This window comes from Pseudomonas sp. 10S5 (assembly GCF_035019745.1).
GTDB lineage: Bacteria > Pseudomonadota > Gammaproteobacteria > Pseudomonadales > Pseudomonadaceae > Aquipseudomonas.
In genome coordinates, this window is the sequence record NZ_JASJVL010000012.1 from 115,343 (window position 1) to 169,677 (window position 54,335).

50 protein-coding genes (1 of these 50 cut by a window edge) are annotated in these 54,335 nt (G+C 55.9%); 26 read left to right on the top strand and 24 right to left on the bottom strand.

Going from position 1 to position 54,335, the window contains the following annotated elements; genetic code table 11:
- From QN378_RS14950 to dctM, 6 genes are all read left to right on the top strand, one after another.
- Nucleotides 1–600, top strand: the end of a protein-coding gene (locus QN378_RS14950; RefSeq protein ID WP_322204481.1) for an MmgE/PrpD family protein. 750 nt of this gene lie to the left of the window's left edge; 600 of the gene's 1,350 nt are visible here — the last part of the coding sequence; its start codon lies off the left edge, out of view; it ends in the stop codon at nt 598–600.
- Nucleotides 601–709: 109 nt separating this feature from the next.
- Nucleotides 710–1,912 (top strand): CaiB/BaiF CoA-transferase family protein, encoded by a 1,203-nt coding sequence (locus tag QN378_RS14955; RefSeq protein ID WP_322204479.1) that lies wholly within the window; start codon nt 710–712, stop codon nt 1,910–1,912.
- A 312-nt stretch (nt 1,913–2,224) separates the two neighbouring features.
- Entirely contained in the window at nt 2,225–3,052 is an 828-nt protein-coding gene (locus QN378_RS14960) for a CoA ester lyase (RefSeq protein WP_323549814.1), read from the top strand.
- 143 nt (nt 3,053–3,195) lie between these two features.
- Complete coding sequence (locus QN378_RS14965; protein ID WP_322204475.1) at nt 3,196–4,188, top strand: TRAP transporter substrate-binding protein; 993 nt, start codon at nt 3,196–3,198, stop codon at nt 4,186–4,188.
- 72 nt (nt 4,189–4,260) lie between these two features.
- Nucleotides 4,261–4,893 (top strand): TRAP transporter small permease, encoded by a 633-nt coding sequence (locus tag QN378_RS14970; protein WP_323549812.1) that lies wholly within the window; start codon nt 4,261–4,263, stop codon nt 4,891–4,893.
- Nucleotides 4,893–6,176 carry a C4-dicarboxylate TRAP transporter large permease protein DctM gene (dctM, locus tag QN378_RS14975; RefSeq protein WP_322204471.1) on the top strand — a complete coding sequence of 428 codons (1,284 nt, stop codon included), beginning with the start codon at nt 4,893–4,895 and terminating at the stop codon, nt 6,174–6,176. Before QN378_RS14970 ends, dctM begins: the two co-directional genes overlap by 1 nt.
- A gap of 233 nt (nt 6,177–6,409) precedes the next feature.
- Here dctM and QN378_RS14980 read toward each other — a convergent pair whose 3' ends face one another.
- Entirely contained in the window at nt 6,410–7,369 is a 960-nt protein-coding gene (locus tag QN378_RS14980) for a hypothetical protein (protein ID WP_323549809.1), read from the bottom strand.
- A gap of 392 nt (nt 7,370–7,761) precedes the next feature.
- Between QN378_RS14980 and QN378_RS14985 the strand changes: the two genes are divergently transcribed.
- Entirely contained in the window at nt 7,762–8,253 is a 492-nt protein-coding gene (locus tag QN378_RS14985; RefSeq protein ID WP_322204467.1) for a GNAT family N-acetyltransferase, read from the top strand.
- Between the two features lie 330 nt (nt 8,254–8,583).
- Nucleotides 8,584–8,856 carry a DUF1652 domain-containing protein gene (locus tag QN378_RS14990; protein WP_322204465.1) on the top strand — a complete coding sequence of 91 codons (273 nt, stop codon included), beginning with the start codon at nt 8,584–8,586 and terminating at the stop codon, nt 8,854–8,856.
- A 117-nt stretch (nt 8,857–8,973) separates the two neighbouring features.
- On the opposite strand, the gene QN378_RS14995 is transcribed toward QN378_RS14990, so the two are convergent.
- The gene (locus QN378_RS14995; protein ID WP_323549805.1) at nt 8,974–9,882 is read right to left on the bottom strand and encodes a LysR substrate-binding domain-containing protein; all 909 of its coding nucleotides are present in this window, start codon (nt 9,880–9,882) and stop codon (nt 8,974–8,976) included.
- Nucleotides 9,883–10,024: 142 nt separating this feature from the next.
- On the opposite strand from QN378_RS14995, the gene QN378_RS15000 reads away from it, so the two are divergent.
- The 4 genes from QN378_RS15000 to QN378_RS15015 all read left to right on the top strand — a co-directional run bounded on the left by QN378_RS15000 (nt 10,025) and on the right by QN378_RS15015 (nt 15,347).
- Nucleotides 10,025–11,554, top strand: a complete 1,530-nt coding sequence (locus QN378_RS15000; RefSeq protein WP_323549803.1) for a histidine ammonia-lyase — start codon at nt 10,025–10,027, stop codon at nt 11,552–11,554.
- Between the two features lie 647 nt (nt 11,555–12,201).
- A complete protein-coding gene (locus QN378_RS15005) occupies nt 12,202–13,629 on the top strand; it encodes a pyridine nucleotide-disulfide oxidoreductase (protein ID WP_322204458.1) in 1,428 nt (475 codons plus the stop codon).
- 206 nt (nt 13,630–13,835) lie between these two features.
- The gene (locus tag QN378_RS15010) at nt 13,836–14,768 is read left to right on the top strand and encodes a ketopantoate reductase family protein (RefSeq protein ID WP_323549801.1); all 933 of its coding nucleotides are present in this window, start codon (nt 13,836–13,838) and stop codon (nt 14,766–14,768) included.
- Between the two features lie 336 nt (nt 14,769–15,104).
- Complete coding sequence (locus tag QN378_RS15015) at nt 15,105–15,347, top strand: DUF465 domain-containing protein (RefSeq protein WP_322204454.1); 243 nt, start codon at nt 15,105–15,107, stop codon at nt 15,345–15,347.
- A 149-nt stretch (nt 15,348–15,496) separates the two neighbouring features.
- Here QN378_RS15015 and QN378_RS15020 read toward each other — a convergent pair whose 3' ends face one another.
- Together QN378_RS15020 and QN378_RS15025 are read right to left on the bottom strand one after the other, a co-directional pair.
- Nucleotides 15,497–16,426, bottom strand: coding sequence for a pyridoxamine 5'-phosphate oxidase family protein (locus QN378_RS15020; protein WP_323549797.1), 930 nt, complete (start codon nt 16,424–16,426; stop codon nt 15,497–15,499).
- Between the two features lie 51 nt (nt 16,427–16,477).
- The gene (locus QN378_RS15025; RefSeq protein WP_322204450.1) at nt 16,478–17,092 is read right to left on the bottom strand and encodes a glutathione S-transferase; all 615 of its coding nucleotides are present in this window, start codon (nt 17,090–17,092) and stop codon (nt 16,478–16,480) included.
- Nucleotides 17,093–17,224: 132 nt separating this feature from the next.
- Between QN378_RS15025 and QN378_RS15030 the strand changes: the two genes are divergently transcribed.
- Entirely contained in the window at nt 17,225–18,145 is a 921-nt protein-coding gene (locus tag QN378_RS15030) for a LysR family transcriptional regulator (RefSeq protein ID WP_322204448.1), read from the top strand.
- Between the two features lie 109 nt (nt 18,146–18,254).
- Here QN378_RS15030 and QN378_RS15035 read toward each other — a convergent pair whose 3' ends face one another.
- The 4 genes from QN378_RS15035 to csrA all read right to left on the bottom strand — a co-directional run bounded on the left by QN378_RS15035 (nt 18,255) and on the right by csrA (nt 20,805).
- Nucleotides 18,255–19,247 carry a DUF3618 domain-containing protein gene (locus QN378_RS15035; protein WP_322204447.1) on the bottom strand — a complete coding sequence of 331 codons (993 nt, stop codon included), beginning with the start codon at nt 19,245–19,247 and terminating at the stop codon, nt 18,255–18,257.
- Complete coding sequence (locus tag QN378_RS15040) at nt 19,244–19,663, bottom strand: phage holin family protein (RefSeq protein ID WP_323549794.1); 420 nt, start codon at nt 19,661–19,663, stop codon at nt 19,244–19,246. Before QN378_RS15040 ends, QN378_RS15035 begins: the two co-directional genes overlap by 4 nt.
- A complete protein-coding gene (locus QN378_RS15045) occupies nt 19,663–20,352 on the bottom strand; it encodes a hypothetical protein (protein WP_322204444.1) in 690 nt (229 codons plus the stop codon). The genes QN378_RS15040 and QN378_RS15045 overlap by 1 nt, the downstream gene beginning before the upstream one ends.
- Nucleotides 20,353–20,616: 264 nt before the next feature.
- Nucleotides 20,617–20,805 carry a carbon storage regulator CsrA gene (gene csrA, locus QN378_RS15050; RefSeq protein ID WP_297843550.1) on the bottom strand — a complete coding sequence of 63 codons (189 nt, stop codon included), beginning with the start codon at nt 20,803–20,805 and terminating at the stop codon, nt 20,617–20,619.
- Between the two features lie 339 nt (nt 20,806–21,144).
- Here csrA and ligD point away from each other — a divergent pair, with 339 nt between their 5' ends.
- On the top strand, nt 21,145–23,739 hold the full coding sequence (gene ligD, locus QN378_RS15055; RefSeq protein ID WP_322204442.1) for a DNA ligase D: 2,595 nt from the start codon (nt 21,145–21,147) through the stop codon (nt 23,737–23,739).
- A gap of 48 nt (nt 23,740–23,787) precedes the next feature.
- On the opposite strand, the gene QN378_RS15060 is transcribed toward ligD, so the two are convergent.
- Nucleotides 23,788–25,140 carry a GntP family permease gene (locus QN378_RS15060; RefSeq protein WP_322204440.1) on the bottom strand — a complete coding sequence of 451 codons (1,353 nt, stop codon included), beginning with the start codon at nt 25,138–25,140 and terminating at the stop codon, nt 23,788–23,790.
- A gap of 37 nt (nt 25,141–25,177) precedes the next feature.
- Nucleotides 25,178–25,669 (bottom strand): gluconokinase, encoded by a 492-nt coding sequence (locus QN378_RS15065; RefSeq protein WP_322206891.1) that lies wholly within the window; start codon nt 25,667–25,669, stop codon nt 25,178–25,180.
- 271 nt (nt 25,670–25,940) lie between these two features.
- Here QN378_RS15065 and QN378_RS15070 point away from each other — a divergent pair, with 271 nt between their 5' ends.
- Nucleotides 25,941–26,957: a LacI family DNA-binding transcriptional regulator gene (locus QN378_RS15070; protein WP_322204438.1), complete on the top strand. Its 1,017-nt coding sequence runs from the start codon at nt 25,941–25,943 to the stop codon at nt 26,955–26,957.
- 67 nt (nt 26,958–27,024) lie between these two features.
- On the opposite strand, the gene QN378_RS15075 is transcribed toward QN378_RS15070, so the two are convergent.
- The 5 genes from QN378_RS15075 to glcD form a co-directional block, all read right to left on the bottom strand.
- Complete coding sequence (locus QN378_RS15075; RefSeq protein ID WP_323549791.1) at nt 27,025–29,199, bottom strand: malate synthase G; 2,175 nt, start codon at nt 29,197–29,199, stop codon at nt 27,025–27,027.
- A gap of 103 nt (nt 29,200–29,302) precedes the next feature.
- Nucleotides 29,303–29,704, bottom strand: a complete 402-nt coding sequence (locus QN378_RS15080; RefSeq protein WP_322164993.1) for a heme-binding protein — start codon at nt 29,702–29,704, stop codon at nt 29,303–29,305.
- Between the two features lie 30 nt (nt 29,705–29,734).
- Nucleotides 29,735–30,952, bottom strand: coding sequence for a glycolate oxidase subunit GlcF (gene glcF, locus QN378_RS15085; RefSeq protein WP_322204434.1), 1,218 nt, complete (start codon nt 30,950–30,952; stop codon nt 29,735–29,737).
- A gap of 2 nt (nt 30,953–30,954) precedes the next feature.
- The gene (gene glcE / locus QN378_RS15090; protein ID WP_322204432.1) at nt 30,955–32,046 is read right to left on the bottom strand and encodes a glycolate oxidase subunit GlcE; all 1,092 of its coding nucleotides are present in this window, start codon (nt 32,044–32,046) and stop codon (nt 30,955–30,957) included.
- Nucleotides 32,046–33,545 carry a glycolate oxidase subunit GlcD gene (gene glcD, locus QN378_RS15095; RefSeq protein WP_322204430.1) on the bottom strand — a complete coding sequence of 500 codons (1,500 nt, stop codon included), beginning with the start codon at nt 33,543–33,545 and terminating at the stop codon, nt 32,046–32,048. The genes glcE and glcD overlap by 1 nt, the downstream gene beginning before the upstream one ends.
- Before the next feature lie 241 nt (nt 33,546–33,786).
- Between glcD and glcC the strand changes: the two genes are divergently transcribed.
- The 3 genes from glcC (at nt 33,787) to hppD (ending at nt 36,535) form a co-directional block, all read left to right on the top strand.
- Nucleotides 33,787–34,548, top strand: coding sequence for a transcriptional regulator GlcC (gene glcC / locus QN378_RS15100; protein WP_322204428.1), 762 nt, complete (start codon nt 33,787–33,789; stop codon nt 34,546–34,548).
- A 124-nt stretch (nt 34,549–34,672) separates the two neighbouring features.
- Nucleotides 34,673–35,305, top strand: coding sequence for a maleylacetoacetate isomerase (gene maiA, locus QN378_RS15105; RefSeq protein WP_322204426.1), 633 nt, complete (start codon nt 34,673–34,675; stop codon nt 35,303–35,305).
- 141 nt (nt 35,306–35,446) lie between these two features.
- Complete coding sequence (gene hppD / locus QN378_RS15110) at nt 35,447–36,535, top strand: 4-hydroxyphenylpyruvate dioxygenase (RefSeq protein WP_322204424.1); 1,089 nt, start codon at nt 35,447–35,449, stop codon at nt 36,533–36,535.
- A gap of 17 nt (nt 36,536–36,552) precedes the next feature.
- On the opposite strand, the gene QN378_RS15115 is transcribed toward hppD, so the two are convergent.
- Nucleotides 36,553–37,350 (bottom strand): IclR family transcriptional regulator, encoded by a 798-nt coding sequence (locus tag QN378_RS15115; RefSeq protein WP_322204421.1) that lies wholly within the window; start codon nt 37,348–37,350, stop codon nt 36,553–36,555.
- Between the two features lie 194 nt (nt 37,351–37,544).
- On the opposite strand from QN378_RS15115, the gene hmgA reads away from it, so the two are divergent.
- Together hmgA and fahA are read left to right on the top strand one after the other, a co-directional pair.
- Nucleotides 37,545–38,852 carry a homogentisate 1,2-dioxygenase gene (hmgA, locus tag QN378_RS15120; RefSeq protein ID WP_323549788.1) on the top strand — a complete coding sequence of 436 codons (1,308 nt, stop codon included), beginning with the start codon at nt 37,545–37,547 and terminating at the stop codon, nt 38,850–38,852.
- Entirely contained in the window at nt 38,849–40,150 is a 1,302-nt protein-coding gene (gene fahA, locus QN378_RS15125; protein WP_323549786.1) for a fumarylacetoacetase, read from the top strand. Before hmgA ends, fahA begins: the two co-directional genes overlap by 4 nt.
- A 60-nt stretch (nt 40,151–40,210) precedes the next feature.
- Here the strand turns inward: fahA and QN378_RS15130 are convergent, their stop codons facing one another.
- Together QN378_RS15130 and QN378_RS15135 are read right to left on the bottom strand one after the other, a co-directional pair.
- Nucleotides 40,211–41,677, bottom strand: coding sequence for a D-aminoacylase (locus QN378_RS15130; RefSeq protein WP_323549784.1), 1,467 nt, complete (start codon nt 41,675–41,677; stop codon nt 40,211–40,213).
- Nucleotides 41,659–42,660: a GlxA family transcriptional regulator gene (locus QN378_RS15135; RefSeq protein WP_323549782.1), complete on the bottom strand. Its 1,002-nt coding sequence runs from the start codon at nt 42,658–42,660 to the stop codon at nt 41,659–41,661. The genes QN378_RS15130 and QN378_RS15135 overlap by 19 nt, the downstream gene beginning before the upstream one ends.
- A gap of 131 nt (nt 42,661–42,791) precedes the next feature.
- On the opposite strand from QN378_RS15135, the gene QN378_RS15140 reads away from it, so the two are divergent.
- Nucleotides 42,792–43,478, top strand: coding sequence for a DJ-1/PfpI family protein (locus QN378_RS15140; RefSeq protein ID WP_322204411.1), 687 nt, complete (start codon nt 42,792–42,794; stop codon nt 43,476–43,478).
- A gap of 33 nt (nt 43,479–43,511) precedes the next feature.
- On the opposite strand, the gene QN378_RS15145 is transcribed toward QN378_RS15140, so the two are convergent.
- Nucleotides 43,512–44,270, bottom strand: a complete 759-nt coding sequence (locus QN378_RS15145; RefSeq protein WP_322204409.1) for an SDR family NAD(P)-dependent oxidoreductase — start codon at nt 44,268–44,270, stop codon at nt 43,512–43,514.
- 121 nt (nt 44,271–44,391) lie between these two features.
- On the opposite strand from QN378_RS15145, the gene QN378_RS15150 reads away from it, so the two are divergent.
- Nucleotides 44,392–45,297, top strand: coding sequence for a LysR family transcriptional regulator (locus QN378_RS15150; RefSeq protein ID WP_322204407.1), 906 nt, complete (start codon nt 44,392–44,394; stop codon nt 45,295–45,297).
- Here the strand turns inward: QN378_RS15150 and QN378_RS15155 are convergent, their stop codons facing one another.
- Nucleotides 45,298–45,918, bottom strand: coding sequence for a TetR/AcrR family transcriptional regulator (locus tag QN378_RS15155; protein WP_322204405.1), 621 nt, complete (start codon nt 45,916–45,918; stop codon nt 45,298–45,300).
- A gap of 180 nt (nt 45,919–46,098) precedes the next feature.
- On the opposite strand from QN378_RS15155, the gene QN378_RS15160 reads away from it, so the two are divergent.
- Nucleotides 46,099–47,178: an MBL fold metallo-hydrolase gene (locus QN378_RS15160; RefSeq protein WP_323549778.1), complete on the top strand. Its 1,080-nt coding sequence runs from the start codon at nt 46,099–46,101 to the stop codon at nt 47,176–47,178.
- A gap of 80 nt (nt 47,179–47,258) precedes the next feature.
- Here the strand turns inward: QN378_RS15160 and QN378_RS15165 are convergent, their stop codons facing one another.
- Together QN378_RS15165 and QN378_RS15170 are read right to left on the bottom strand one after the other, a co-directional pair.
- On the bottom strand, nt 47,259–47,405 hold the full coding sequence (locus tag QN378_RS15165) for a hypothetical protein (RefSeq protein WP_323549777.1): 147 nt from the start codon (nt 47,403–47,405) through the stop codon (nt 47,259–47,261).
- 20 nt (nt 47,406–47,425) lie between these two features.
- Nucleotides 47,426–48,967: an FAD-dependent oxidoreductase gene (locus QN378_RS15170; protein WP_323549776.1), complete on the bottom strand. Its 1,542-nt coding sequence runs from the start codon at nt 48,965–48,967 to the stop codon at nt 47,426–47,428.
- Nucleotides 48,968–49,207: 240 nt separating this feature from the next.
- Between QN378_RS15170 and QN378_RS15175 the strand changes: the two genes are divergently transcribed.
- On the top strand, nt 49,208–50,452 hold the full coding sequence (locus QN378_RS15175; protein WP_322206890.1) for an AGE family epimerase/isomerase: 1,245 nt from the start codon (nt 49,208–49,210) through the stop codon (nt 50,450–50,452).
- Between the two features lie 79 nt (nt 50,453–50,531).
- Here the strand turns inward: QN378_RS15175 and xth are convergent, their stop codons facing one another.
- Nucleotides 50,532–51,320 carry an exodeoxyribonuclease III gene (xth, locus tag QN378_RS15180; protein ID WP_322204396.1) on the bottom strand — a complete coding sequence of 263 codons (789 nt, stop codon included), beginning with the start codon at nt 51,318–51,320 and terminating at the stop codon, nt 50,532–50,534.
- Between the two features lie 266 nt (nt 51,321–51,586).
- On the opposite strand from xth, the gene QN378_RS15185 reads away from it, so the two are divergent.
- Nucleotides 51,587–51,814 (top strand): hypothetical protein, encoded by a 228-nt coding sequence (locus QN378_RS15185; protein WP_322204394.1) that lies wholly within the window; start codon nt 51,587–51,589, stop codon nt 51,812–51,814.
- A 32-nt stretch (nt 51,815–51,846) separates the two neighbouring features.
- On the opposite strand, the gene QN378_RS15190 is transcribed toward QN378_RS15185, so the two are convergent.
- Nucleotides 51,847–52,362, bottom strand: coding sequence for a nucleoside 2-deoxyribosyltransferase (locus QN378_RS15190; protein ID WP_322204392.1), 516 nt, complete (start codon nt 52,360–52,362; stop codon nt 51,847–51,849).
- A 119-nt stretch (nt 52,363–52,481) separates the two neighbouring features.
- Here QN378_RS15190 and QN378_RS15195 point away from each other — a divergent pair, with 119 nt between their 5' ends.
- Nucleotides 52,482–54,158, top strand: a complete 1,677-nt coding sequence (locus QN378_RS15195; protein WP_323549772.1) for a VRR-NUC domain-containing protein — start codon at nt 52,482–52,484, stop codon at nt 54,156–54,158.
- Nucleotides 54,159–54,335 lie beyond the last annotated feature (177 nt).

The window sequence follows — 54,335 nt, forward strand, 5'->3', positions numbered from 1 at the left end:
GATCGTTTGGGCACTCGTTGGGCGTTGGCAGAAACCTCGTTCAAATTTCACGCGTCTTGCCGTCATACCCATCCGGCGGCGGATGCGTTGCTGCATTTGATGCAGCGCGACGGACTGCGTCACGAGCAGATCGCCAGCGTTAGAACCCTGGTGCATCAAGCCGCCATCGATGTGTTGGGCCGGGTCGTGGTGCCACAAACCGTGCATCAAGCCAAATTTTCCATGGGCGCGGTGCTGGCGTTGATCGCGGTCCACGGCAGTGCGCAGTTGATTGAGTTTCAGCAGTTGGCATTGACTGATCCCAACGTGGCGGCTTTTCGCGAAAAAGTCAGCATGGAGCTCGACAGCGAAGTGGACAGCGCCTATCCCGCCCGCTGGCTGGGCCGGGTCGTGGTCACCACCACCGACGGCCGCAGCTTGACGGCTGGCATCGACGAGCCAAAAGGCGATCCGGGCAACACGCTTTCGCGGCCGGAACTGGAAGACAAATTCCAGCGTCTGTTGGCCTTTTCCGGGGCGCGGACGGTGGAGCAGGGTAAGGCGCTGATCGAGAAAGTCTGGCAACTGCGCAGTGCCCAATCATTGAACAGCCTGATCTAACACGATCCTCTGTGGGAGCCAGCTTGTTGGCGAAGCGATGTTTTCGGCTCACGGGCCTCTCGCCAACAAGTCTGCTCCTACAGATTGGTGTCATCTGAGGAACAGAAACATGACCACCCAACACTCCCCGCGTCCCTTGGATGGCATCACCGTCATCAGCCTTGAACACGCGATTGCCGCCCCGTTCTGCACCCGTCAACTGGCCGATCTCGGCGCCAGGGTGGTGAAGATCGAACGCCCCGGCAGCGGTGATTTTGCCCGTGGCTACGATGAGCGGGTAAACGGCCTGGCCTCGCATTTTGTCTGGACCAACCGCTCTAAAGAAAGCCTGACCCTGGACCTGAAACAGGACGAAGCCGGCGATATTCTCATGGGTTTGCTCGGCAAGGCTGATGTGCTGGTGCAAAACCTGGCGCCGGGCGCAGCGGCGCGCATGGGCTTGTCGTTCGAAGCGCTGCATGAGCGTTTTCCACGGTTGATCGTGTGTGACATCTCTGGTTATGGCGAAGGCGGTCCGTATGAAAAGAAGAAGGCCTACGACCTGTTGATTCAGAGCGAAGGCGGTTTTCTGTCCGTCACCGGTGGGCCAGGCGAAGAGCAAATGGCCAAGGCCGGGTGCTCCATCGCCGATATCGCGGCTGGCATGTACGCCTACAGCGGGATTTTATCGGCGCTGATGCTGCGCGATAAGTCCGGCATTGGCAGTCGGATCGACGTCAGCATGCTGGAAAGTCTGGTGGAGTGGATGGGCTACCCGATGTATTACGCCTTCGACGGTGCCGCGCCACCCCCTCGGGCGGGCGCAGCTCACTCGACGATTTACCCTTACGGCCCGTTTCCCACCAAGGGCGGCGACACGGTCATGCTGGGTCTGCAGAACGAGCGCGAATGGGCGCTGTTTTGCGAGAAAGTCTTGCTGGATCCGGCGCTGGTCACTGACGAACGTTTCTCGGCGAATTTCAAACGCTCGGAAAACCGCGTGCAGTTGCGTCAGATCATCGTTGACGGCTTCTCCCAGTTGACCGCCGATGAAGTGGTGGCCCGTCTGGAAATTGCGCACATTGCCAGCGCTCGGGTCAACGACATGCAAGGCGTATGGGACCACCCGCAACTCAAGGCCCGCGACAGTTGGCGCGAAGTCGACAGCCCAGCCGGCAAACTGCCTGCGCTATTGCCGCCGGGGCGCAATAGCGCCTTCACTCCGCGCATGGATGCCGTGCCGGGGTTAGGTGAACATACCTTGGGGATATTGGCCGAACTGGGATTCTCCACCGAAGACCAAGCGCGATTACAGGCAAACGGCGTGATTTGAAGACAGCGAGCAGTTGTAGATCCTGGAACCTGGGTCGCTTGCAATGACGCTTTCGTTGGCAAGCCAACTCCCACAAGGATTTCGGCATGCATGAAATAGCAGGCATATCTGATCGCAGCCTTCGGCAGCTCCTACAGAAATGTGTGCAGCGCCAAAATCTGTGGGACCGAATTTATTCGGGAAGCGGTTGAAGGCGTTTTTTCTGACCTACCGCGTCGGGGCCTTTCGCGAATGAATTCGTTCCCACAGGGGACCGGGTTTGGCCTTTAGATTTTTGTGAATTGAATACTGAATAATAACGAGGAACCCCCCATGTCCGGCTCCACTATTCGCTCCGCGCTGTTCGTGCCCGGTAGCCGACCCGAGCGTTTTGCCAAGGCGTTGGCGGCGGGCGCCGATGCCGTGATCGTCGATTTTGAAGACGCGGTAGAAGAACCCCTCAAGCGCCAGGCCCGGGACAACCTCGCGGCGTTTCTGCACGCCACGCCCTCGGCATCGGTCTGGGTGCGGATCAACGCACCCGAGCACGCGCAACATGGCGCCGATATCCTGTTCTGCCAACAGCAAGCTGGCGTGGCCGGTGTACTGCTGCCTAAAGTCGAAAGCGCTGCTCAGGTCGCTGCCGTTGCCGCTGCGGGCAAACCCATTTGGCCGATCATCGAAAGTGCTCGCGGGCTTTTGGCACTGGCAGACATTGCCGCCGCTCTAGGGGTTCAGCGTTTGTCATTCGGTGCATTGGATTTGGCGCTCGACCTGAACTTGCACAGCGGCTCTCACGCGGCGCAGTTTGTCCTTGATCAGGCCCGCGTTGCCTTACTACTGCATTCGCGCAGTGCACATTTGTTGCCGCCACTGGACGGCGTACACCCCGCCATTAATGACCCGCAAGGCTTGCACGACTCCATTCGCCACGCCTACGAAATGGGTTTCGCTGGCGCTTTGTGCATTCACCCAAAACAAATCGCAGTGATCCATCAGGCATTGGCCCCGGATGCTCCAACTTTGGCTTGGGCCCAGCGGGTGGTCGACGCCAGCGCACACGGTGTTGGCGCGTTTCAAATCGATGGCCAAATGGTCGATGCGCCGGTGTTAGTGCGCGCCCAGCGATTACTAGCATTGGCGCTAAACCTCGAGCGTTAACCAAAACCGAATGCTGGCTTACGAAAATGCAGATTCCCTAAACGCGCGATTTTGTGCAGGGTGCTTATGCCGCTACCCACCGTCAAACCTACTGCTTCACCGTTTCTCAGAAGAATAATCACAACAATAAAAAGGTGAACTCGATGTTCAAGGTATCCCGGGCGCTGCTATGCGCCGCCGCAATGACCATGGCCAGCCTGACCCAGGCAGCCGACCCTATCGTCATCAAGTTTTCCCACGTCGTGGCGGAAAATACCCCCAAAGGGCAGGGCGCCTTGCTCTTCAAAAAGCTTGTCGAAGAACGTCTGGCGGGCAAAGTAAAAGTGGAGGTTTACCCCAACTCCTCGCTGTTTGGTGACGGCAAAGAAATGGAAGCGCTGTTGCTGGGTGACGTGCAAATGCTGGCGCCGTCCTTGGCCAAGTTCGAGCAGTACACCAAAAAAACCCAAGTCTTTGATCTGCCATTCCTGTTCAACGATCTGGCCGCTGTCGACCGTTTTCAACACGGTCCTCAAGGTGTCGCCTTGCTCAGCTCAATGGACGACAAAGGTATTCACGGCCTGGCGTATTGGCACAACGGCTTGAAGCAACTGTCTGCCAACAAACCGCTGCATGATCCTAAAGATGCCCGTGGTTTGAAGTTCCGGGTACAGGCCTCCAGCGTACTGGAAGCACAGTTCGTCGCACTGCACGCCAACCCGCGCAAAATGGGTTTCAACGAAGTCTATCAGGGCTTGCAGACCGGCACGGTCAACGGTACCGAGAACACTTGGTCGAACTATGAAAGCCAGAAGGTCAATGAAGTGCAGAAGTACTTCACTGAATCCAACCACGGCTTGATCGACTACATGGTGATCACCAATGCCAAATTCTGGAGCGGGCTGCCACCTGACATTCGTACCGAGTTGGAAAAAATCATGGCTGAGGTCACCGTGGAGGTGAACAAGCAGGCCGAAGCGCTGAATCAGACTGCCAAGCAGAAAATTATCGACACCCACACCAGCGAAATTATCCAACTGACCCCCGAGCAGCGGACGGCCTGGCGCGAAGCCATGCGCCCGGTGTGGGACAAGTTCTCGGCACAAATCGGCCCGGATTTGATCAAGGCTGCCGACGATTCCAACAAAGCGCCATAAGCCTTATCAGGCAGTGATGTCTGCGCAGCCGCTCTAATAAGTGGCTGCCTTCTCTACGTTCGGAGCACTTTTATGCAATCACTGATGCGACTCTGGGAGCACCTGGAGGAAGCCTTCATCGCCTTCCTGCTGGCCGCCATGACGCTGGTGACATTCGTCTACGTGATGCTCAACAACGTCTACACGCTTTTTTATGCCTTGAGCGACAAGTGGGCGTTCAGCCGCGATTTTTTCGCTAACGCCGGTGATCACATGATGGGTTACGCCCAGGACATGACCTGGAGCGTGGCGCTGACCAAAGCGATGTTTGGCTGGTTGATTTTCTTTGGCATGTCCTATGGCGTGCGCACCGCCGGGCATTTGGGCTTAGACGCATTGGTCAAACTGACCCCGCACCGGGTTCAACGCTGGCTGGCAATGATTGCCTGCTTGTGCTGCCTGGCTTATGCCGGTTTGTTCGTGGTGGCCAGTTTCAAATGGTTGAACGCGTTGTTTATCGCCAGTATCGGTGCCGAAGACCTTGATCAATTCGGGGTCACGCTGTCCGATATTGCGGTCATCGTGCCCATCGGTTTTGCCATGGTAGTGATTCGCTATCTGGAAATATTTTGGCGTCTGTTTACCCATCGCCAAATCGGTCTTGGACTCGCAGATGAGGCCGCAGAAGCCAGCAAGCTGGCCAGTCCTGACTCGGAGCAACACTGATGACGGTTCTTTGTCTGTTCCTGCTGCTGTTCGTATTCATGTTTCTCGGCGTACCCATTGCTATTTCGTTGGGTTTGTCCGGCGCACTGTCGATCCTGCTGTTCAGCCCGGACTCCTTGAGTTCACTGGCGATCAAGCTGTTCGAAACGTCTGACGCCTACACGCTTTTGGCTATTCCATTCTTTCTGCTTTCCGGTGCGTTCATGACCACCGGCGGTGTGGCACAACGGCTGATCGATTTCGCCAACGCCTGTGTCGGGCACATTCGTGGCGGTCTGGCGATTGCTGCTGTGCTGGCGTGCATGTTGTTCGCCGCGTTGTCCGGTTCTTCGCCAGCCACCGTGGCAGCGGTCGGCTCCATCGCCGTTGCGGGTATGGTCCGGTCCGGGTACCCGAAAGCGTTCGGCGCCGGGATTATTTGCAACGCCGGTACCTTGGGCATTCTGATCCCGCCCTCAATTGTGATGGTGGTCTACGCGTCTGCCACCCAAACCTCGGTCGGCAAGCTGTTCATCGCTGGTATTGTCCCCGGCATCCTCCTCGGCCTGGCGTTGATAGTGGTGATTTACATCGTCGCCCGGGTCAAGAAATTGCCGGCCCAGCCACGGGTAACCTTCCGTGAATGGCTGCGCACTGCGCGACGGGCGTTCTGGGGATTGCTGTTGCTGGTGATCATCCTGGGTGGTATCTACAGCGGCATGTTCACCCCCACCGAAGCGGCCGCGGTGGCAGCGGTGTATTCGGCGTTCGTCTCGTTGTTTATTTACAAAGACATGAAAATCCGCGACTGCCCACGCGTCCTGGTTGAATCAGGGCGGCTGACGCTGATGCTGATGTTTATCATCGCCAACGCCATGCTCTTCGCCCACGTACTGACCACCGAACAGATACCCCAGCAAATCACCAACTGGGTGGTTTCCGAAGGTCTGACGCCGGTTGGCTTCCTGATCATGGTCAACATCGTGCTGCTGGTGGCCGGCAGCTTCATGGAACCATCCGCCATCGTGCTGATCCTCGCGCCGATCTTCTTCCCCATCGCCATGAAGCTCGGCATCGACCCCGTTCACCTCGGCATCGTCATGGTGGTGAACATGGAGATCGGTTTAGTCCACCCGCCCGTGGGGCTCAACCTGTTCGTGACCTCGGCGGTGACTGGCCTGACCCTGGGCGAAACCATTCGCGCGGCGTTGCCATGGTTGACGATCTTGTTGGCGTTCCTGGTGCTGGTGACCTACGTGCCGTTTATATCGCTGGCGTTGCCGAATTGGTTGGGGATGCCTTGATGACGCAGGGGGCTTGGCAAGGTTGAAGTGGACGGAGAGCTTCTGCGAGTACGCCTGATACCCAAAGGCCGCCTCTGTGATCAGCAGAGGCGGCCTTTTTGGTTCAGCCTGACATCACATCAGTGCATGAAAAGCGCAATCAAAATAATGATTGGGATAGGTACCCCGAGAAACAAAAGAAGTAGTGAACGCATGGTGATTCTCCTTGGCTAAAAATTATGGTCAAAGTCGACTTAACGAACCGGTGGCATGTTAGTGGCGGAAGTGTAAGTTTCCCGACCCGAGGTTGAGGAGTCGTTCAGGTACACAACAGCGTCCCGGCGGCGACCGCCCATAGTCGCAGCGTAGCTGGCGAAGAAGGCACCGCAGAGCAGCGCGACAAACATCCACAGCGAGGTCCAGGCAGCAACTTTGGCGGCCGTGTCAGCTGCATTTTTTGCCGTGGTTTTTGCATCTTCTACCGCTTGACGTGCTTGACCGTAAACGTGATCAACCCGTGCCTGTGCATCGGCTTGGCTCAGATTCGTACGCTGCGCAACCAGGTGCGCCAGGTACGTGCGGTCATCGGCGCTCAATTGACCGTCTTTGCTATTTAAGGTTTTAGCAAAAATGCGTAACACAACACTGTGTGCGGCATCATCACTGACTGACGCGGCACGATCATCGCGAAACAGAGCGTCTATAAAGTAGCTCGAGTTGTCGCCGCTATTACTGGCCGCACTGCCTGCTGCTTGAGTAGCTACACCTGCAACGCCCGACACTGCACTTGCCCCAGCCTGCACGCCACCACCGACAATACTGCCGACGGAACTTGCAATTAACGTAGCCGCTACCAAAGTTGCCACTGCCCAAGCCAGAAAGCCATGAGCGGTGTCGCGAAAATATACCTCGTCACCGTGCATATTTGCCCACTTGACCCTTAGACGTCCGGCGATATATCCACCCATTCCCGATGCGATGATTTGAGTGATTGCCAGCCAAATAATCGTTGATATGCCGATCCCTTTGGCGCTCATCCCGCTATCTGACCAAGGCGATACTGCCGAAAAGCCAAGGCCAAATCCTAAGATGACAAGAATCAACGAGAGCGCCGCAGCACCCGCCGCACCGGCGAAGATGGCGCCCCACGACACCCCTGAAACGCTTGCCGACTCATGCGAGCCTGATCCGAAATTACCTGAAGATGAGGTCATTGTTGTCTCTTCCATGTATGAATAAGATTGTTACAACTTTCTAAAAGCAGAAATGCAGTCGTCGTGCCAGCTTGCAACATAAAAATAAATTTATATTATTCAAGCACTTATATTTATAAAAAATATTTTAGGTCATGCAATTTGCAATGAAAGGGAAATTTTTGCGGGCGATATGCATTGTTGAACATTTCTGCCATTTTGGACGGGCACGGTTTTTGACAGCGCTGTTTTGAATTCTTAGCGCTCAAGCCTGTCGGATTCTAGGTAATTCACCTGCATTTACCCAAAAGCGGTCGTGGAGGGTTCGAAGCGGTTCCTAACCACGGGTTCGCGATCTATCGCATCTGATTTACGTTAGCATTCGCTCCTGTTCTTCAAGAGGTTTCCTGCCCATGTTTCTTCATCGTCCCCTAGAAGAAAAAGACATCGCGGTAATCTGCGGTTTTCCGCAGAGTACTGACGAGTTGTTTTATATGTTTCCCAAAGCACGCTATCCGCTAACGCCCGCGCAGCTAAGGGATGCTATCGAAAGTCGCTCGGACTCGACGGTCATTGAGATGGATGATCAGGTGGTCGGCTTCGCCAATTTGTCACGTTGGGAGTTCCGGGGACGATGTTCATTAGGCAACGTGATTATTGCGCCGGGCAATCGATCCCGTGGCGTGGGCAGGTATTTGATCGGCTGCATGATGGACATTGCGTTTGATAAACATGAAGCGCGAGAATTGACGGCGTCGTGCTTCAACCACAATGTGCCGGGTTTGTTGTTTTATCCTAAGCTGGGTTTTCGACCGTTTTCCATCGAAGAGCGGGTGGACACACATGGCGCGCGGGTAGCGTTGATTAACCTGCGGGTTGAAAAGCCGGAATGGGCGCCTGAGTAACGCTCGCCAGACTAGACTGAGGGGAAGTGGGAAGAGCGACGTGCTTTCCACCTCCACTAAAAAAACATCCAATAAGATTGAATCTTTATCGGCTGTGTTCTAAACGATGGATGAAACGTTTCTTCTATACGTTTTGTAAATGAAAGGTATAACTTTAATAAAGAAGCTGCCTCCTATGCTCATTGCATCTGTAAAGAGGTGCGGTATAAAGTTTGAATTCGTTCATTAATAAGGCGCCGACTAATTGGCGGCGTTTAGATGTGATCGCAGAAATTATAATTTGAGCGCAGCGGGTGAGTGCTATTAACTGTCTCGTTTGAGGAGGGTGTGATGATTGCATACAGGCTATCCACGTTGGAGTTGCGTGGCATTATTGAACGCGCCTTTTTACCGTTACGCTGCATTTGCACTGTGGCACCCGATTATTCAATGACAGTTCAGATATCCGATGCTGACTCCGAACGAGTGGATTTATGTGTTACTGGTATCTCATTGAATAGACTTAATACCAGCAGGGACATATCTGATCTCGTAGCTGAATTGCGTTATGACTTGGCTAATAATGTCGGACTTCGGGGCGAGGTCCATGCGAAAGCGGGGTAGCGCGCTAATATGTTGAGGCCGATTTGAGTTGTACGACCGCGCTTAAAATGTATAGTTTCGTGTATAGGCGTTAGATGAGTTCCTAAGATCATTTGGTAAACGTTTGGTGCGTGGTGCTTAAACTGCATCTAGCAGCCACTCCCTTAGTGCTCGTATTTTTGGCAACTGCGCCCGTGCTGCTGGGTAAATCAGGTAATAGCCTATGCCCTGATTAAGCTCCGTTTCAAACGGCGCCACTAACACCCCGTCTTTCAAACTCTCTCGCACCAGATTCAGGTCGCCCAAGGCAACACCTTGTCCACGGGTTGCCGCCGATAATGCAAGGTCCAGGGTGTCGAATGTCTGGCCGCGATGGGAGGCGATGCTGCCGACCCCGGCAGCTTCCAGCCAGCGGCTCCAGCCGTTTGCCGGTATGCAATGCAGCAGCGGCATCGACTTCAAGTCCGCCGGTTGCGTCAGGCGCTTGGCCATCTCCGGCGAGCACACCGGGGTGAGTCGCTCCGCCATCAACGCAATGGCCTCGACCCCTTTCCAATCGCCACGCCCGTGAATAATCGCAGCATCAATGTCGCTGTCCTCGAAACGAGGCTCCCAGGCGTCGTAGGTAGTCACCCGCACGTCTACGTCGGGCATTAACAGGCGCAGGCTGGGCAGCAATGGCAAAAACCAGCGGGTGGCCAAAGTCGGCGGCATGCGCAGGGTCAATACTTGGCTCGAGGTGCGCAAGCTGTTGCACATGTTAGTCAGGCGCGCGAAAGCGTCATCCACCACAGGCAGCAATGCCTCCGCTTCCGGCGTCATCCGCAGGCCGGTTTTGTGGCGGATAAACAAGATCACCCCTAGGTGCTCCTCCAGCTGTTGTATCTGCCGACTGACCGCGCTTTGGGTGACAAATAACTCCTTGGCTGCACGGCTAAACGTACCGTAACGCGCCGCTGCTGCGAACACTTCCAAGCCGCGCAACGGTGGCAATCGCAGTTGAAAATTAGGCTTGTCCGTTGCATGAGCTAAAAGCATGGATTGCATGAGAATTCACCGCATTTACTACTTAGTACAGTGAGCTTAACGTACTTTGTCCCCGCTTCAATAAAAGCCTCTCACGCATGGATCTGCTTAGGCTGACGAGGTGGTCGTGGCGACGAACCTTGAATTCATTGGGAGTAGCTGTATGAAGCGCGTAATCCTCGATCAGTCGTTGGTTTGGACACAGGTTGTAGAGGTGGCAAAGGAGGAGGCGCTTCTGGAGTTGTCTTTACCGGCCAAAGCACGGATCGAGGCGGCAAACGCCATAGTGCGCACGGTGGTAGAGAAGAATATCCGCGCTTATGGGGTAAATACCGGGGTCGGGGCGTTGTCCAACACGGTGGTTGCGCCCGCGCAGCAAAGCGCCTTGTCACGTAATATCTTGATGAGCCATGCGGTGGGCTTGGGTACACCGTTATCGGTAAGTGAGACCCGAGCAATCATGGTGTGCGCTATCAATAATTTCGCCCACGGTTATTCCGGGTTGCGTCTACAACTGGTGGAGCGCCTTGTTGCGCTGCTCAATGCCCGATGTACCCCGCTAGTACCGCATCAGGGATCGGTGGGTTATATCAGTCACATGGCGCACATTGGCTTGGTGATGATTGGCCGCGGTGACTGCCGCCTTGGTAATGAACGTTTAACTGCCGGCGCTGCGTTACATCGACTCGGATTGGAACCGTTTGTACTGGAAGCCAAGGAAGGGTTGTGCCTGGTCAACGGCTCGCCTTGTGTGACCGGCCTTGGGTGCCTGCTGTTGGAGCGCTCCGGGCACTTAATGGACTGGGCAGATTGCATTTCAGCCATGAGTTTTGAAACCCAACGCTGCCAAATTAGGGCAATGCATCCGGCACCCATGGCGCTGCGAGCGTCGCCGGGGCAGAAATACGTGGCCCAGCGTTTGAACCATTGGCTTGAAGATTCGCAAATTCTGGCAGCGGCTGCCGGCCGACAAACCCAAGATGCCTTGAGCTTGCGCAGTATTCCCCATGTTCACGGCGCGGTTCGCGATGTCCTTGATCAAGTTGCGGTGGTAATTGATCAGGAGCTGGCGAGTGTTACCGATAACCCGGTGGTGTGTGGCACTCCCCAAGCACCGGAAATTTACTCTCAAGCCCATGCGGTCAGCGCGGGCATCGGTTTGGCCATGGATCAACTCGGCATCGCCATGGCGCAATTGGGCTCAATCTCAGAACGCAGAATTGATCGTATGGTCAACCCGCTGATCAACCACCTACCGGCTTTTTTGGCGGGGGAGAGTGGCGTTGAGTCGGGGTTTATGATTGCCCAATACACCGCTGTTTCGTTGGTGGCGCATAACCGACGTCTAGCAACACCCGCCAGTCTTGACGGCGGGGTGACTTCCGGTTTGCAGGAAGACATCCTCTGTCACGCAACCCCCGCTGCCCTTAAAGCGCAATTGATACTCGATAATCTCGAAAATGTGTTCGCCATCGAGCTGCTGGCCGCTAGCCAAAGTTACGACCTATTGAACAGTGCACTGCACCCCGCACCGCGAACTGCGGCGCTTTACCAAGCGCTACGGCAGGAGATCGCCGTATACGCCGATGACCGGCCCTTGGGAGAGGACATAGCCCGCGCCGCTTCATTTATTCGCTGCAGCAATCCTGAGCGAGTTGTTATTTCGACGAGGAATGAACTGAAGTGCGGTTAAGCAGTGGGTGGTATTAAAGTTGAATGGCTCCCATGGGGAGCCTGTTACCGCTGCATATTAAAGTTCTCGTTAGTGACGATGGGTGACAGCCTCATTCGCCGGCACGAAGGGGCGCTAGTGTCAAAATCGATTATTAAAATTAAACTTGTATTGGTTGAGCGTTTAATTGTCGGCGTCAAAAAAATTACATGATAATTATCAAAGTCTTAGTACTCTTAAACCTACAATTTTACGTATTACCGTAAATTTGACACTTTTCATGAACTTTGAAATTATCAATCTATCGCTGGTAAAGGGCACTGGGGATATCCAAGCCGCATTGCTTTTCCTTGTTTTGAGGGAAGGAAACGGTTTTGCAGGGGGCCCTTCGTGCGAGTAGATGGTTGCGCTAACGGTGTAATGGCGCAGTTAGGTTTAACGTCGCTGATTTAACTTCATTAACTTTTTTGGGATAGCCCGGCGGTAGCCATGCTCGGCATTATTCCATCCCCCTCATGTTTGTTCTCGTTGACGTTGCTCGCAGCCGTCCACGTTATAACTTTCGTCCGACTTCGAATGGCCTTCCGGCAGTCCTTTGCTGTGAATCAACGCGTGTCGTCGATAAAAACTAGAACCGACAGTCCTTTTCAAATGCGGAGCACGACATCATGTTTGGAAACCAACTGGAAACTGTTTGCGGTTGTGTAGTAGGGGGTGCCGGCCCCGCAGGCATGGGGTTGATTTTTAATGCGTTGAAAAGTGGCAGTCTGCCGGAGTTGGTTCGGCAAGGTTTGATAATCGTCGATGCTAGTCCACTTCCAGGAATTGGCCGGCTAGGGGATTATCAGATTACGGCTAACTCAGTCGGCGACGTATTTCTCGATTGCCTGCGTGACCCTTCTCTACGGGATATTTTCGAGCCGCTGGAACGCAGTCCAGCGTATTGGCGTATTCGCAATCAAGCGTTTGTTGCCCCGTTATTGTCAGAAGTCGGTGAGTTGCTCGCCGAAGCGTCGAAGTTAGTGCTAGACCACCTGGTCGAACATTTCGCCGTAGAAGTCTGGAGCAGTACGACGATTACCGAAGTCGTCAGCAGCGCCGATGAGTATCAGGTATGGGTTGAGCATAACGGGCGCTCCCAAGTGATTCGCTGCCGCTCCTTGGTACTTAACCTGGGGGGGCATCAGGATCCTCAGCATTTGCTGAATGCATTGGCTGATCAGGGCCTGGCATTGCCGCCCGCCTCCAGTGTGCAAAGCGCTGACACGTTGTTGCGCATGAGTTCGCATGATTTACGTGCTCTTTTTGCTCCGACGATTGCCAAGGGCGGACGCCTCACGGTGGTGGGCGGTTCACACAGCGCCTTCTCAATCCTCGAAAACCTCGCCAAGGCCCTGCAAAGCGTGGGTCTTGAAGAGTTGACGCTGGTGCATCGGTCGCAGATTCGGCTGTTCTATGAAAGTGTTGAGCAGGCACTGGCTAGCGGTTATGTGTTCGATCCGGTGAATGATGTTTGCCCTATATCGGGCCGAGTGAATCGCTCTGGCGGCTTGCGGTACGGCGCATTGGAGGTTGGTCGAAATATTCTTCAAAACGGCCGAATCAGCCCAAATGGTGTGCGTGTTCGTTTGTTGCAATCAGGTCCAGGCTTGGGACAACAGTACGAACTCGCCAGTCAGGCGTTAGCGGAATCGAGTGTCGTGGTGCAATGCACCGGCTACCAACCCCGGCTTCCTGCGTTGAAATATGCCGATGGCAGTCCGATTCAATTGCGTGAGGTAAAAGGAGGGCTGGATTCAGACCCGTCCGGCTGCCCACTGGACGCCAATGGTCAGCGCTTATACGGCTTGCATCTTTTTGGGCTCGGTTCGGGCTTGGGTGTCGATCCACGCTTGGGCAGCGAGCCGTCGTTCGATGGGCGGATTTATGGGGTCTGGCAGTTTCATAACGATGCTAGCCGCGTCGCAATCGGGTCGGTCTCGGCCCGGCTCAGCGTACCCGTTGCACAGATGGTGGTGTCTGATCGCCGGCGCCAAGCACGTCAAGAGGATGATGGGCCGTTTTTCTGGCCCAGTATGGTCTCCGCGAAGTTCTAAGACGCATCAGCCCGATAGCTGATTAATCCCGAGTAGCACACGCTGTTCGGGATTTTTTTGGCCTTTGTTTTTGATGGCTTTCTAATAGATGATGATGATAATTTAATATAGAAGGGTGGGTCTGTATCCTCTATTCTCGGCTCAGGTAATTTTTGGCTTGTGCCTAAATTAAGCCTTTGTGTCTTTCAGTAAGGAGGTCAGTAGCGATGCGCATTTTGATTGTCGGGGCCGGTGCGATAGGCGGTTACTTCGGTGGGCGGTTATTGGAGGCGGCACGTGACGTGACGTTTTTGGTCAGACCTGGCCGCGCTCAAGAGCTCGACCGTGACGGCCTGGTTGTCCGAAGTCCGCTAGGCAATATCGACTATCCCGCGCCCCCGCATATTGCGAGTCAGGAGCTGAGCGGTCCGTATGATCTTATATTGCTGAGTTGCAAAGCCTACGATCTGGATGCAGCGATGGATTCATTCGCCGCGGCGGTCGGTCCTGATACAGCTATTTTGCCGCTGCTTAATGGTATGGCTCACCTTGATTGTTTGGCCGTACGTTTCAGCCAGTTCAATGTGTTAGGCGGACAATGCCTGATTTCACTGGACCGAGACGCATCGGGCACTATCGTGCACCTCAACGAGACCAATCAGCTTACTTTTGGTGAGCTGGGCGGTGAATCGACCGCACGGGCCCAGCAGATCGCCAATGCGTTGGCTGGTGCCGGCTTTGAGGCCAGGCTCAGCTTGAGCATTCTTCAGGAAATGTGGGAAAAATGGTGTTTCATAGCGACGGGCGCAGGCATCACCGGCTCTATGCGTTCGGCCATCGGTGATGTGCTGGTCGCCGGCGGGGAATCGTTGATTCTCAACTTGTTGAGGGAGTGCGCTGAAGTTGCCGACAAAGCTGGTTATCCGATACGCCCGGAGGTGTACCAGCGCTTTGTAAAAATGCTGACGTTGCCAGGCTCCAAAATGACCGCTTCAATGCTGCGTGATATAGAGCGTGGCGCGCCGATCGAGGTTGACCATGTGCTCGGCGATCTGGTTGCACGTCGGGATGCAGATGCCGTTGGAACGGCTGGTTTGTCGATGTTGGGGGTCGCTTATACCCACCTCAAAGCTTATGAGGCAAGGCGTTTGCGGGGATAGAAATGTTCGCCAGCAAACTGCCTCCTGGATTATTTTTAAGATTGCGCGTCAGCTTGGCAAGCCTGCTGCCGACGCTCGGATACCCTGAAATAATTTAGCACCAGCACTTCAATCAGCAGCGCCACGTCCAACGCTCCAACGCTGACTTGATCATTCGGGTCTTGCTTCCCTCTCACGCTCACTAGCGCAATGCGTCCTGCAAACTACAATTTGCAGGAGTATGGGGTTCGTGTAGTTCTGGGTGCGCAGGAAGAGAGTGTTCATTTATGCCTAAACTTTCCCAAGAACCCGTCTCATATTCTGACGACTCGTCACAGGTTCAGGAGAGGTGAAGGCATGCCGGTCAAACACGATTTGTTAAAGGATCTTAACGTTACAAAGGAAGACGTCGCCGCGCTTAGGAGCAACGACGACAGGCTCAGCCAATTGCTTGATTCGTATGAAGCAGTTGACGCCGAAGTCGTCGAAGCTGAGTCCGGAGCCTCGGGATATGTAACCGATGATCAACTTAAAAAGCTCAAGGAAAAACGCTTGTTGGTTAAAGACAAAATCGTCCAGCGTCTGACGTTGGCAGACTGATTTTTCCCGTTGTCGGGTAACAAAAGCGGGGCCTGTCATGCTCCGCTGATTTAAGCCGGTGAACTCGGGTCGCTTGTATTGACGCTGTTATCGGCAAGCCAACTTCCCACCACGTTCCTGTCCACCGACCCGATGCAGGTCATGTGTGATTACTGCGGTCCCGCCGTCCAGCGCAGGGACAGCGCATCCGCTCGGCGAACGATACGTCGCGGGGTGAAACGCCATAGTCGTTCAGCACCCTGGAATGTGGCGATTTGTGGCGAATCGAGAATGACCTCGACGTCCCCGGTCATCTGCAGTAGCTCTCCGGTGGCAAAGTCAACAAACACCAGCCCGCCCTTGGGGTTAAGCAAAAAATTACCGAGGGTGCAAAAAAATAGATTGCCGGCAAAGTCTGGAATCATCAGCGTGCCGTCATCATCGACTAGGACGAACCCAGGATTGCCGCCACGGTGCGAGACATCGACTTTACGGCGCCCGTCTTCATGGTCAACGTAAGACGCTACGAAGAATGTAGCGGCGTTGCCGATCAGTTCGCGAGCAGGGTCATCCAGCCGATCTAGCCAGCACACCGAGGCCGACGTTAGCGCTTGAGCAGGCCGATTGAAACCGAACTGGCGTAGCTGAATATACTGCGGGCAATTGCCGAAGCTTTCTTCGACCACAATGCTAAATCCCGAATCGTCACTTCTGTTGATCGAGCCGTTTAGGCGGTTACGCCGTCGGGTTCCCATATCGATTCCCAACAAGCCGACGTTGTGACTTTGATCCAGGCCGCTTTCTGCCGGGTCGGCAAGGTCTCGTGGCAGTTGCAGTGTTAAGTGGTTGAGGTCGGGCGCAGAGGCGAACCCCGGCTCACCGGCGCGCAAGGTAGCCCAGACATCGCCCTCTGCATCTACTGCTCCCAGCACTACGAAGGGCAGCAAAGCAAAAAAATTGCGGTGTTGCTCAACCAAGTGGTCGCGGATGTTGCGCCGGCCTAGCCCATCCATGCGTTCGGCGACGTTAAGGCTTTGTTGAATTGCCAGCTCACCCGCATGCCAAGGCGATTCTGTTTGTTGCTCCAATTTTGTGATCATGGCATCGCCCTCGTTATTGCCCTAATTAAGTGGGTTTACCAACTGACATGCCTAGGCGGTCAGCCCCACAGAGGTTTTTTGGAATGGCACGAAGCCAGGCAGATTTTCAACCCGGGTCAACCAGCCAAGAATCAGCGGGTAGGCCGCCAGATCCACGTCGCCTTCCGGTGCTCTGGCGATGTAACTGTAAAGTGCGATATCAGCCACGGTTGGATGGAGGCCTGGGACAATCCAGTCAAGGCCCTCGAGCGCCTTTTCAACCTGTTTCAAAATGGCATGTGAACGGTTGATCGTGTCCACTGCGTCAAGTTTTGCGCCGAAAACGTTGACCAATCTAGCCGAAGCCGGGCCCCGGTTAATTTCCCCCGCAGCCACTGATAACCAACGCTGAACACGCGAGGCTTCCAAAGCGGTTTCCGGCAGCCAATCGGTTCTGCCAAATTTTTTCGCCAAGTACACCAGGATTGCATTGGAATCACTGATCAGCTGGTCGCCGTCTTCCAGCACAGGGACTTGTCCGAAGGGATTGATGTTCAGGAACTCCGGGCTTTTTTGAGCTCTGGTGAGTAAATCGACTTCAGTCAACGAATGGTCGACGCCCAGCAATGAAAGAAACAGTAGTGCGCGATGGGAGTGACCTGAGAGCGGGTGAAAATAAAGCTTCATAGCGAGCACCTTCAGAGCGTTTGGAGCGTGGGTTTGTTTTGCCTGAATCGATGTTAAAGGACTGGCCAAGTTGAATAAATGCTGAAATCGGAAGATCATTACTCCATATAACGGACTAATAAAGGAATGCCCATGGACACTATGCAGTCAATGCGGGTGGTGCTTGGAATTGTCGACCACGGTAGCCTCACGGCTGCGGCGGAAAAACTTGATGTCTCTCTGCCCACGGTCGTCAGGGTCTTGGCGTCTATCGAGCAGCATTTGGGAGTGCGACTTTTTGAGCGTACTACTCGGCAAGTACGTATCACTGAAGAGGGGCGGTTATACGCCGAGGTGTGTCGCACCGTGATTCGCGAGATCGGACACATCGAAGATGTGTTTCGCGATAGAGAGAGCGAGCCCAGTGGTGCGTTAAACATCACGGCGCCGGTATTGTTCGGACGCCTGCATGTGGCGCCGGTGTTAAACGGGTTTATGACCCGCTTCCCCAATGTCACTGTGACTTTGAATCTGATTGATCGGGTAACGGATTTACTCGAGGAGGGAATCGACATCGCGGTGCGCATCGGTCATGTCTCGGCACCTGATCTGGTCGTCGTGCGAGTTGGCCAAGTGCGCCGTTATCTGTGTGCGAGCCCCACGTTGCTGGCGATACTGAGAACCATCAAAAGCCCGGCGGACCTTGCCAATGCGCCGTTCATTCGCTTGGGTGGATTGGTGTCAGGCGCTCAGCTCACGTTGCAGGATCACGGCAAACCGGTGACGGTGAAAATGAACAATATCAGGATGACTACTAATAATGGCGATGCAGCCATTTCGGCGTGTCTGTCGGGAGTGGGCGTAGGTTTCTTCCTGTCTTATCAGGTTCAGCAACTGATTGATGAAGGAAAGCTGGAACGAGTGCTTATCGATTATCAGCCAGAGCCGCTGCCGGTCTCATTGGTGTACTTGCCGTCAAGGCGGGTATCGATTCGCTCCCGGGCATTTATTACGTGGTCCAAGGAAAAACTAGGCGAACGTTTGAATGAGTTTGCAGGAGTCGAGCGTTCGTAGCCCAGTGATTGAGGTGGTTCGCCCCGAATGCAAGGCCCCGTTCCCCTCCAGGGCCTTTCATCTACAACTTAAACGCTTTTATCCATTACGCTCAGGCACCGCGCATGGACTATCCCAACCCATGAGTAGAACCCGGGTTGCTGTGAGAGTTGTTCGACTGCGGGGTGTCAGTCGACTGATTGTTGGGTGGCTGCTGACTGCTAAAGGCCTGATGGTCAGACGATGCGCCATTTGACGATGCATCCTTATCGTTATCCTCCACGGGCTTTTTCACCTCGTTGGCCATGTCCTTACCGATTTCGGCGGCCTTGTCGTAGCCCTCACTGGCCATCTGTTTTGCCTTGTCCGTCAGCGAATCGCTGGCGTGCCCCATCATCTGATTTTCCTTGTCCGTGATAGGCAGTGCGGCACCTGCTAACGCGCCCAGCGCGATACCGATGGCAGCTAATGCCAAGGGTTGCTCGTTTAGCAGGTAATTGAAGCCCGACTTTATATTTTCAGATTGCTGGTGCAATGCGTGAGTCGCGTCATGGGAGCCCATATTCACCTGATGCCCGGCCGACGACATTTTATCTGTCACGCTATCAGTCAAGTGGCTGGCCTTATCCTTGAGACGGCTTGCGCCATCCTGGAGGTCGTGAGCCTTATCCTGCACCTTCGCTTTGACATTGCCCAACGTATCGGAAACCTTATCAGCCATGTTGCTGATGCGGTTGCCCAATGCGTCAAACATCGACGGGCCTGATGACGCGTTAGAGTAACTGGGGCTTTTGTTCGAACCCATCAACAACCACACCACGCCAACCGAGGTCAGCAACGTAGGTACCGGATTAGCCTTGATGGTATTACCCAAATTGCTAAAAAACTCACCGCCATTGCCGCGAGTAAAGGACATCACTTGATCGATTAATTGACCGGGGGAAAGCTTGCTTTCTAGCGCGTCAACCAGGCTGCCGATGCTAGAGCGCTGCGCGTCTATTTCACGCTCCAATGATTCCGGGCTCTTGTGCGACTCGACGTCAAGGCTGCTGGCGCCTGGAGGGCTGGTCTGGTAACCGGTGTTGTCATAGCGATTGTCTTCAAAACTGCTGTCAGTACTCATGAGACTTTCCTCTGAATGGCTTCCTTATCCTTTTGCAAGGAGTTCACTGTGCGCTCGGGCGTGAAGTGGGTGGCGTCAAAGGTTTTTTTGCCCGATTGCAGCATAACCACGCCGATGACCATGACCACCAAGCCAACAATCAGTGCGGCTAGCCAGGGGGCCATTATCATTGCCAGCGCATAAACCGCCGACATCAGCAAAATGATCAACCCGGCAAACAGCACCATGGCGCCGCCTGCAACGGCAGCAATGCCGGTCTTGGTGGTGTTGATCGATTCGTTGATTTCTGCTTTGGCCAAGGCCAACTCTTTGGTAACCAACGCCGGCACTTCGTGGGCCAATTGACGAATCAGGCTGATGATTGACGACTCGTTTTCAGGTGCGCCGGACGGTGGGAACTGTTGACTTGTGGGCATCACACTTCTCCTTTGGACAGCCCGTCTCTGGGCAAATCGTCAGATAAATGGCCGGGACCAAAAGCTTTTTCATTCAGCGGTGACGTTGAAAAGCTATCGGGCACCCCCGGTCGTGCGCTGTGGTAAACGTCATCGGTGCGAGGCGGCGGGGTCGGAAAACCTTGCTTGCTGCTGGCAGACGAGTCGGACTCGGATTTATAGCCGGACCCGCCATGAGCATCAGGCGCTTTTGACGGTGATTTAGAGGCATCTGTACCCGATGAGGGGTCCGAGCTTGATGCTTTCAAAAAGCGCGACAAGCCAAATCCGACGGCGATGCTACCGGTGAGGAACAAGGCTGGATTTTCCCGCGCAAGTTGGCCGGCCTGGCGTAACAGTTCATCAGCGCTTTTTCCGCGAAGGTTGTCGGCAAGGCTGGTCATGCCTTGAGCAATATCAGTGACGTAGTGGGACAAGCCCAAGGTGTCGTTTTCTTCAAACTGCTCCGCTGCCGATTTGGCGGTTTGCGCCAAATGATCGATCTGGTCCGCCGCGGTATCCCGGTACTGTTCGAACTGAGCTGCACCGTGTTCCTTAGCGCCCTGAAGGGCAGCTTTGGCATCGTCTTGCAAGTGTTGCAAATGCTCCGTAGCGGCTGGCTTGCCGCCTTGGTCGCTACCGCTGGATGAGTTCTCGTAGGTTGTGGCCATCATCATTCACCGTCGTTTATGCCTTTAAAAGTAAAGGAGAACGTTCAGCTCAAACACTTCGGGCTGCTCGTCTTCTGGCTTACAGAAGATGGACTGAGGGATTTCCGACGGAGTTCGAGGCGGCAGACAAATGGTATCGATTGGCAAAACACTGGCGAATGTGGGGAGGTGGAGGCAGACAAAAAAACGGCGTCACCAAGACGCCGGATTTGTCCATCTGACACAGAGTCAGATGGCTCAGAGGGTGTGTGAACGATTACGAATTCATTGTGGATCTTGCTGTGGAGCGATCTCGGCCTGGATACGTTTGTAAATCTCTTCGCGATGCACAGAAACATTTTTGGGTGCGTTAATGCCGAGCCGGACCTGAAGGCCCTGAACGCCAAGAATCGTAACGGTGATCTCGTCACCAATGTTTATGCTTTCGCCTACTTTTCGGGTGAGTATCAACATAATCTTTTCCTTGATGGCCTCTTGAAGCGCCTCTACCAAGAGGTGGCGTGCGCCGTGCGGGGTGATTGTTGCCGAGTACGTCCAAATGAGTCCATCAATAAGACGTCATAAGGGCATATTTAATTCCTTTGAACGCTTTACCTGCCATCAAGTTGTGGTTTCGATGCTTAAAGAAGCTTACGCAGGTCGGACTATTTTTTGAACCTCGACGTTCGCCTATCAAGGCAATTGTCAGATAACTGTCAGGTGTAGTGCAGGGTGCGCGCTAATGCTCTGAACTAATTCCGCCAATTTCTGATCTTTAGTTCTGAGCTTTCCACTGCGGAATCGGACTATCTCATGAACTCTTCCCTTGACGATTACCAGCGTAAGCGTGATTTCGAAGCGACCCCGGAACCGTCCGGCGTGCCTCGTGGAAAGCTTTCTGGCGCACGAAAAAAAATAGCTCAAGCGCTACAGTTTTGTATTCAAAAGCACGCCGCCACCCGTCTACATTATGACTTTCGCCTGGAGCTGGACGGCACCTTGAAAAGTTGGGCAGTGCCGAAGGGCCCTAGCCTGGATCCAAGCGTTCGGCGCTTGGCTGTGCATGTTGAGGACCACCCCCTCGACTACGCATCTTTTGAAGGCCAAATTCCTGAAGGTCACTACGGGGCCGGGGACGTTATCGTTTGGGATCGAGGCATTTGGCTACCCCAAGGCGATCCAGCTGAAGCCTATGCCAAAGGCAGGCTCAAGTTTGAGCTGAAAGGGGAGAAACTCAACGGCAGCTGGAATCTGGTGCGTACCCATCTCAAGGGTAAGCAAGAGCAATGGTTTTTGATCAAGTCCAACGATTCGCAGGCGCGTCCGGCGTCCGAGTACGACATTGTTGTCGATCAGCCAGACAGCGTGATCAGCGACCGTACCCTGATTGGGAAAAAGCGCGGCAAGCCAGCGGCCGAGCCAAAACCGGTGGCCAGCCCAAAGAAAAAAGCATCACGCGCCAAACCTCAACAAACAGTTACGGATTTAAGCGGTGCCCAACCGCTGCCTCTTCCAGAGTCAATCAAACCCGAGCTCGCGACGCTGGTCGATACCGCCCCCGAAGGTGATTGGCGTTACGAAATAAAATTCGACGGCTACCGGATCATGGCTCGGATCGACAACGGCGAAGTTCGTCTGTTTACCCGCAATGGCCATGACTGGACCGCAAAAATGCCCCGGCAGGCCCAAGCGTTGGCCAAGCTAGGGTTGGAGTCCGCTTGGCTCGATGGTGAAGTGGTGGTGGCTAACGAGGAGGGCATGCCGGATTTCCAGGCGCTGCAAAATGCCTTCGAAAGTGAGCGCAGTGACGTCATCGTTTTTTACCTGTTCGACCTGCCGTACTTGAACGGCATGGACTTGCGCGAAGTGCCGGTTGAACAGCGGCGTTCAGCGTTGTCGACGGTTCTGGAACGTAGCCCCGACAACGTATTGCGGTTTTCCGAAGACTTTACGGAGTCGGCCGACAGCATGCTCGAGAGTGTCTGTCAGATGAAAATGGAGGGGCTGATTGGCAAACGAGTCGGTAGCCCCTATGTGTCGCGACGCAGCAGCGACTGGATCAAGCTCAAGTGTAAGCATCGCCAAGAGTTTGTAGTGGTGGGCTACAGCGAGCCCAAAGGCAGCCGCCATTCGTTCGGAGCCTTGCTGTTGGGCCTGCACGATGCCGACAGTGGCCAATTGCGCTATGCGGGCAAGGTCGGGACCGGATTCAACGAAGTGACCTTGCGCAGCATTCACAAGCAGCTCACGCCGCTGGAGATTAAAAAGCCCGCCGTGGTCAATCCGCCCACCGGGTTTGAAGTAAAAGGCGTGCATTGGTTGCGGCCCGAGCTGTTGGCGGAAGTGGCGTATGCGCAAATCACCCAGGACGGCTCAGTCCGACACTCTGTGTTTCATGGTCTGCGTAACGACAAGCCAGCTTTGGAAATCACCGAAGAAAAACCTAAACCAGTCACCGAGGTGCAGATGCCGGTGAAACCGAAAGTCCCCGCGAAAAAAAAGTCCACAACGAAAGCTCCCGTCGCTGATGCCAGTAAAATCAGAATCACCCACCCTGAGCGGGTGATCGATGCCAGCAGCGGTTCGACCAAAATGCAGCTGGCGCAATACTACGCGCGCGCATCGCATTGGATACTGCCGCACTTGAAGGACCGGCCCGTGGCGTTGGTTCGGGCGCCGGAAGGGATCGGCGGCGAGCTGTTCTTCCAAAAAAACGGCGAGAAACTGGCGATTCCGGGCATTACTACCTTGAGCAAGGAAATTTCCGGCCAGCCGGTCATGATCATCAACAACCCCGAAGCGCTGATCGGTGCGGTGCAAATGAGCACCATCGAACTGCATACCTGGAACGCTACCTCAGACGATCTGGAGCGCCCGGATCGTTTCATCCTGGACCTGGACCCGGACCCCGCGTTGCCGTGGAAGCACATGGTCGAAGCGACACAGTTGACCTTGGCGATTCTTGACGAACTGGGCCTGACCTCTTTTTTGAAAACCAGCGGCGGCAAAGGCATCCATATTGTGGTGCCCTTGACGCCAAAGGCCAGTTGGGAAGAAGTGAAGGTGTTCAGCCAAACCATCGTCAAGCACATGGCTAAGTTGCTGCCTGACCGTTTTTCGGCGGTGTCTGGGCCGAAGAACCGTGTCGGGAAAATTTTTATCGACTACCTGCGCAATAGCCAAGGTGCAACCACGGTCTGCGCGTTCTCGGCACGCACCCGCGAGGGGTTGCCGATTTCTGTGCCGGTGTACCGCGATGAAGTGGCCGAACTCAAAGGCGCCAATGGTTGGAACATCCATAACGCCATTGAGCGCATGGCGGATCAGGACCAAGACCCATGGGTCGAGTATTCCACCACTCGCCAAACCCTTACCGCTGGCATGCGTAAACGGCTGGGGTTGAAGTGACGCTGATCTGATCGCGCCCGCCTGAGCGCAGGCGCGATCATCTCCTCGTCAGACGACTAGCGACAGCAGCAAGATGAATACCAGACCCACGACTGACAGAATGGTTTCCATCGCGGTCCAGGTTTTAAAGGTTTCAGCGACGGTCATATTGAAATACTGCTTCACCAGCCAGAAGCCCGCATCGTTGACATGGGACAGAATCAGCGAGCCGGCGCCGGTAGCCAGCACCAGTAATTCACGGTTAACCCCTGGAATCATGCCGACTACGGGCGCAACGATACCGGCCCCGGTGATAGTCGCTACTGTGGCAGAGCCGGTGGCAATCCGCACCACGGCAGCCACCAGCCACGCCAGTAGTATCGGTGAGATTTCAGCACGGACGGCCATGTGACCGATCACGTCGCCAATACCGCTGGCCACCAACATTTGTTTAAAACCACCCCCTGCGCCCACGATCATCACAATCGCCGCAACGGGCGCCAGGCTTTGATCAAGCAGTTTTAAAATCTCTTGACGAGAGAATCCACGCGCCGCGCCAAAGGTGTAAAACGCCAGCAACAGGGCGGCCAACAGCGCGGTAATCGGATGACCAATCAAGTCCATCCAAACGCGGATCGCGCTGTTGTCTGGCAGGGCAATGTCGGACAGCGTTTTTAGCAACATCAAAAATACCGGCAACAGGATCGTTACCACGGTGATACCGAAGCTCGGCAGGTTGTCACGTTTCGATTCTTGAGCGAGCTGGTCCATCAATTCCTGGTTGGGCGTACCAGGTACGTATTTGGAAATCCATTTGCCATAAATTGGCCCTGCGATCATTGCGGTTGGCAATGCCACGATCAAACCGTAAAAAATGGTTTTGCCAATATCGGCGCCGTATACACCAATGGCCAACAGCGGGCCTGGGTGCGGTGGTACCAAACCGTGAACAGCCGACAAGCCAGCCAGCAAGGGAATCCCGATTTTAACGATGGACAGGCCGGTACGCCGGGCGACGATGAACACCAGCGGAATCAGCAGCACAAAACCAATTTCGAAGAATAACGGGATGCCCACTAGAAACGCAGCAAACATCATCGCCCAATGCACATGCTTCTTGCCGAACACCCGAACCAGGGTTTGCGCAATTTGATCGGCGCCGCCCGAGTCGGCCATCAGTTTGCCGAGCATAGTACCCAGCGCCAGCAGAATACCAACGAACCCGAGCACGCCACCGAAGCCGTCCTGGAAGGACTTCATGACCTTGTCTACCGGCATGCCCGAGGTCAACCCAAGGAAGCCCGAAGCGAGGGTCAGTGCGATGAAAGGGTGAACTTTAAAACGGGTGATCAACAGCACGAGGCCGATGATGGTCACCAGTGCATCGACGAGCAAGTACGTTTCTTGGGTCATACCGAACATGGGTGCCTCTCCAGTTGTATTTTTTTTTATAGCGGCGTTATGACTGCCGCGAGGCTTTCCACCAGGCCGCAGCTTGTTCGCCCAACGTCTCGATGGGAAGCGTAGCGTCAACGGCCAGGGTCAGAGGTTCGCCGTTAGGCGGCTCAAGGGTTGCGAACTGGCTGTCGACCAGGCTCGCAGGCATGAAATGTCCAGGACGGTGTTCGCAACGTTCAATCGCGACTTCCCTGGTCAACTCAAGAAACACGAAGCCCAGTGCTGGCACTGCATGGCGCAACGTCTCGCGGTAACTGTGTTTAAGCGCGGAGCAGGTCAGCACCGGGAGTTCGCCGTTCTGCACTGCAGTCGCCAACTCTTGGCCTAAACGGGTCAGCCAGCCGGCACGGTCTTCGTCATTGAGGGGAATGCCGGCGCTCATCTTTTCAATGTTAGCGGCGGGGTGAAAGGCGTCGCCCTCAATCAGGCGACCGCCACTGCGCGAGGCAATGGCAGCCCCGACTACACTTTTGCCGCAGCCGGAAACACCCATCACCACGAGGGCGGAAATAGCAGTATTCATAATCACCTCAGCTGAAGACAGCGCTATCTTTGGCGGCTTGAATAAAAGCCTGGCCAGGCTGCTTCCAGTTCTTGTCATTGTTTTGGGTAGATCAAATCGATCGTCAGACGCGGCATACATTGCTCGTACCCTTTTTCGGTGCGAATAAGTAGCGAGAAAATCATTGCGAGGGTGCGCGAGACAGCGCTACCTTAGAGCTCATTAGCAACATTTTGCAACCCCTCTGAATGATTGGCAGCGCATGACCCGCATTGGTTCCCGTTCCACTGGCCGTCCGACCCTTAATGAGGTCGCACGCCTGGCCACTGTTTCTCCTATCACCGCGTCGCGGGCATTGCGAGGTGTCGCTACGGTTGCGCCAGAACTGGTGGAGAAAGTCCGTGCTGCGGCGGTGAGTCTTGGCTACGTCGCCAACCCTGCCGCGCGGGCATTGGCGTCGGCGCACAGTCAGACCGTGGTGGTGCTGGTGCCGTCGTTATCCAATCAATTGTTCATCGAAACCCTGGAAGCGATTCAAGCTGTTTTGCGTACTCGCGGTCTAGAAGTGGTGATTGGTAACTATCACTATTCGCCAGCAGAGGAAGAAAACTTACTGCGCAGCTATTTGGCGAATCGTCCGCGTGGGCTGTTGCTGACTGGATTCGATCACACCCCGGCTGTACGTGAACTGCTCGCGGCCAGCGGTGTGCCTTGCGTGCACATGATGGAACTCGACCCCTTGCGCGGCGCCTATTGCGTGGGGTTTTCCCAAGAGCAGGCGGGTGCTGAAGCGGCTCGGCATTTGCTGAGTCGTGGTCGCCGTCGATTGGCGTACATGGCGGTGCAACTCGACCCTCGGGTGTTGCAACGGGGCGAGGGTTTTCGCCGGGTGCTGCGTGATGCTGGCGTTTACGACCCGGTGTTGGAAGTGATGTCGCCGCTGCCTTCATCCATCGGTTTGGGCGGTGAATTGTTCGCGAAATTGCTTGAAGAACACCCGGACGTGGATGCGGTTTTTTTCTGCAACGACGACTTGGCCCAAGGCGCATCGCTTGAGGCCCTGAGGCGAGGCATTAAGATTCCAGAGCAAGTGTCGCTGATCGGTTTCAACGATCTGCCGGGGTCGGCGCACATGGTCCCGCGCCTGACCTCGATTCGCACCCCAAGGGAGGCCGTCGGCCAACGGGCCGCGCAATTGCTGTTGGGATTGATCGAAGGCATCGCCCAGGAACCGCAAGTGGATCTCGGGTTTGAATTGGTCGTGCGGGAAAGTACGTAAATGTCTGTGCTGAAGCTTTGGTCGGCAAGCCTGCGAAGGCGGTGTGCAGGGCACACCGCCTGGCCAGTTACTGTTGTTTAAATGCCAAGCGGAACTCATGGAGCAACGGTTCGGTATAGCCGCTCGGTTGTTCGCGGCCTTTGAACACCAAGGCGCACGCCGCCTGGAACGCTACTGAACCGTCGAAATCCGCCGCCATCGGTTTGTACAGCGAATCCCCCGCGTTTTGCTGATCAACCACTGCTGCCATGCGCTTGAGGGTGTCCAGGGTTTGCGCTTCGCTGATGACCCCGTGGCGCATCCAGTTGGCCATATGCTGGCTGGAGATTCGTAGCGTCGCGCGATCTTCCATCAGCCCGACGTTATGAATATCAGGCACCTTGGAACATCCAACGCCTTGTTCCACCCAGCGCACGACATAACCCAACAGCCCCTGAGCGTTGTTTTCGACCTCTTCACGAATCTGCTCAGGCGTCCATTTGGCGGTCGGTGATACCGGAATCGTCAGCAGGTCGTTGAGGATTTGATCGCTCTCGCTGGCCAGATCAACTTTTTCCAGTTCTTCCTGAATCGCCCTGACGTCAACCTTGTGGTAGTGCAACGCATGCAAGGTCGCGGCGGTCGGTGAGGGTACCCACGCGGTGTTGGCACCGGCTTTTGGATGGCCGATTTTCTGTTCAAGCATATCGGCCATCAGGTCCGGCATCGCCCACATACCTTTGCCGATCTGTGCCCGGCCGCGTAAACCGCACGCCAGACCAACCAGCACGTTGCTGCGCTCGTAGGCCTTGATCCATGGAGTGTTTTTCATCTCGCCTTTACGCAGCATCGCGCCGGCTTCCATGGAGCTGTGCATCTCGTCGCCAGTACGGTCGAGGAAGCCGGTGTTGATGAACGCAACCCGAGCCGACGCTTCAGCGATACAGGCTTTCAGATTGACGCTGGTACGCCGTTCTTCGTCCATGATCCCCATTTTCAGGGTGTTGCGCGGCAGCTTGAGCAGGTCTTCGACACGGCTGAATATCTGCGCGGCGAATGCGATTTCGGCCGGGCCGTGCATTTTTGGTTTGACGATGTAGACACTGCCAGTGCGCGAATTGCCGCGACGGGCCAGGTCATGCAGAGCGATGAGGCTGGTGATCACGCCATCGAGAATACCTTCGGGAATCTGATGACCTTCGCCGTCGACAATCGCCGGGTTGGTCATCAAGTGGCCCACGTTACGGATCAACAGCAACGAACGGCCGTGAAGCTTCAGTGCGCTACCGTCTGCGGCGATGTATTCGCGGTCGGCGTTCAAGCGGCGAGTGATGGTTTTGCCACCTTTGACCAGGTCTTCAGTCAGGTCGCCCTTCATCAAACCGAGCCAGTTGCGATACACCGAGACCTTGTCGTCGGCATCGACGGCTGCGACCGAATCCTCGCAGTCGATGATGGTCGACACGGCGGCTTCCAGCAGTAAATCCTTGACGCCTGCTGCATCGGTCTTGCCAATGGCGCTGGAGGCGTCAAATTGAATTTCGACGTGCAGGCCGTGGTTTTTCAGGAGGATGGCGACAGGTTGAGATGCCTCACCTTGATAGCCGATGTATTTTTCAGCTTGCTTGAGTGCGGTCTGACTACCATCGGCCAACGTGACCATGAGTGTTCCGGCATCAACCGCGTAGCGCTGGGCGCCTACGTGGGAGCCCTTGGCCAGCGGAGCGGCCTCGTCCAGAAAAGCTCGAGCGAAGGCCACGACTTTGGCTCCTCGTACGGGGTTGTAACCGCTGCCTTTTTCCGCGCCGTCGGTTTCGGCGATGGCGTCGGTGCCGTACAACGCGTCATACAACGAGCCCCAACGGGCGTTGGCCGCGTTCAGCGCGTAACGGGCGTTGACCGCCGGTACGACCAACTGCGGGCCAGCCTGGCTGCTGATTTCGATGTCAACGTTAGCGGTGCTAGCCTCCACTCGAGCTGGCTGCGGTTGCAAATAGCCAATTGAAGTCAGGAAGGCTCGGTACGCCGACATGTCGCTGATTGGACCAGGGTGAGCCCGGTGCCAAGTGTCCAGCTCGGTCTGCAAGCGATCGCGCTCGGCCAGCAGCGCACGGTTCAGCGGCGCCAGTTCGTGCACCAGCGCATCGAAACCGGTCCAGAAGGCTTCACGGTCCAGGCCTGTACCCGGCAGCACTTCGTCATCGACAAAACGTTGCAGGTTGGCCGCCACTTTCAGGCGTTGGCAGTTCACAAAATCAGTCATGTCGGGCTCTCTTATTCAATTCGTAAGCAACCCCTGTAGGAGGCCGCCGAGTGCTGCGTTCAGCTGTGCAGCAGCCCACAGCACCTACTGGTCTAAACGATGATTACTTCAGGCAATCTGCGCCCGCTTTAGCCACTTGGGCGTCCTGGTCAGCTTTGACCCCGGACACGCCCACGGCGCCAATCACCTGACCATCAACGATTACCGGCACGCCACCTTCGAGAGACGTCAGCAATGGCGCGGACAGGAAGGCGTTGCGGCCACCGTTGACCATGTCTTCATAACCTTTGGATTCGCGACGGCCCAGCGCGGAAGTGCGGGCTTTTTCCATCGCGATGTAGGCGCCAATGGGCGCGCAGCCGTCCAGACGTTCCATGGCCAAAGGATGGCCGCCGTCGTCAACCACGGCGATCGACACAGCCCAGTTGTTTTTCAGCGCTTCGGCGCGGGCGGCAGCGAGGATCTGGCCAACTTCGGTCTGGCTCAATACGGCTTTGGTTTTCATCTGATTCTCCAATAAAACGTTATTAGTCGATTAATGCAGCGCATCTTCGACGAGTTCAATCCAATGCCTGACCGGAGTTCGGCCGGCGCTGTCCAAATGGGTCTGGCAGCCGATGTTAGCAGTGACAATCACGTCCGGCTTGCCGCTTTCCAGCGCGTTCATCTTGTTGTCGCGCAATTGCTTGGACAACTCGGGCTGGGTAATAGAGTAGGTGCCGGATGAGCCGCAACACAAATGCCCGTCGGGCACGGCGGTCAGGTTAAAGCCTAGTCGGATCAGCACGCTTTCAACCGCGCCACCGAGCTTTTGTGCGTGTTGCAAGGTGCACGGGCAGTGAAACGCCAAGCGCACATCGCTGTTCACGCCAAGCTTTTCCAGCGGCTCCTCGCGCAGCACCTCCACCAGGTCTTTGGTCAGCGCGCTGACGCGTTGCGCTTTGCTGGCGTAGGTTGGGTCGTCCCGCAGCAAATGGCCGTAGTCTTTGACAAACGCGCCACAACCGCTTGCGGTTTGAACGATGGCTTCGGCGCCATTTTCAATACCGGGCCACCACGCATCGATGTTACGCCGGGCGCGGTTCAAGCCAGCATCCTGAGCATCCAAATGGTAGTCCACCGCGCCACAGCAACCGGCCTGGCTGATAGGGGTAACGCTAATGCCCAAACGATCAAGCACCCGAGCAGTGGCGGCGTTAGTGTTAGGCGATAAGCCTGGTTGCACGCAGCCTTCGAGCATTAACACACGCCTAGCATGCTGCGGGGCCGGGCGCAGGCGGGCCGGGTGGATATCTTTGGGCAGTTTGGCTTTCAGGGCGCTTGGCATTAGCGGACGGAATGCTCGACCTAACTGAATCAGCGTTTTAAACAGCGCCGCATTAGGAACCACAGCGCGTAACCCAGTGCGCAGCAACCGTTGATTAAGCGGGCGGGGCACCGCCTGATCAACCACCGCGCGACCGATATCCAGCAGGTTGTGATAATCGACGCCGGACGGGCACGTGCTCTCACAGTTGCGGCACGACAGGCAACGGTCCAAGTGAAGCTGGGTTTTTTCCGTGACCTCATTGCCTTCAAGCACTTGCTTGATCAAGTAAATGCGTCCGCGTGGGCCGTCCAGTTCATCGCCCAGCAATTGGTACGTCGGGCAGGTGGCATTGCAAAAACCGCAATGCACGCAGCTGCGCAGAATGCTTTCAGCCTCCTCAGCGCGGGACAGCTGTTTGGCTTTTTCGCTCAATGTCGTTTGCATGGTCAGATCTCTGCGTACATTCGGCCCGGATTGAAAATCCCCTTCGGGTCGAGTTGAGCTTTTAACTGGCGATGGTAGTGCAACAAAGGCGTGGCCAGCGGCTGGAACGGGCTGTCGATGGCGCCGTGGCTAAAGCATGTCACATGGCCTCCGTGTTTACTGACGACGGCGCGAATGTGCTCGGCGTCGGCATCGGATTTCAACCAGCGCTGAGCGCCGCCCCAATCGACCAACTGTTCTCCGGGCAATGCCAACGCACCGGTATTGTTCGGCAGCGACAGGCGCCACAAGGTTTGACCTTCATCGAAAAAGCTCAGGCGCTGCTCGTTGAGGTCGCTCCAGTACTGGGTGTCGAGCAATTCACCGCCGAGGCGATCGTGGGCTGCCGCTACCGAACCTTCCCCACCTTCGAGTCGTAATCTTAATACACGACCGTCATGGCTGGCGGCGCTGATCGGAATCGGCTGCTGGCCCCATTCGGCAAGCCTGCGCAGGGCATGTTCAGTGTCCATTTCCAAGGCGATACTGATGCATTTTCGCGGCTTTGGCAGAACTTTCAGCGACACTTCGGTCAGCAGGCCAAGGCAGCCAAAGCTACCGGTCAATAGCCGAGAGAGGTCATAACCGGCGACGTTTTTCATCACTTCGCCACCAAAGCGCAAATGTTTACCCAAGCCGGTTATCACCCGTGTACCCAGCACGAAGTCACGCACTGAACCCGACCATGGGCGGCGTGGCCCGGAAAGCCCGGTCGCCACCACGCCGCCAATCGTTGCGTCACCGATGCCGTTTTGGCTGAAGCTGGGTGGTTCGCATGGCAGCATTTGCCCAGCCGCTTCCAGCGCGGCGTTCAATTCGTGCAGCGGGGTTCCGGCGCGGGCGGTGATCACCAGTTCGGTCGGGTCGTAAGTCACAATACCGCGATGGGCGCGGGTATCGAGAATTTCTCCGAAGACTTCGCGACCCAAAAATGATTTGCTGTTACCGCCCTGAATCCGCAGCGGTGTGCCATTTTGATAGGCCTGATTGACTTGCTCCAGCAGCGTGGCGCTGGCGTCGAGATCAGGCTGGGTGTGATCTTTATGAGCGAGCATTAAAAACGCTCCAATTCTGGGAAGGGCAACTTGCCCATGTGTACATGCATGGCGCCAAATTCAGCGCACCGATGCAGGGTAGGAATATTTTTGCCGGGGTTGAGCAGGCCGCTGGGATCAAACGCCGCTTTCACCGCATGAAATAGGGTCAGCTCGTCGCTGTTGAACTGAGCGCACATCTGGTTGATTTTTTCGCGGCCGACGCCATGTTCACCTGTGATGCTGCCGCCGACCTTGACACACAGCTCAAGAATTTTGCCGCCCAACGCTTCGGCACGGTCTAGCTCGCCGGGTTGGTTGGCATCGAACAGAATCAACGGGTGCATATTGCCGTCGCCGGCGTGAAACACGTTGGCCACCCGCAAGCCGTATTCTTCGGACAGCGCGGTGATGCCTTTTAGCACTCCGGGTAATGCACGGCGCGGAATCGTGCCGTCCATGCAGTAATAATCTGGAGACAAACGCCCGACGGCCGGGAAGGCATTTTTGCGTCCGGCCCAAAACCTGACGCGTTCGGCTTCATCCCGGGCCAGACGTACTTCGGTGGCACCGGCGTTTTCCAGCACTCGGCGAACCCGCTCGCAATCGTCATGCACGTCGGCTTCGACGCCGTCCAGTTCGCACAGCAAGATGGCTTCGGCGTCCACCGGATAACCAGCATGAATAAAATCTTCAGCTGCACGGATCGCCAGGTTGTCCATCATCTCCAGACCACCGGGGATAATGCCTTCTGCAATAATATCGCCTACCGCCCGGCCGGCTTTTTCCACCGAATCAAACGCGGCCAATAACACGCGTGCGACTTGCGGTTTAGGCAGCAATTTAACCGTGACTTCAGTGATGATCCCAAGCATGCCTTCGGAGCCGGTAAACAGCGCCAGCAGGTCAAAGCCCGGTGAGTCTAACGCTTCAGAACCGAGGGTCATGCGTTCGCCATCGACCGTGAGGATCTCGACTTTGAGCAGGTTGTGCACGGTCAGACCGTATTTTAGGCAGTGCACGCCACCGGCATTTTCCGCGACGTTGCCGCCAATGGAACAGGCAATTTGCGAGGAGGGGTCTGGCGCGTAATAAAGGTCGAACGGTGCCGCCGCTTGAGATATCGCCAGATTGCGCACGCCGGGTTGGACACGGGCGAAGCGCGCAGCAGGGTTGATTTCAAGAATTTGGTTGAAACGCGCCATTACCAGCAATACGCCTTTTTCCAGCGGCAATGCGCCACCGGATAATCCTGTGCCAGCGCCTCGGGCCACAACCGGTACCTGGCGTTGGTGACACAACTTGAGCAGGGTCTGTACTTGCTCGATGCGCTGGGGTAAGACCACTAGCATCGGCACGGTGCGATACGCAGACAAACCGTCGCATTCGTAAGGTTTGAGCTCTTCTTCGCGGTGGAGAATGTCCAAATCTGGCATCTGTTCGCGCAATGCCAGGTACAGACCGGCCTTATCAGAAGGGGGCAATACACCGTCGACGCGTTCGTCGTAGAGAATGTTCATGGTGGGCTGACAACCCTGTGTTGTTTTTTATTGGAGATCGTGTGGCTGATCCACTGACTTGCATCATTGGCTGTGAGCGCAGTACTGTCCATGACTTACGGAAGTGGTCGAACCAGTTTTTTTGACTGGAGAATCAATGTTTATTAAAAAAAATGCTGTTTTTCAAGTGGTTAACTTGCTGAATTGATAAAGGTGTTGTGATGTTTATGACTGGTCATACCAGTGGAGAGCAGGATTGAGTATGTCTTCTGTACCACGTGCGCCGCAGGTGGCCGATGTTGTGTGCGAGCGTATCGAACGCTTGATCGTCGACGGCGTGTTGAAAACCGGGCAGATTTTGCCGTCCGAGCGGCGTTTGACGGAGAAGCTTGGCGTGTCTCGCACGGCGCTGCGTGAAGGCCTGAAGTTGCTCCGCGCGCGGGGGATTATTGACACAGAGCAGGGTAAAGGTTCGTTCGTCGCGCAGCTGTCGGGCCATACCGCCACGTCGCCGCTGATGCACCTGTTCGGTTCGCAGCCGCGCACGCTGTACGACCTGTTTGAAGTGCGCAGCCTGCTGGAAGGGGAGTCCGCACGCTTGGCAGCCTTGCGCGGCACCGACGCCGATTTTGTGTTGATCACCCGTAGCTACGAAGCGTTGATCGCGGCCCACGGCCAACCGCTGGAGGCATCGGGGCATGCGCGACTGGATCATGCGTTTCACCTGGCAATTTGTGAAGCGTCGCATAACCCGGTGCTGGTCCAGACCCTGCGCTCGCTGACGGACCTGCTACTCAATACGGTGTTCGCTTCGGTCAACAATCTGTACCACCGTGAGCCGCAGAAGCGCCAAATCGACCGCCAGCATGCGCGACTTTATAACGCGGTTACAGGAAGGCTTCCCGAGCAAGCGCGCAAGGCGGCGATTGCGCACATTCAAAGCATCAGCGAGAACCTCAAGGAAATCGAGAACGAGGAAGATCGCTTGGTGCGCTCGACGTTGCGGTTGGAGGGGTGGACGTGATTGGCGACGCTTCCGGGGTGGGTCAGTATTCTCCCAACTTGACATCACCCCCTTGTCTCCATCAACTTACGCATTGCGTAATCAAATTACGAACATAAAAACGTGCAACGAAGCAGGCCGCCCCGTGGACTTATTTACCTATTACCGCTCAACCTCGAGTTATCGAGTGCGAATCGCTTTAGCGCTGAAGGGCCTGACGTACCAGTCGATTGCGGTTAACTTGATCCGCGACGGCGGTGAACAGCTAAAGCCTGATTACCTCGCCATTGATCCTCAGGGTCGGGTGCCTGCGTTGCGGTTGGACAGCGGCGAAGTGATCATTCAGTCGTCGGCTATCATTGAGTACCTCGAAGAGTGCTATCCGCAGCCGCCCTTGTTGCCAGCAAATTTGATCCAGCGCGCGCAACAACGGGCCGTTGCGGCCCTGATCGGCTGTGATATTCATCCGCTGCACAATGTCTCGGTGTTGAAGCGCTTGCGTGGGTCGGGAAGCCCGGAGCCGGAGGTGATCGCGTGGATCGACCACTGGATTACCGAGGGTTTCAGCGCTGTCGAAGCGCTTATAGGCGAAGAGGGGTTTTGCTTCGGTGAACCGGGGCTAGCCGACATATTTTTGCTGCCACAGCTGTACGCCGCTCGGCGCTTCAACGTCGATTTGACCGGCTATCCGAAGATCTGCCGAGTCGAGCGCCTGGCGTTGCAACATACTGCTTTCCAGTCTGCGCACCCCGATGCGCAATCCGACAAGCCAGAGTGATCCATTCAACATGAGAGTCCTGGGCTTACAGCTGATTTTCGGCGATTTTCTCGCCCGCAGTGTACGCGGCATCTCTTGCGCGCCGCCTTTGTAGAGAACGATTCGTTTTTGTTTTTTCTCTCTACTGCAAGGAGCCATGTCATGGCTGATCTCAACACTGATGTATACGAGAACCCGATGGGCCTTATGGGCTTTGAGTTTATCGAGTTTGCTTCGCCGATTCCGAACGTTTTGGAGCCCGTGTTCCAGATCATGGGCTTCACCAAGGTTGCCAATCACCGCTCGAAAAACGTTTCGCTGTACCGCCAGGGCGAGATCAATATCATCCTCAACAATGAACCCCACAGCGTCGCGTCTTATTTTGCGGCCGAGCATGGCCCGTCAGTGTGCGGCATGGCGTTTCGGGTCAAGGATGCGCAACAGGCTTACAGCCGCGCCTTGGAATTGGGCGCTCAACCGGTAGAAATCGCTACGGGACCAATGGAACTGAGGCTACCGGCGATCAAGGGCATTGGTGGTGCACCTTTGTACTTGATCGACCGCTTCGGTGAAGGGACCTCGATTTACGATATCGACTTCAACTTCATCGAAGGCGTGGAGCGCCACCCGGCCGGCGCCGGCCTGAAGTTCATCGACCACTTGACCCACAACGTGTATCGCGGGCGCATGGCGTATTGGGCGAATTTTTACGAGAAGCTGTTCAATTTCCGCGAACTTCGTTATTTCGACATCAAAGGCGAGTACACCGGCCTGACCTCAAAAGCCATGAGCGCGCCGGACGGCATGATCCGTATCCCGTTGAACGAAGAGTCGTCGAAAGGCGCTGGTCAAATCGAAGAGTTTTTGATGCAGTTCAATGGCGAAGGCATCCAGCATGTCGCGTTTTTTACCGACGACTTGATTAAAACCTGGGACGCCTTGAAAGCCATCGGCATGCGCTTCATGACACCGCCACCAAGTACCTATTACGAGATGCTCGAAGGGCGTTTGCCAAATCACGGCGAGCCGCAGGACCAATTGCAAGCCCGCGGGATATTGCTCGATGGCTCGTCAGACGGCAGCGAGCGACGATTGCTGTTGCAGATATTCTCGGAAACCCTGATGGGGCCGGTGTTCTTCGAGTTCATCCAGCGCAAAGGCGATGACGGTTTCGGCGAAGGCAACTTCAAGGCGTTGTTTGAATCCATTGAGCGCGATCAGGTCAGGCGTGGGGTGCTGACGGCTGACTAAGCCCCACGCTAACCACCCTACAGATTTAAAAGCTGAAAACTGCCACCCATTCTCAGGCTTATATCCTGGGCAGTTTTCAGCAGTTTCTGCGCGGCCTGATCTTGCGCCTCTCCGTTGAACCCCGAAGCCGATCCCACCACTGTAACCACTCCCGCCAGCTTGTTGCCCATGGCGAAAACCGGTGACGATACGGCATTCACTCCCGCCATCAACATCCCGTGAATCTGATGCACCCCAGTGCTGCGGATGTCCTTGAGGTGTTTTACGACGTCTTTCAATTGCCGGGCATTCAGTTGGGCTGACTCCGGCTCACGCAGCGCCGCTGTTTCATTGGCCGGTAGAAAACTGTTGAACACCAAGCCAGTGGAAGAGCTGAGCAGTGGCAGCACCGAGCCGATCTGGGTGACCAGCGTCACCGCGCCTATGGACTGTTCGACGTAGACCACGGTGGGTCCTTTATTGCCCCATACCGCGAGAAAGCAGGTTTCGTTGAGGTCATCACGCAACGCGCAAAGGTGCGGCGCAGCGGTTTTCAATACGTCCAGTTGTCCGAGCGCCGCCAGCCCCACCAGCAAGGCTTCACGCCCCAGGCCATAGTGGTTGGTGACGGCGTTTTGTTCGGCGAAACCGCTGGCGACTAACGCTTGCAGGTAACGATGAACCTTGCTCGCCGGCATGCCCACATGCTCAGCCAATTTCGACAATGAGGTCGCAGGCGCCAGCTCAGCCAATGCTTTGAGAATGCCAACACCGACTTCAGCCGCTTGGACTTTTTGCTGACGTGCGCCTGCTGGACTTTCGATTTCCGCTGTCATGAACAAGTACGCGCCGGTCTGGGAAGGCTGCTTTATAGCTTGACCTCATCACAAACTCAAATTACGTTATGCGTAATTCAATTACGTTAAAAGTCTTGAGAGCCACCTGGGTGGCGCTAGGGCTTACGCGGTGTGTCAGTTTCTGCCGCTTTGCCAACAAGACGGTATCTACAGAATCTTCTACAGAGGTCGAGATGCTCACAGCCCACTCTTTTGAATCCTTGGCCTACCAAAGCGGCTTCGGTAACGAGTTCAGCAGCGAAGCTCTGCCCGGCGCGTTACCGCGCGGGCAGAACTCCCCGCAGCAACATTCCCATGGTCTGTACACCGAGCAATTTTCCGGTACAGCGTTCACCGTGTCGCGTGCCGAAGCCCGTCGAACCTGGTTATATCGAATCAAGCCATCGGCGGCACACCCCCGCTTTGAGCGCTTGTCGAGGCAGATTGTCGGGCAACAGCTTGGCCCGATTACCCCCAACAGGCTGCGCTGGGACGCGTTCGAAATCCCATCAGCGCCCACTGATTTCCTTGATGGCTTAATCAACCTTGCCAGCACGGCCGCGGCGGATCAGGTCGAAGGCGTAAGTGTGTATGTCTACTGCGCCAACCGCTCAATGGACCGCGCGTTCTTCAATGCTGACGGTGAATGGTTGATCGTGCCCCAAGTTGGTCGCTTACGAGTGATCACTGAATTGGGCGTGCTGGAGATCGAGCCGCAAGAAATTGTCGTGCTGCCCCGTGGTTTGAAATTTAGTGTTCACCTACTCGACGCGAGCGCCCGCGGCTATGTTTGTGAGAATCATGGCTGCGCGTTGCGCCTGCCGGATCTGGGGCCGATTGGCAGCAATGGCTTGGCTAATCCACGGGATTTTCTGACACCTGTTGCGCAGTTCGAAGACCGAGAGGAGCCAGTACTGCTGGTGCAGAAATTTCTCGGCGAACTGTGGGCTACGCAACTTGATCATTCGCCGTTCGATGTGGTGGCGTGGCATGGCAACAACGTGCCGTATAAGTACGATTTACGCCGTTTCAATACCGTGGGTTCGGTGAGTTTTGATCATCCGGACCCGTCGATCTTTACCGTGTTGACCGCGCCCAGTTCAGTTCAGGGTCAGGCCAACGTCGATTTTGTAATCTTTCCGCCGCGCTGGATGGTTGCTGAAAAAACCTTTCGGCCACCGTGGTTCCATCGCAATCTAATGAATGAGTTCATGGGGTTGATTGAAGGCGCTTACGATGCCAAGGCAGAGGGTTTCATCCCCGGCGGCGCGTCGTTGCATAACTGTATGAGCGCCCACGGGCCGGATAATGCCACCGCAGAAAAAGCCATCGCTGCCGAATTAACGCCGCAGAAAATCGACAACACCATGGCGTTCATGCTCGAGACCGGCAAAGTGCTGCGTCCTAGCCGCCATGCCCTCGACTGCCCGCAACTGCAAACTGACTACGATGCCTGTTGGTCAGGCATGGCCAAAACCTTTGATTCGGGAACCCAAGCATGACGTCTCCATCGAATACCCTTAGCTGGGTGATCTCGGCCAACGGCCACAGCGATTTCCCGTTACACAACCTGCCGCTGGGTGTGTTCAGCCGAGACGGTCTGAGCAAGCGCGGTGGCGTGGCCATCGGCGAAATGATTTTCGACCTGCGAGCAGCATTAAGTGCGGGCTTTTTTAACGGCGCCGCCTTTGATGCTGCAGAAGCCGCCAGTCGTGATCAGCTCAATGACTTTTTTGCCTTGGGTTCGCCTGCCCGTAGGGCGTTGCGCAATGAGCTGTTGCACTTACTCGACCATGCGAGCCCGCAACTTTCACGCTTGCAGCCCTTGGCTGAAACCTTGCTGCACCCCATGGCCGACTGCGTGATGCATGTACCAGCGCGCATCGGTGATTACACCGATTTTTACGTTGGTATCCATCATGCGATGAACGTCGGCAAGCTGTTTCGCCCGGATAATCCGCTGCTGCCCAACTACAAATACGTGCCTATCGGATACCACGGTCGTGCGTCGACCATTTGTATTTCAGAGACCCCGGTCAAACGTCCTAACGGCCAGACCTTGGCCCCGGGCGCGACGGTTCCCGAGTTTGGCCCGAGTAAACGCCTGGATTACGAACTGGAAATGGGCGTGTGGATAGGTCCGGGTAATGCGTTGGGCGAGGCAATCGCCATCGGTGATGCTGCCGAGCATATTGCCGGGTTTTGCTTACTTAATGACTGGTCGGCTCGCGACTTACAAGCTTGGGAATACCAGCCATTGGGGCCGTTCTTGTCCAAGAGCTTTGCCACCAGTATCTCCGCCTGGGTAGTGACGGCAGAGGCTTTGGCTCCGTTTCGCACCGCGCAACCGGCGCGACCAGCGGGCGATCCGCAACCTTTGCCGTACCTGTTCGACGCTGGCGATCAACGGGACGGGGCATTGGATATCGAACTGGAAGTGTTGCTACTCACCCAGCAGATGAAAGAGCAAGGCATAGCGCCTCAGCGTCTGGCCTTGAGCAATACGCAAAACATGTACTGGACCGTCGCACAAATGGTGGCGCACCACAGCGTCAATGGGTGCAAATTGCAGCCAGGTGATTTGTTGGGTACCGGGACGTTATCCGGGCCGCACGCGGGGCAGTTTGGTAGCTTGCTGGAAATCAGCGACGGCGGAAAAACCGCGCTGGCATTGGCCAGCGGTGAATCGCGGCGCTTCCTGGAAACCGGCGATGAAGTGATCTTCCGCGCGCGCTGTCACCGTGAAGGTTATGCGTCGATTGGCTTTGGCGAATGTCGAGGTGTTGTGCTCGGCGCTTGAATGGAGTGCCTTTTGAAATGGCCTTCGCAGGCCAGCCTGCGAAGGAGCTAAGCAGGGGAATCAAAACTCGCGGTCAAACCCAATATTCAACGACCCGCTGCGCGGCAAGAAGCGTCCTTGCCGATTGCCTTGGACCTGCCCTTCGGCGTAGCTCAACTGACCATTGACCCACACGGCATCAATCCCCTCGGCGGCGCGTTGTGGGTCATTAAAGTCGGCAACGTCACGGATGCGTGTTGGATCAAACAGGACCAGATCGGCCCAATACCCTTCGCGAATTTCTCCCCGCTCATGCAAGCCAAAACGTGCCGCTGAAAGACCGGTCATTTTATGTACGGCGGTGTGCAACGGGAACAGGCCCAGGTCGCGGCTGAAGTGTCCCAGCACTCTAGGAAACGCGCCCCACAAACGCGGATGCGGAAACGGGTCTTCGGGCAAACCGTCAGAGCCAATCATCGATAACGGGTGCGCCAGAATACGCTGCACGTCGCTTTCGTCCATGCCGTAATACACCGCGCCCGCAGGCTGCAATGTGCGTGCGGTGTCCAGCAATGAAAGGCCCCACTGATTGGCGATGTCGATCAAATCGCGACCGCTTTGATCAGGATGCGGCGTCGACCAAGTAATGGTAATGCGGAAGGCGTCGGTGACTTGTTTGAGATCAAGCGTCGAGGAACTGGCGGCATACGGGTAACAATCGCAGCCTACCGGGTGGGTGTGTGCGGCGCTTTCCAGTGCAGCGAGCAGTTGCGGACTGCGGCCCCAATTACCGGCACCAGCGCATTTCAAGTGCGAAATCACTACCGGCGCTTTGGCGTGACGCGCAATGCGGAACGCTTCGTCCATCGCCTCCAACACGGGCTCAAATTCACTGCGTAAATGCGTGGTATACAGCGCGCCGAATGCGGTCAGCTCTTCGGCCAGTTGCAGCACTTCGTCGGTGTCCGCCGAAAACGCCGAGGCGTAAGCCAAACCTGTAGAAAGCCCCAGTGCACCGGCCTCAAGGCTTTCGCGCAACTGGGTACGCATGGCAGCGATTTCCGCCGGGGTGGCGGTGCGGTGCAGATCATCCAGATGGTTGCTGCGCAAGGCGGTATGACCGATCAGCGCCGCGACGTTGACGGCGGGGCGGGCGGCGTCTACTGCCGCGCGGTAATCGCTGAAACGCGGGTAAATAAAAGCAGCGGCGGTGCCCAGCAAGTTCATCGGGTCCGGCGGCTCAGCCAACAGACTCACAGGTGAAGCACTGATTCCGCAGTTGCCAACGATCACCGTGGTGACACCTTGGCTGATTTTCGGCAGCATTTGAGGTGTGCGAATAACCACGGTGTCGTCGTGGGTGTGGACGTCGATAAATCCCGGTGCCAATACCCGGCCATTGGCGTCAATTTCGTCCTTGGCCGACACATCATCGAGCTTGCCAATACGTTGAATTCGGCCTCCATGGATGGCCACGTCGGCAGGGTAGGCCGGACTGTTGCTGCCGTCGATGACCAGTACGTTGCGGATCAGTAAGTCGTAGAGCATGTCTGTCTCCCTGTGGTCGAAAACCGTTCACGGTACGCCTGAGGTGTAATCGCGACGGCTCTTAAAAAGCTGCGGCGCAATGTCTCTTCAGTGCCAAATCCACAGCGGTTGGCAATGCGTTTGATCGGCAGGACGCTATCACTCAGCAGGCGCCGTGCAGCTTCTACGCGAAGCTGTTCGATAGCCCGCGCCGGGGTGCTTGCGGTTTCGGCGCGGTAGTGACGGACGAAACTGCGTTCACTCATGCCGACCCGTTCGGCAAGGACGGCGACTGATAAGTCGCCGCTGAGGTTGTCGGCAATCCAGGCATGAAGTTCAGCGAAGCGCCCGGCGCTTTTCTGTAACGCAAGGGTCGCGCTGAACTGCGATTGCCCACCGGGACGTTTAAGGAATACCACTAGATGTCGAGCAATGGCCAACGCCAATTCCTGGCCCAGATCCTCTTCCACTAGCGCTAACGCCAGATCAATGCCCGCTGTCACCCCCGCGGAAGTCCAGACCATACCGTCGTTGATGAAAATAGGATCAGGCTCTACTCGCAGTGCTGGATAGCGTAGCGCCAGTTCATCGCAACGGCTCCAATGCGTAGCCACCCGCCGTCCATCCAGCATCCCGCCCGCCGCCAGCAAAAACGCACCGGTGCACACCGACGCCAGTCGCCTTGCCGTTGTCGCTTGCCCACGTAACCAGCTCAGCAACTCCAGGTTTTCAGCCGCAGCATTAACGCCCCGACCGCCCGCGATGATCAAAGTATCGGAGGGGTCATCAGCTCCGGGCAACGGCGCGGTCAGCAATCCCAAGCCTGCCGATGAAACCACCGAGTTCGGTTCGGCGGCGATCACCTGAAGTGCGTAAACCAGGCCACGGCCTTGCTTGCGCATCAAGTCGTTGACCGTGGCAAATACCTGCAGCGGGCCGCAAACGTCTAGCAATTGCACGTCGGGAAAGGCCAGCAGATGCACGGTTTTAAGTGGGGTGGTCATGGCAGGCTCCGCGCCAACGAAGCATGTTGGCGGAAAATGTGGGGTGTCTGGCGTATCTGCCAAAGGCTAGCGGACTACAGTGGTTTCGTCCATCACCCACACCACGGCATACCCAGAGAAGGAGACATCGCATGGCGCTTCACATCGGTTTACTGGTATTTCCTAACGTGCAACAGCTGGACCTGACCGGGCCCTATGAAGTATTCGCGTCGTTGCCTGACGTGACCGTGCACCTGGTTTGGAAGACGCTTGCGCCGATTCGTTCCAGCACCGGACTGACCCTAATGCCCGATACTGTTTTTGAAAGCTGTCCGCCTCTGGACGTGATTTGTATTCCTGGGGGGAAGGGTGTCGATGCGTTGATGGAGGACGCCGAGACGCTGGCGTTCATTCAACGTCAGGCGCAGGGTGCGCGCTTTGTGACCTCGGTCTGCACTGGCGCATTGGTGTTGGGAGCGGCGGGTTTGTTGCGGGGCCGGCGCGCGACCACGCATTGGGCGTCACACGGATTGCTCGAAGCGCTCGGGGCGGTTCCGGTGCAGGCGCGGGTGGTTCGTGATGGCAACCTGATGACGGGCGGAGGGATCACGGCGGGGATCGATTTCGCGCTGACCTTGGCTGGGGAATTGTTCGGTGCGCTGGAAGCCCAAGCCACCCAACTGCAACTGGAATATGCGCCTGCGCCGCCGTTTAATGCAGGGCATCCCGAGACGGCGCCCGCTGAGGTGCTGGCGTTGGCCGTCAAACGCGGTGCGGCGTCGCTGGCCAACCGTCAGCAGGTGATAGCGCGGGTTGCCGCCAGACTGCACAGCGCCTGAGCCTTCAGCGCCGCCGGGCTCAAGAACACTCAATCACAGGAAAACGCCACCGGAGGCTTCGATGCGCTGACCGTTGACCCAACCGTTGCCATCGGCCAATAGCATGGAAATTGCACCGCCGATGTCGTCAGGCAAACCCACCCGGCCTAACGCGGTGCCAGAGGCAATATGTTGATTAACCTGTGGATTGTCACGTACCAATCCGCCGCCGAAGTCGGTAGCGATAGCGCCCGGCGCCAAGGTGTTGACCCGAATACCCCGTGGCCCCAGCTCTTGCGCTTGATAACGGGTCAGCACTTCAATACCGCCTTTCATTATTGCGTAGGCCGCTTTGCCGATCATGGAAAAGCGGGTCAAACCTGAGGAAATATTAACAATCCGGCCCTGGTCCGCAATCATCGGGAGCAGACGTTGAGTCAGGAAAAACGGACCTTTGAGATGAACATTCATCATCTGGTCGAATTGCTCTTCACTGGTCTCGGCGAAGCTGGCGTCTATACCGGTACCGGCGTTGTTGATCAAAAAGTCGAATGAATCCCGAGAAAAATTGCTGTTGAGCGCGTCACTGACCAATGAGGTAAACCCAGCAAAAGTGCTGCTGTCGCCGACGTCCAGTTGCAGCATGACGGCGCGGCTGCCGAGGCGCTCGATTTCCTTGGTAACGGCTTGAGATTCAGTGGTGTTGCTGTGAAACGTACCAATGATGTCGATGCCTTGGGCCGCCAAGTGCAGGGCGGTGCTTTTGCCGAGGCCACGGCTGGCTCCGGTGATGAGTGCGATTTTACGGGTCATTGTGTGTTCCTTTTGCGCAAGAGTGATGCGGTGGACGTAGTGTATTTATCCGCCGCTTCATGATAAATAGGGCTAAATCGGAATCACTGATCGAATATTTCGAACAATCCAAGGGTTGGCGATGAACAAACTTGAATTACTGAAAACATTCGTCAGGGTCACCGAGCTGTCGAGTTTTACTCAAGCCGGGGAAAGCCTGGGCCTGCCGCGATCAACGGTTTCCGAGCACGTGCAGGCGCTGGAAGTCTTGATGGGCACGCAGTTATTGCACCGCACCACCCGCAAAGTGCAGGTTACCCAAGACGGTTTGGTGCTGTATGACCGTAGCAAAAGTTTGCTGTCGAACATGGACGAACTCGAAGGTTTATTTCGACAGGAGGGTGCGGTATTGGCCGGACGTTTGCGGGTGGACATGCCCAGTTCATTGGCACGCAAATTGTTTATGCCACGGCTGCCTGAGTTCGTTCGCCGTCATCCGCAAATCGATCTGGAAATCAGCAGCACCGATCGTCGGGTTGATCTAGTGCGGGAAGGGTTTGATTGTGTGTTGAGAGTGGGCGCACAACCGGATCAATCGGTTATCGCTCGGTCGATTGGGCGGGTCACGATGATCAATTGCGCGAGCCCGAGTTATCTACGCGCGTATGGGGTGCCAATCGCCCTCGAAGATTTGGCCCAGCATCGGCTGGTTCATTACGTGGGGGTTTTGGGCGCACGCTCCGATGGGTTTGAATACCTGCACAACGGTAAAGTGCGACGGCTGCCTATGGCGGGCTGTATTACGGTCAATAACACCGAAACCTACGAATCCGCCTGCCGTGCGGGCCTTGGTCTGGTGCAGGTTCCACGGATGGGCGCGCGCGAGTTTCTGGCCAGCGGCGAATTCGTGTCGATATTACCTGATTACGTGCCCGCGCCAATGGAGGTGTCGCTGCTCTACGCCCGGCAGCAGCACGTACCGGAGCGGCTGAGAATTTTCATGCAATGGCTTGAGGCGTTGTTTCGCGAGTATGTGCAGGAGACTTAATTACTGGGCTGTCGGGATTTCATACCACCCCAGAAACAGGCTCAGCGTGGATTCCATCACCGATTCTTGAGCGCAGGAAGCCAACGTTTCAGCGCCTTGAGTGATCTGTGGCCAGAAGGCAAACGCTTTTATCAGGGCGTGAATCTGGGTCGCGGCGAAGCTGGGGTCAACGGCTTTGAAACGGCCGTCCAGTTGCGCTGCGCGGATCCAGGCAGTGAAGCTTTCTTCCCGTTCATTTAGGCGTGAGACCATGTTTTGCGCGCGCTCTGGAGAATGAATTGTGGCAGCAATAGCCACGCGCGCCAGATCAATGAAGTTGCTGTCAGCCAGCGTTCGCATTTTTGATTCCAACAATGCCTTGAGTTGATCGCGTAGCGGGCGCTCGGGGTGGTAAGTCATATCTTGCAGATCGGTACTGCTGGTCCATAGCCGTTGCAGAATTTCGGAGAACAGTTCCTCCTTGCTCGGAAAGTGGTTGTACACCGTGCGCTTGGAGACTTGTGCCACTGCGGCAATTTTGTCCATGCTGGTGACGTCGAACCCATTGACGCGAAATTCGGCAATCGCCGCCAAGACAATGGCTTCACGTTTACGGTCGGTCAGGCGCAGGGGAGCTTTCATAAAAATTCGCTTCAGACGGGCGGATTGAAAAATTTACACTTTGCAGTTTACTTGTCACCCGGGTTGTTGCAAGCTTAAAACTACACTGTGTAGTGTAGTTGTTCCCGCTGGACACTCTACCTGTCATCCTCGTTCGTCAAGATCCAGGAATCCCGTCCTGCTCCTTGGAGTCAGCTTCTCATGACCAAGACACCGCAATTCGTTAAAGTCGCCGCCCCTGTGTTGGATTCTTTTCAGCAGGAAGGGCGCTACCGTAACCACGCCCCAACACACCGATTGGGATTTCTGAAAACCCTGCGTTTATTTTGGATGGCGCTTTTTGGAAAGCCTTCGCACACCCGCCCAGCGGGCGACATCCCGGTGCAACCGCTGTCCCGTCAGCAACTGCTAGCGGCGCCTAATAACAGTGTGTTCCGTTTGGGTCATTCAACGGTATTGCTCAAGCTGCGTGACCAGTTCTGGCTGACTGATCCGGTGTTCGCTGAGCGTGCATCTCCCGTGCAATGGGCCGGCCCGCAGCGTTTCCATCAGCCACCCATCAGTCTCGACGAACTGCCGCCGATCAAGGCTGTGATTCTTTCGCATAACCATTACGACCACCTCGATCACATGGCAATCAAGGCGCTTATCCACAAAACCGAACACTTCCTGGCGCCTACAGGGGTGGGCGACACCTTGATTGAGTGGGGCGTGCCGGCAGAGAAAGTGCAGCAACTGGATTGGTGGCAATCCACTGAAGTGGGTGGCTTAACCTTTGTGGCCACGCCATCGCAACACTTTTCCGGGCGTACGTTGCTCGACGGCAATAGAACGTTATGGGCATCGTGGGTGATGGTCGATAACAACCAGAAAATCTTCTTCAGCGGGGACAGTGGGTATTTCAACGGTTTTAAACACATCGGCGACCGCTTTGGCCCATTTGACCTCACGCTGATGGAAACCGGCGCCTACAACGTCGACTGGCCCGATGTCCACATGCAGCCCGAGCAAACACTGCAAGCGCACATTGATCTGCGCGGGCGTTGGCTCTTGCCGATTCACAACGGCACCTTCGATTTGGCGATGCACGCCTGGCATGAACCGTTCGATCGCATCCTGGCGCTGGCTTGGGAAAAAAATATTGCCATCAGCACGCCGCAGATGGGCCAGCCGTTCTACCTGGATTATCCCACCCGCGGGCATGCCTGGTGGTTAGGGGTTGAAGGGGTGGTTGAGACAAGTCCAGGCAATGCGGAGCGTCACGGGATTCGGGGTTTGTAGGAACTATCATGTTTGAGGGGGAAACTCCGCGTGCTGCAACAGGGCTTCGTACCAACGATTCACCGACAATCCCAATCCGCCTATGTCGAGGAAAGGTCCTTGGGATCGGGTGGGGTAGTGGGGCGCGGTTTTTCACCCTGTTGGTTGAGCTTTTTATTGTGTTCGCCCACATCACCGACCTCTTTTGGTGTTTGAGTAGTGCCGCTGCGTTTGGTCTTTTGAATCATGCTAGGAGCCTCTATGGTGGTTACTGGCTAAGAGAGCGAATCAATCGCCGCGCTTCATCGACCGCTAGTGGCTGCTTCATTCGTTCGGCAAATAACGCCATCGCCCGTTGATATTGGCAGGCGACGATGGCAGCAACCATACCGTTCTGGCTTAGCAGGGCGATGAAGTTGTAGTGTTCCGGCGAGCCTTCAAAGACGATGTCGTCCCACGTTTCGGCGTGGCCCAGGTAATCGAAGCGTTTGCCAAAGTGGTAGGTCCAGAAAAACGGCACGTCGGCGTATTGTTCATGAGCGCCTAGCATGTTGTGCGCCGCGATCCGCGCCTGTTGTTGGGCCAGTCGCCAATGTTCGATGCGATGCGGCTTGCCAGACAATGGGAAGGTAACGATGTCGCCTGCTGCCCATAAGCCCTCGGCGACTTGCATGCCCCCATCCACTCGTAGGGAACCGTCGTGTTCTCGATTGACGCCCTCGACCCATTCAATCGCCGGGCTGACACCGATACCGATCAGGGCTAATTCAGCTTGGAGCCGCTCGCCGGTATCGAGTACCACCGACTCAAGATGCCCAGCGCCTTCAAAACGTGTCACGTCCACGTGGGTACGAAACAACACGCCGTTTTGTTCATGCAAGTGACGAATAGCGCGCCCGATACGTTCGCCAAATTGCGCGCTGAACGGTGCTTGATGCCGCGCTATTACGGTCACCGACATCCCGCGTTTGCGCAACGCCGAAGCCGCTTCTAACCCAATAAAGCTGTCGCCGATAATCACCGCTTGAGCGCAAGGAGGCGCTGCGTGCAAGATCCACTCTGCGTCCTGTCTTGTGCGCAGTAGCAACACCTCTGGCAACTTGGCGCCGGGCACGTCCAGTGAATGGGGTTCTGCGCCGGTGACCAACAGCGCAGCGTGGTACTCAAACGGCTGCTCACCTGTCTCATTCAGGCGCACCGTCAAGCGTTTGCTGGCAACCTCCAGCCGGGTGACCTCGCCATGAATTCGCTCGATACGGTGCTGGCGGTAAAAAGCTTCATCGCGCAGGGGCGGGATTTTGTCCGGTTTCATTTCCCCAGCGATGACAAACTTACTTAGCGCGGTGCGGTCGTAACCGGGTTGGGCCTCACGGTCGATCAACAGCAGGCGACCGCCAAAGCCTTTTGCCCTTAATGCAGACGCCGCGGCGGTCCCAGCAGCCCCAGCGCCAATAATTGCAAAGCAGCGTTCATCCTTCACAACGGCGGCGGACGTCAGTAGGGGGTTGTCGTCGATTCGCACTTCGCCATCCACTACATACGCCGGGTAGCGCTTCAGGTTATCCAGAGCGGGTGGTTCACATAACGTGCCGTCTTCGATGGCAAATGTCCCTTTGTGCCAGGGGCAAATCAGCCTGCCGTTGCACACTGCTCCATCAACTAGAGGCGCGCCGGCGTGGGGGCATAGAGCTTGATAAGCACGGACCTCATCGCCAAGCCGCAGCAACAAAAATTTCTGCTCGCCAATTTCGACTTGGGTACCCCCGTCATGGCTTAGGTCGGCGAAACGGGCGACTGGATGTAGGGCCATGAGCATTCTCCAGGAGGTTGTTCCCCTTATGAGTCAGCGTCTTGGGTGAGGTTCAGTGAAAATGACCGTTGCCTGCCTGCAACTCGGCTACGTTCGTCGGAGAAGCGCCCCTACCTGAACGGTGACGCTGGGTGACATTCCCGCGCTTGCACCCGGCCAGTCTCGGCACGCATGATCTGGCCTTTGCTGACGGCTTTACCGTCAGCTGCCGAATCTGCTGTCACGGAGGCACTGTTGTCGATGGAAGAGGTTAGTCGCGGTTTCAGCAGCTGGTTGAAGGCGCCGGGCCACGCGGATTGGTTGTCGCGGGAGGGCAATCGACTATTGGCGTTTGCCAAGGCCGCAAAACTACCGCAAGGTTTCGGCAATCTGGATGATGAAGGGCATCTGCCCGAGCACGCCCAGGCCGAAACCATGAACACGGCGCGCATGACTCATAGTTTTGCCTTGGCGCACATCGCCGGTATTCCAGGCTGTGCCGCGTTGATTGATCATGGCATTGCGGCGCTCCGTGGCCCGCTTCGCGACGCCGAGCATGGCGGCTGGTTCGCCACTCCGCTGGCCAGTGGCGCTGATGACGCAAAAGCTGCCTATTTGCATGCGTTCGTCGCACTGGCCGCCAGCTCGGCGGTAGTCGCCGACCGCCCCGGCGCATCTGAATTGCTGGCGGACGCTATAGATGTGTTGGAAACGCATTTCTGGAGCACAGAAGAGGGCGCCTTGCGAGAGTCCTTTGCCCGCGACTGGAGTCATGAAGAGGCCTATCGCGGCGCTAACAGCAATATGCACGGCACCGAAGCTTTTTTGGCACTGGCCGATGTCACTGGCGACAGCAAATGGTTGGACCGTGCTCTGAGTATTGTCGAAAGGGTGATTCATACCCATGCTGCTGCCAACAGCTTTCAAGTGGTGGAGCATTTCAGTCTGAATTGGCAGGCTCTGCCTGATTACAACCAGGACAACCCGGCGGACGGTTTTCGGCCTTTCGGCACGACCCCGGGCCACGCTTTCGAATGGTCACGGTTGTTGCTGCACCTTGAAGCGGCACGCCAACAAGCGAAACTGCCGACGCCGCATTGGTTGCTTGAAGATGCCACGTTATTGTTCAAAGGCGCTTGCCAGAATGGCTGGAATGTCGACGGAGCTCCTGGCATTGTCTACACCCTGGACTGGCAAAACCGTCCGGTGGTGCGTCACCGTCTGCACTGGACTCACGCTGAAGCCTGCGCGTCAGCAGCGGCGTTGTTGCAGCGTACCGGCGAAAAACAGTACGAGGACTGGTATCGGCTGTTCTGGGAATTCAACGAAACCTTCTTCATCGACCGCATAAATGGCAGCTGGCTTCACGAGCTAAACCCACATAACCAGCCCAGCGCCGATATCTGGCCCGGCAAACCAGACCTGTATCACGCGTACCAAGCGACGCTGTTGCCCTTGCTGGCACTGACACCCAGCCTGGCCATGGGCCTCGCTCGGATTAGGTGAGCTCAAAAGACCTTAATTTTTCAGGCGAAAATTCGTTGGCCAGACCTGTGCTCGCCAAGGGCGCTTAGAGTGAGGCGTGTCACTCATCAATCGTCAGTTCAACCCATGTTGGCGCGTGATCGCTGGCGTGGGGCAGGTCTCGCGGCCAGCGGTCGACGCCAGCGTTTTTCAATCTTGGCGCAAGCTCGGCGTTGAGCAGCAGATGGTCAATGCGCAAGCCAGAGTTAGTTTCCCAGTGTTTGCGAAAATAATCCCAGAAGGTATAGATCCGTTCATCCGGGTAGTGGGTGCGCAGGGCATCGGTCCAGCCTTGAGCCAGCAGGCGTTGGAAGCATTCGCGGCTTTGCGGCTGTAGCAGCGCATCTTTTAGCCATGAACGGGTGTTGTAGATGTCTTGATCGGTGGGTATCACGTTGTAGTCACCAGCCAGCACCACCGGGTGGCCGCTGTCATACAAGCCCGCAGCATGCTCGATCAGCTTTTGGAACCAGTGCAATTTGTACTCGAATTTTGCCCCCGGCTGGGGATTGCCGTTAGGCAGGTATAAGCAGCCAATGATGATCCCATGCACGGCAGCTTCAAGATACCGGCTGTGGGTGTCGTTTTCATTGTCCGGTAACCCGCGACGAATCTCTAGCGGGTCCATCCCTTTGGCGAGAATGGCCACGCCATTCCAAGACGATTGCCCGTGCCAGACCGCCCCATAACCCGCCTCCCGAACGTCATTGATAGGGAACGCCAAGTCGGTTGCTTTCAATTCCTGCAAACACACTACATCCGGTGCTTCACGTGCCAGCCACTCCAACAGAATGGGCAGGCGTGCGCGAATGCCATTGATATTGAACGTAGCGATCTTAAGCAGGTTCATGGGCTGGTGTCTCAGATGGGGTCTCAGTGCTTTGAGAGGTGCCGCCGCGAGAGATTCAATGCGTTGCACTGCCCATTGCGGTCTTTTTGTCCGTTAGTGAACACTTGCCAGGCAAGCCGCCGCCGTTGACTTTGCGCTTTGGTGGCTACTTGTTACCGGCGGCACCGTCCATGCTTTAGGTGCTGCGTAACAGCAAAGGGCTTTTTAACGCCACCTGATGGGCTTAACCTGTGGTCAAATCTCAGTGATCGAGGGAGACACACCCGATGAACGCAAACGCCTGCGCAGACACTCACATCCAGCCATTACCTTTTCAATTGGGCGGCGATCAATCGCCGCTTAACGATGCCGACGCCGATGAAGACGACAGTTACGGCGGCTACGGCGGCGACGTCGATCTTGATCTGGAAGACCTGAGACTTGAAGAATTCAGTGACTCAGACAAACTCGACTCGACCCATGGCGGTGACGTTGGGTCGTCGTCATTGAGCTAAGATCGTTGTGCTGCCTGGGCGACGACGCGATTTCAAACAGCGCCGCCTTTAGCCATATGCCGCGCCATGTCGATCACCGCTTCTTCGGCCGTTGCACTCACACCTGCCCAACTGCAGGCCAGCATCAAATTGCGCGGCAGGCCGAAGTCTTCCACCATAAACCCATCTGCATCAAACCCTTGCGGGTCATGACTTACCAATTCGCGCAGCGACCCGATCGGGTCGAAATAAGCCCACACCGGTTTACCCAGTGCTACCGCCATCCCGACTTCGAATGCGGTGCCCGAGTCCGGCTCCAGGCCGCGAAACACGTTTAAATTGGCCAATACCCCTTCGCAGCGCCTGAGCATGACGATGTTCATTGCACAGATCTGTTGTGCAGTGGCCTCTGGCGTTCGATCTTCGGTGACTTCGTTATCGAAGGGGTACAAACCCTCTATTCCCTGATTCGCGCACAGAGCTTTGAGGTAGTGGCCGTGCTCAATGGCGTCTGGCCTGAAAACGTCGAAGCCCGCTAGATAGATTTGCGGTGCCGATAATTTTTTCATATCAAATACCTTGAATTTTTCGCCTTGCGTCGATTCTAGCTTGCCGCCGTGGACGTGCGCTGTTATCTGTACGGATAACCAGTATCGGCCAATGTAAATCAGCTTTGTGAATAACTTCCGTGAACAGTACTCCCCTAGACAACCCGTTTTATTACCTCGTCAATTTTCAGCGCGTGCTGGAGTGGGTCGCTGAGCGTTACGCCGATTTGCTGGACAGCGCCGAGCGCCAGTTCATCAGCGACTTTATCGATCTGCCTCAGAACGCTCAAGGCTTGCTAGTACGAATGGTAATGCGCAAGGGCACACTGTTTCGCGCCAGTAAATTGAGCTACACAGAGATTGGCGACCCAGCGGCGGCCGTGCAACCGTTGCTGGAAAATGGCTGGGTAAACCCGCGACCCCTAACTAGCCTGGATGAGCTCTTCGGGCTGTTGCGCAAGGCCGAGGTCGTTACGTGTTTTAAGGCGCATGGATTAAAAAATACTGAAAAAAAAACCGTAATGCTTGAACAGTTACATGGCCTTTATCCCGAAACGCAAACGATTGATCAGTGGCACAGCACGTTCAATGAACCGGTGTACGGCCTTACTGTCATGGCGCTCTGCGAACGGTTACGGCTGTTGTATTTCGGCAATTTGCACCAAGAATGGTCGGAGTTTGTGCTCGCCGATCTAGGGGTTTACCGCTACGAAAAAGTCGAATTCAGCGCAGAATCTCGCGGTATCAATGAACGCGCAGACATCGACACCTGTTTGCAGCTGCACCTATGTCGGCAAACGTTGGAGCTATCACTGACGGTGGAAACGCTGACAACTTTGGCCCAGCAAGCGCTCGCGGTCGAGAGTCGCAGTCCGTGGCTGAATATGCGCCGAGCCAAGCTGCTGTTCCAGATAGGTCAACGGGCCGAACGGTTGCAGGACTGGGCGCTGGCCTTATCGGTTTATGAGCAGGGCAATTACCCCGGTGCCCGACTGCGACGGATTCGGGTGCTGGAACGCAGTGCTGACGTCCTAGGGGCCATGGCATTGCTCGAGAGCGCCCAAACAGCGCCTGAAAATGCTGCCGAGGCTCAGGGCTTGTTACGCATATTGCCGCGACTACAACGCCGGTTGGGTTTGCAGAGCCCGCGCCGACGCCGTGCCAATGTGCTGAGTCGTCTTGATATAACGGTGCCTCAGAACCTGGAGCTAAGCGTTGAGCACATGATTCAGCGGCACTTGGCCGATGATGCCGGACCGGTTTACTACGTCGAAAATACGCTGATTAACTCGCTGTTTGGATTGCTCTGTTGGTCGGCCATCTTTGCTCCGCTACCCGGGGCGTTTTTTCACCCGTTTCACAGTGCGCCCAGCGATCTGTATAGCCCTGATTTCTATCAACGCCGAGCAACATTGTTTGACGATTGCCTGCGACAGCTGGATTCTGGGGCGTATCAGACTACTGTTCGCCAACACTTCCAAAACAAACAAGGCCTGCAATCGCCGTTTGTATTTTGGGGCACATTGACTGAAGAGCTGTTAGACCACGCGTTGCAGTGCTTGCCCGCCGAGCATCTGCGCCGATGGTTTCTGCGGTTGCTGATGGACATCAAAGCCAATCGCACGGGCATGCCCGACCTGATCCAGTTTTATCCGGCCCAGCAGCGTTACCGCATGATCGAAGTCAAAGGGCCCGGCGACCGTCTACAGGACAATCAGTTGCGTTGGCTGGATTTCTGCACTGAACATGGTATGCCAGTGGTGGTGTGTTACGTGCAATGGGCAAAAGAGTCGCTGGCCATATATCCGGCAGCCTGAGCACCGGTTCTTTTTCATTAAGCCCACTACGACAATGACCTGGAAGCACCAGTTCTTGCACACGCTTATGACAGCCTCGATCATCTCTACTACGTTTCAAAACGGGTCGCCCTAGTGCAAAAGTGACCCGTTTTTACCGCAAAGTAGTTACTTGCTACCGCTGCCACCAGCCCCCCC

Bases quoted from the DNA above. Each gene is read 5' to 3' on its own strand.
- QN378_RS15155 (WP_322204405.1), bottom strand. From the start codon at position 45,918: ATGAAAGCTCCCCTGCGCCTGACCGACCGTAAACGTGAAGCCATTGTC.
- QN378_RS15175 (WP_322206890.1), top strand. From the start codon at position 49,208: ATGGAAGAGGTTAGTCGCGGTTTCAGCAGCTGGTTGAAGGCGCCGGGC.
- QN378_RS15065 (WP_322206891.1), bottom strand. From the start codon at position 25,669: ATGGGTGTTTCCGGCTGCGGCAAAAGTGTAGTCGGGGCTGCCATTGCC.
- QN378_RS14965 (WP_322204475.1), top strand. From the start codon at position 3,196: ATGTTCAAGGTATCCCGGGCGCTGCTATGCGCCGCCGCAATGACCATG.
- xth (WP_322204396.1), bottom strand. From the start codon at position 51,320: ATGAACCTGCTTAAGATCGCTACGTTCAATATCAATGGCATTCGCGCA.
- fahA (WP_323549786.1), top strand. From the start codon at position 38,849: ATGACGTCTCCATCGAATACCCTTAGCTGGGTGATCTCGGCCAACGGC.
- QN378_RS15145 (WP_322204409.1), bottom strand. From the start codon at position 44,270: ATGACCCGTAAAATCGCACTCATCACCGGAGCCAGCCGTGGCCTCGGC.
- glcD (WP_322204430.1), bottom strand. From the start codon at position 33,545: ATGAACATTCTCTACGACGAACGCGTCGACGGTGTATTGCCCCCTTCT.
- QN378_RS14985 (WP_322204467.1), top strand. From the start codon at position 7,762: ATGTTTCTTCATCGTCCCCTAGAAGAAAAAGACATCGCGGTAATCTGC.
- QN378_RS14960 (WP_323549814.1), top strand. From the start codon at position 2,225: ATGTCCGGCTCCACTATTCGCTCCGCGCTGTTCGTGCCCGGTAGCCGA.
- QN378_RS15040 (WP_323549794.1), bottom strand. From the start codon at position 19,663: ATGCCCACAAGTCAACAGTTCCCACCGTCCGGCGCACCTGAAAACGAG.
- hppD (WP_322204424.1), top strand. From the start codon at position 35,447: ATGGCTGATCTCAACACTGATGTATACGAGAACCCGATGGGCCTTATG.
- QN378_RS15005 (WP_322204458.1), top strand. From the start codon at position 12,202: ATGTTTGGAAACCAACTGGAAACTGTTTGCGGTTGTGTAGTAGGGGGT.
- ligD (WP_322204442.1), top strand. From the start codon at position 21,145: ATGAACTCTTCCCTTGACGATTACCAGCGTAAGCGTGATTTCGAAGCG.
- QN378_RS15045 (WP_322204444.1), bottom strand. From the start codon at position 20,352: ATGGCCACAACCTACGAGAACTCATCCAGCGGTAGCGACCAAGGCGGC.
- QN378_RS15025 (WP_322204450.1), bottom strand. From the start codon at position 17,092: ATGAAGCTTTATTTTCACCCGCTCTCAGGTCACTCCCATCGCGCACTA.
- glcE (WP_322204432.1), bottom strand. From the start codon at position 32,046: ATGCTCGCTCATAAAGATCACACCCAGCCTGATCTCGACGCCAGCGCC.
- QN378_RS15015 (WP_322204454.1), top strand. From the start codon at position 15,105: ATGCCGGTCAAACACGATTTGTTAAAGGATCTTAACGTTACAAAGGAA.
- QN378_RS15170 (WP_323549776.1), bottom strand. From the start codon at position 48,967: ATGGCCCTACATCCAGTCGCCCGTTTCGCCGACCTAAGCCATGACGGG.
- QN378_RS15070 (WP_322204438.1), top strand. From the start codon at position 25,941: ATGACCCGCATTGGTTCCCGTTCCACTGGCCGTCCGACCCTTAATGAG.
- QN378_RS15190 (WP_322204392.1), bottom strand. From the start codon at position 52,362: ATGAAAAAATTATCGGCACCGCAAATCTATCTAGCGGGCTTCGACGTT.
- QN378_RS14990 (WP_322204465.1), top strand. From the start codon at position 8,584: ATGATTGCATACAGGCTATCCACGTTGGAGTTGCGTGGCATTATTGAA.
- QN378_RS15030 (WP_322204448.1), top strand. From the start codon at position 17,225: ATGGACACTATGCAGTCAATGCGGGTGGTGCTTGGAATTGTCGACCAC.
- QN378_RS14980 (WP_323549809.1), bottom strand. From the start codon at position 7,369: ATGACCTCATCTTCAGGTAATTTCGGATCAGGCTCGCATGAGTCGGCA.
- QN378_RS15000 (WP_323549803.1), top strand. From the start codon at position 10,025: ATGAAGCGCGTAATCCTCGATCAGTCGTTGGTTTGGACACAGGTTGTA.
- QN378_RS15035 (WP_322204447.1), bottom strand. From the start codon at position 19,247: ATGAGTACTGACAGCAGTTTTGAAGACAATCGCTATGACAACACCGGT.
- csrA (WP_297843550.1), bottom strand. From the start codon at position 20,805: ATGTTGATACTCACCCGAAAAGTAGGCGAAAGCATAAACATTGGTGAC.
- QN378_RS15150 (WP_322204407.1), top strand. From the start codon at position 44,392: ATGAACAAACTTGAATTACTGAAAACATTCGTCAGGGTCACCGAGCTG.
- QN378_RS15140 (WP_322204411.1), top strand. From the start codon at position 42,792: ATGGCGCTTCACATCGGTTTACTGGTATTTCCTAACGTGCAACAGCTG.
- dctM (WP_322204471.1), top strand. From the start codon at position 4,893: ATGACGGTTCTTTGTCTGTTCCTGCTGCTGTTCGTATTCATGTTTCTC.
- hmgA (WP_323549788.1), top strand. From the start codon at position 37,545: ATGCTCACAGCCCACTCTTTTGAATCCTTGGCCTACCAAAGCGGCTTC.
- QN378_RS15115 (WP_322204421.1), bottom strand. From the start codon at position 37,350: ATGACAGCGGAAATCGAAAGTCCAGCAGGCGCACGTCAGCAAAAAGTC.
- QN378_RS15010 (WP_323549801.1), top strand. From the start codon at position 13,836: ATGCGCATTTTGATTGTCGGGGCCGGTGCGATAGGCGGTTACTTCGGT.
- QN378_RS15135 (WP_323549782.1), bottom strand. From the start codon at position 42,660: ATGACCACCCCACTTAAAACCGTGCATCTGCTGGCCTTTCCCGACGTG.
- QN378_RS15160 (WP_323549778.1), top strand. From the start codon at position 46,099: ATGACCAAGACACCGCAATTCGTTAAAGTCGCCGCCCCTGTGTTGGAT.
- glcF (WP_322204434.1), bottom strand. From the start codon at position 30,952: ATGCAAACGACATTGAGCGAAAAAGCCAAACAGCTGTCCCGCGCTGAG.
- QN378_RS15060 (WP_322204440.1), bottom strand. From the start codon at position 25,140: ATGTTCGGTATGACCCAAGAAACGTACTTGCTCGTCGATGCACTGGTG.
- QN378_RS14955 (WP_322204479.1), top strand. From the start codon at position 710: ATGACCACCCAACACTCCCCGCGTCCCTTGGATGGCATCACCGTCATC.
- QN378_RS15075 (WP_323549791.1), bottom strand. From the start codon at position 29,199: ATGACTGATTTTGTGAACTGCCAACGCCTGAAAGTGGCGGCCAACCTG.
- QN378_RS14970 (WP_323549812.1), top strand. From the start codon at position 4,261: ATGCAATCACTGATGCGACTCTGGGAGCACCTGGAGGAAGCCTTCATC.
- QN378_RS15185 (WP_322204394.1), top strand. From the start codon at position 51,587: ATGAACGCAAACGCCTGCGCAGACACTCACATCCAGCCATTACCTTTT.
- QN378_RS15165 (WP_323549777.1), bottom strand. From the start codon at position 47,405: ATGATTCAAAAGACCAAACGCAGCGGCACTACTCAAACACCAAAAGAG.
- QN378_RS15020 (WP_323549797.1), bottom strand. From the start codon at position 16,426: ATGATCACAAAATTGGAGCAACAAACAGAATCGCCTTGGCATGCGGGT.
- glcC (WP_322204428.1), top strand. From the start codon at position 33,787: ATGTCTTCTGTACCACGTGCGCCGCAGGTGGCCGATGTTGTGTGCGAG.
- QN378_RS14995 (WP_323549805.1), bottom strand. From the start codon at position 9,882: ATGCAATCCATGCTTTTAGCTCATGCAACGGACAAGCCTAATTTTCAA.
- QN378_RS15080 (WP_322164993.1), bottom strand. From the start codon at position 29,704: ATGAAAACCAAAGCCGTATTGAGCCAGACCGAAGTTGGCCAGATCCTC.
- QN378_RS15130 (WP_323549784.1), bottom strand. From the start codon at position 41,677: ATGCTCTACGACTTACTGATCCGCAACGTACTGGTCATCGACGGCAGC.